The organism is Microbacterium mcarthurae (assembly GCF_046064585.1).
GTDB lineage: Bacteria > Actinomycetota > Actinomycetes > Actinomycetales > Microbacteriaceae > Microbacterium > Microbacterium mcarthurae.
The window spans coordinates 566,266-623,810 of the sequence record NZ_JAROCE010000001.1 but is presented as its reverse complement, the minus strand read 5'-3'; the positions used below and the strand labels follow the sequence as shown (position 1 = coordinate 623,810).

Below are 57,545 nucleotides of genomic sequence, written 5' to 3'. Positions count from 1 at the left end.
AGAGCCGCCTTCAGCTCGGCGCGCAGGCTCTCTTTGGTGATCACGTCGTCGGTCAGGTCGCGCACCGCCATCCGCAGCGCGACGATCTCACGCGCCAGGTACTCGGTGTCGGCAAGATTGCGCTCCGCGCGCTGGCGGTCCTGTTCGATCTGCACGCGGTCCCGGTCGTCCTGCCGGTTCTGGGCGAGCAGGATGAGGGGCGCCGCGTACGAAGCCTGTAGGGAGAGGACGAGGGTGAGGGCGGTGAACCCGATGGCCGCGGAGTCGAACCGCAACTCCTCGGGCATGAGGGAGTTCCACCCCATCCAGAGCACGCAGAACAGCGTCAGCGAGAGCAGGAAGATGGGCGTGCCCATGGCGCGGGCGACCCACTCCGTGAACCTGCCGAAGCGATCGCGCGATGGCTGCGGGGTGCGGGGCGCCAGCATCCCCGAGCGGCCGCGGGGAGCGTCGAGGCCGGTCTGTCGTTGTGCACGTGCCATCAGCGCCTCCTCGGGGTCTGGGTCGGGATCTGGGGAATGCTCGCGGTGGCGAGCGGTCTGATCGTCGTCTTGGGTTTCGGATCATCGCTGTCGTGCGTGCGCCAGTCATCGGGCAGCAGATAGTCGAGGACGTCGTCGACGCTGACGCAGCCGACGAGACGGTGAGCCTGATCGACGACCGGCAGCGACACGAGGTTGTAGCTTGCGAGCAGACGCGCGACCTCGGCGGCGGTGGCGTCCGCGGGCACCGGCTCCAGGGTGTCGTCGATGATCGCTCCCAGCCGCTCGTGCGGCGGGTAGCGCAGCATGCGCTGGAAGTGCACGGTCCCCAGGAGGCGCCCGGTCGGCGTCTCGTACGGCGGAAGTGTGATGAACACGGATGCCGCCAGCGCGGGGTGCAGCTCATGACGGCGGATCAGCGCGAGAGCCTCCGCCACCGTGGCATCCGCCGACAGCACGATCGGCTCCGGGGTCATGAGACCACCGGCGGTGTCGGGACCGTACTGCAGGAGGGCGCGGACGTCGTCCGCCTCCTCCGGCTCCATCAGTTCGAGCAGCTGTTCCAGGCGCGTCTCGGGGAGCTGGCCGAGGAGGTCGGCGGCGTCGTCCGGCTCCATGGCATCCAGGATGTCGGCGGCCCGCTCGTCGCCGAGCTGTTCGAGGATGTGCACCTGCTCGTCTTCGGGCATCTCTTCGAGGGCATCGGCGAGACGGTCGTCGCTGAGCTCTTCGGCGACTTCGATGAGGCGCTCTTCGGGCAGATCGAGGAGGGTGTTGGCCAGGTCGGCGGGCTTCAGGTCGGAGTAGGTCGCGACGAGCTGTTCGGCGGACTGCGCCTGACCGGGGGTCTGCTGCTCGCGGACCTCCCGCCAGGTCGCGAACGTGGTCGCGCCCTTGGCGAAGGGGGAGGCGCTGGTGCGGGGACGGCGGAGGAACAGCTGCCCGACATCCCACTCGCCGAGGCGGTTGCGTTCGATGGCGACGTCTTCGATGACAGCCTCGCCCGAGCCGTCGACGAGGTGGACGCGGCGTCCGAGCATCTCAGCCATCACGCGCACTTCGCCTCCGCGCTGCTGGAAGCGCCGCACGTTGATGAGGCCCGTGGTGATGACCTGGCCGGGCTGAATGGAGGTGACGCGTCCGATCGAGACGAACACATGTCGTCTGCCGGGGATCTCGACGACCAGGCCCACGACGCGCGGCGCGGCGGACGCGCGGTAGATCACCACGACGTCGCGCACCTTCCCCAGGCGGTCGCCCGCGGGATCGAACACCGTGCAGCCCGCCAAGCGGGCGACGAAAACCCTTTGCGTGCTCACCGTCCCAGCGTAGTCCGCGAACCCTCACGCGAGCCGACCGTGCCGCCGGGGCCGCGTGACAAGATGGTGAAATGAGCATGTTCGCGGGGCCCGGCGGTGCGGGTCGGGACGAGGTCGGCGAGAAGGTCGCTTCGTTCCCGACGTACGAGAAGGCGCAGAAGGCCGTGTCGTCGCTCATCGCGGGCGAAGTGCCCGCCCGCGACATCGCCATCGTGGGAAGCGGCCTGCGTTCCATCGAGCGGATCACCGGACGACTGGGCTACGCCACGGCGGCGCGTTCCGGTGCCTTGAACGGCCTCATGCTGGGACTGCTGTTCGCGTTCATCTTCGTCCTCGGCACTCCGACGGTGCAGATCTCCGCATTCATCGGTGTCCTTCTGGTGGGCATGGCTCTCGGCATGCTGCTGAGCCTCGGAACGTACTCGATCGTCCGTCGTCGCCGCGACTTCGCATCGGTCATGCAGGTGACCGCCGACCACTACGACGTGTGCGTTGCCGCACCGAGCCTGGCGAAGGCGCGCGGCATCCTCGGTCCCGCTGCGGCGGTCCGGACGGTCGTCGCGCGTCCGACGGCTTCGGGGAACGACGCGCCACCGCAGTATGGCGAGCGGATCCAGAATCCTGGAGGTGCATCGCCGGCGGTCCCTCCGCGCCCGCCCGTGCCAGCGCGCCCTGCAGACGACGAGCCGCCGCGTTATGGTGAGCGCATCGCGCCTCCCGCCGCACCGGAGGAGGCCCCCGCGCCGACCACCGATTCGCCGCCGTCCTCTGATTCCGACCCCGAGTCCGGCACGTCGCGCGACGACCGGTGACCGTGCGGGGCGTCCGCATCCCCGTGGCGCTGCCGAAGGGTGACGCCGAGGTGTCCGGGCTGTGGTCCGACGTAGATGCCGCGGACGCGACGGTCGCGCTCGCCCACGGAGCCGGCGCGGGCATGACCCACCCGTTCCTCGAGGGGCTCGCAGCCGCGCTGGTGGACGACGGCTTCTCGGTGTTGCGATTCGTCTTCCCGTACGTGGAGTCCGGACGACGGATGCCAGGACCCGCCGCACATGCCGTGGCCACCTGGGCGGGCGTGCAGGCGTGGCTTGCTGCCGAGGGTGTCGAATCGTTCGTCGCGGCAGGGAAGTCTTACGGGGGACGCATGGCGTCGCTCGCCACCGCCGCCGGCTCGCTCACGCCCGCAGGCCTGGTGTACCTCGGCTACCCGCTGCACCCGCCGGGTCGATCTGACAAACCGCGCGCGGAGCACCTCCCTTCGATCGTCGTACCCCAGTTGTTCATCGAGGGGGAGAACGACCCCTTCATCGATCCACGGGCGCAGTTCGACGAGGTGGTCGCGACCTGCCGGGACGCCCGAGTGGAGTGGATCGCCGCGGCGAATCATTCATTCGAGGTCAAGGGCAAGCGACAGTCGGCACAGGAGATCGGGGCGCGTCTCGCGGAGCCGGTGGGGGCGTTCACGCGGGCGGTGCTGGGTCACTGAGGCGGGCGGTGCTGGGTCACTGACGCGCGGGCTCATCCGTCTCCGGCTCTTCGGCGCCGCAGCGCGAGATGGCGAGAAGTTCGACCGCTTTGCCCCCGTCCAAGCTCGACTCTTGCACGGACAAAGTCATCCGCGGTGACTTGCGAACCAGGTAGATGTAGGGCTCTCTCACCGGCACGCCAAGACTCTCTTCGGTCCATTCGTCGGCAAGCAGAGCGGGCAAGCTGTCGACGAATTGGTCAACGTCGAAGTCATCTGCGACCGCGATGGTCCACTGCCCGGTGTAGAACGCGCCTCGTCCTGAGCCGAAAATGAGCGGATCACCGCAACCGTACGGCTCGAACTCCGGCGTGCGTTCGACTCGTCCGTGGTCTGTCATGAGACTCGCGACGTGATCCATCGCATCCAGAGTCTCCTGCCTCACCTCAGCGTACGTCGGCTGCCGGAAGAGCGCGCATCCGGCGAGACTCAGAATCGTAGCGACAATAGCGACGACGGCGATTCGCCTACTCATCTCTCGCCTCCGTTGCGCTCAATCAGCTGCGCCACCTGATTCAGAACTTTCCCGTTCACTCTCTCGTCGCCGCTCATCAGTGCCGTGTGATGCGCGACACTGTCTGCCACGATGCCGGGGAGATACAGCGGGTTCTGCGTCATGACGTCGCCGGCAACGGCTGCGACGTCCGGGCCCGGTAACCCGGAATCGACGATTTGCACCCCGGGAATCGATTCCGGTCTGATGTCCGGGAGCGCGGCGACGATTCCAACTGCGTCTGTTCGTCTGGTCGAATATGTAGGCGCTCGAGGGTGAGTCGCCGCTACAACTCTCAGCGTGGTGCTGATGAGGGCGACGCTAATCTCTGCCTACCAGCAGCGTGTCGCGCTAAAGCGCTGGTGTGGCCTTGGACTGTAGTCCGCAACGCGACATGACCAGAACGTCGATTCCCTTCTTGTCATTCCTGTCCCGGTGTTCCACTGTGAGGCTGATCCGAGAAGATTTTTGAAGTAGGTGGACCTGGGCGAAAGGAACATCGACGCCAACATCTTCGACAACCCAATCGTCCCCCAGCGTCGCCGGAAGATCAGCGATGAAGGATGGCACGTCGACCTCGTTACTCACCTCGATCTCCCAGTAACCCGTGAAGAATGCGCTATCGGAGCCTTCCCCCGATAACGGGTGGCTCCCGCAGCCGAAGGGATCAAACTCCGGTCTTGGTCGCGGTGTCGTGGGGCCGGGGATCAGGTCGTTCACCTGCTGCATCACCGCGATCGCCTCTGCTCGGACATCGTCGTAGCTCGGCTTCGTTTCGCTGCACCCCGGGAGGAGCGCCACAGCAATCACAATCAGGCAGATCGAAAAGCGATGTCTCACTTGTATCCTCCCTCGGCGGCGAGTAGGTCACGAACGTGACGTAGCACGGGGCCATTGATCATCTCGTCGCCGCTCATCAGCGCCGTGTGATGCGCGACACTGTCTGCCACGATGCCGGGGAGATACAGCGGGTTCTGTGTCACGACGTAGCCGGCAACGGCCGCGACGTCCGGTCCCGGCAACCCGGAATCGACGATCTGCACCCCGGGGATCGATTCCGGTCTGACGGTGAAGCCCACGGGGCCGAAACCGACTCCCGCGTAGTAGCGGTTGATGTCGTCGGGCGCCTGCGTCGCGAAATAGAGGGTGTCGGGGTGCGGCTGGTAGGGGCCGATCGCGCCGACACTGGCCGCGAGGAATCGCGCGTCGACGGTGCCGTCATGCTTTTCTGCTTCACTGCCGACACCGCCGCCATAGGAATGCTCGTAGCTCATGGTCCACAGCTCTGGTTGGGTGGCGTTCACGCCGCGGAGGAAGCGGGCGTACTCGGCGCCGCGTTCCTCGGCGAAGTGGTTCCACTGGGGGCCGGAGTCGATGACGTCGTCCAGTTGCGGCATCGGACCGGTGAGAACCGTGAACGCGACGACCGATCCGCCCGACGCGCCGACCTGCCACCGAGCGAACTCCGTCACGGGCTCGTCCTTCATGAAGGCCTCGGCGTCCGCGTTCGTTCCCGGGACGACGAAGAGCGCTGCCCGGGCCGAGGAAGGATCGCCGGTCACCTCGATCAAGGAACCGTGCTGCGGATCCCAGGCGTAGAGCGACTTCGACCCGTCCGCCACCTTTTCGAAGTAGGCGATCTCGCGATCCAGTCTGCGGCGTTCTGCACGTCGCTCGGCGCCCTCCCTCGCGGTGAACTTTCGACGCGGAACGGGAGCGGACGTGAGGTCGTCCCGTTGTCGCCGCAGCCCGTCCAGATGTTGCTGCGCCCGGAGGCGGTTGCACGCCACGCGAGCGTGGAAAGCAACGCCGTCGAGATTTCCGATGAGAGCTGGCATCGCCGCACAGAGGTGGGTGGCGACCCGCGGGTCGAGGCTCGACCACCATCGGGCAACGACATCGGGCGATGTTCGGCCGACGATGACGGCCCAGTCCGGATGCGTGGAGAGCAACAAGTGGGGGTCGGGGGTGGAGGCGATCTTCTCGAGCAGAAGCACACCCGCGGTGTCCGTCGGGGCAGTGAGGGCGGCCGACGCTCGAGGACCGGACCACCCCGCAAGCGCTGACCAGGACACGTCGGGGATTGCCCGGAGCTCGTGCGCACACCGATCGGTGGCATCCGTGTAGGAAGCGACGAGAGAGCGTGTCTCGTCGTCGACGTGCCGCACCCATCGGTGGGTGGCGATGTCATTCATGGCTGCGCCCCGGTCGCTCTCGCCTTCCTGCCAGACGGCGGGGGGCGCGGCGGCAGCGTCGAGAAGGGCGTTGCGCGCGCGAGCCAGCTGGTCGAGATCGTCGGCGAACCGCTCGAGAACGGTGCACGCGGCGCCCAGGCCGCCGGCGATCTCTTGCGCAGCAGGTCCTGTGACGTGCAGGGACTCGTGCAATGGATCGGCCTCGGGAGCGCGATAGGTCTCGGGCGCGAAACTCCAGGCGAACAGCGCTTCCTGGAGCAGCACCTCGAAGCGGTCGGCCTTCTGTCGCAGTGCCGCCGCCGCCTCGCGCACACGGCCGGGCGCAGCGGGCGGCGCCGGCACGGCGGGCGGCGCCGGCACATCCATCGCGTCGCTCACACTCGCCTCTTCCCGAAGACGATCGGGTCGAACGGGTTCCCGGAGGGGGCTCCGGTGGCGGAGCTGCGCGCATCGGTCGTCGCCGCCATCTCGTCGTCGGCGTCGAGATAGGCGAGGACCGCGGACTGCAGCGCCGCGACCGCGGCGCGCCCCCGCCCGACGATGCGGTGGGCGAGGTCGATTCGTGTCTCAGCGACCTCGAGGAAGGCGGGATGGGCGGGAACCGCCCGGGCGAGGGCGTGTGCAACCGAATCGGCGGCGCGGCGCAACGCGGTGGCGACCTCGTGGAGGTCGTCGAGGGAACGGGTCATGCGCTCGGCCACCAGGAGGACCTGCGGGGGGTCGATGGAGTACGACATGCGCGGGATCGTAGGGATCCCGTCGCGACCGCTTTTTCACCCTGTGGACAAGAACGGCTCAGCGGCCGACGGCGTACCCCTGCATTCCCCGAGGGTTGGCGGCCCCCCAGAGCAGCCCGTCAGCGTCGCGACCGACCGCACTCACGCGGCCCAGGGCCCAATCACCCGCTCGGCGCACACGGTGGCCCCGGCGCTCCAAGTCGCGCACCACGTCGTCGCCGATCCGGTCCTCCACCACCGCCCCGAGGGGGGGTCCACGTGCGAGGCCAGAAGGAATCGGCCAGCGCCGTGGTGTGGAGGGTGGGTGCGTCGATGGCCTGCTGTGGCTCGTAGCCGCCGACGAGCACGCGCAGCAGCACCGGGAGCTGCCACTGATCCTGCTGATCCCCGCCCGGCGACCCCATCGCGATGATCTCGGCCCCACGGGTGAGCATCGTCGGCGTCAGCGTCGTGCGCGGACGCCGGCCGGGGGTGAGGGATGCCGGGTGTCCCGGCAGTAGCCACGTCGCCTGCAGACGCGTCCCGAGGCAGAACCCGAGACCGGGCACGCTCGGCGACGATTGCAGCCAGCCGCCCGACGGCGTCGCCGAGATCGTGTTGCCCCACCGATCCACGACGTCGAGGTGACAGGTGTCGCCTCGTGTCTGACCGCGGCGATCGACCGTGGGCTCGCCGGTCGCGGCGGTCACCGGACCCGCCTCGGTCCGGAGCGGGGGAAGGGCGGGCGTCCGGCCGTCCGGAGAGCCGGGCCGAAGACCGGCGCTCGCCGTCCCGTCCACCAGCGCGCGCCGTTCGTCGATGTACTCCTCGGCGAGCAGGGCGTCGACATCGACCGCGTCATCGGCGTCACCGAACCATGCGTCGCGGTCGGCGTAGACCAGCTTTTGCACCTCGAGGAGAGTGTGGGCACCCTCGGGCGTGGAGGGGTCGATGCGTGCGTCCGCCCATGGCTCCATTAGTCGGAGTGCCTGCAGAAGCGCGGGCCCCTGAGTCCAGGTCCCAGCCTTGAACACCCGCCATCCGCGGAAGGTCGCCGACACCGCCGGTTCGAACGAGGCACTCCAGCCGAGGAGGTCTTCAACGGTGAGAACGCCGGGGTGATCCCCACCGTCCGCGTGACGGTGCGGGGTGCGGAGGAACTCTGCCGCACGTGGCAGCGCCTCTGCCATCCACACGTGTCGAGCGGCGTCGATGCCCTCACATCGATCGTCGACAGGCAAGGCCGCCGCCGCCAGGCTCTCCAGGACTGTGGCGTACGCGGGGTTGCGCACGACGGTGTTCGGCGCGGGCACCGAGCCGGTCGGCATCCAGAGATCCGACGACGTCGGCCAGTGCTCGCGGAAGAGATCGGCCACACGGGAGATCGTCACCGCCGCGCCCGCGACGAGCGGATGGCCGTCGCGGGCGTAACCGATTGCGTAGGCCAGGATATCCGCGAGATCCCACGTGCCGTGGTCGCGCAGTAGCAGAAGCCAGGCGTCGACGGCGCCCGGCACCGCGGCAGCGAGGCCCCCGGCACCGGGGACCAGGTCGAGGCCCCGTTCGCGCAGAGCTTCGATCGACGCACCGGCCGGCGCCGGGCCCTGCCCCATGAGCACGACGGGCTCTGCGGTGCCGGCAGGGCGAATCAGCGCCACCAGGTCGCCGCCGGGACCGTTCAGGTGCGGCTCGACCACGTGGAGCACGAACGCAGCAGCCACGGCGGCGTCGAAGGCGTTGCCGCCGCGCTCCAGCACGGACTGGGCCGTGGCCGTGGCGGTCCAGTGGGTGGATGCCGACATGCCGAACGTTCCCCGGAGCGTGGGGCGCGTGGAGAACGCCGCGGGGGGAGTGAACGTCACCGGGACAGCCGCGCGATCCAGTCCTCGACCTCGTCGGCCGTCCGAGGGATGCCGGCCGACAGGTTCACCGGTCCGTCGGCGGTCATCACGATGTCGTCCTCGATGCGCACACCGATGCCGCGGTACTCCTCGGGCACCGTCAGATCGTCGATCTGGAAGTACAGGCCCGGCTCGATCGTGAAGACCATGCCGGCTTCCAGAAGCCCGTCGTAGTACATCTCGCGACGCGCCTGCGCGCAGTCGTGCACATCGATGCCGAGGTGGTGACTGGTGCCGTGCACCATGTAGCGACGGTGCTGGCCGCCGCGCTCGGCATCCAGAGCGTCCTCAGCCGAGACGGGTAGGAGGCCCCACTCCGCGACACGCGCGGCGATGACCTCCATGGCGGCCTCGTGCACGCGTCGGAAGGGCACGCCCGGACGGGCGGCCTCGAAGGCGGCGTCCGCTGCCTCGCGCACCGCCTCGTAGACGCGGCGCTGCACCTCGGTGAAGCGCCCTGACACCGGGAGTGTGCGCGTGATGTCGGCGGTGTACAGACTGTCCACCTCGACACCCGCGTCGATCAGGATGAGATCGCCCGGGACGACCGCGCCGTCGTTGCGCGTCCAGTGCAAGTAGCACGCGTGAGGGCCGGAGGCGGCGATGGTGTCGTAGCCCACGGTGTTGCCGTCCGCGCGCGCGCGGCGGTGGAAGACCCCTTCCACCACGCGCTCGCCGCGGGGGTGCTCGATGATGCGGGGGAGCTCGGACACGATGTCGTCGAATCCGGATGCCGTGACCTCGACGGCCAGGGCCAGCTGCGCGAGCTCGAACTCGTCCTTCACCAGGCGCAGCTCCGACACGAACCGCGTGAGATCGTCGTCGACGCCGACCACACGGTCGTCGTCGGCCGCCACGAAATCGTCGACGTGTGCGGTCGCGAGACCGAGGTCGGCGGCCACGCCGTCGAGTGCGGGGCGGGGACCGATCCAGAACTCGCCGATCGTGGCATCCGCGTAGAACTCCGGAGTGGTCCGGTCGGCGCGCTCCCGGAAGTAGAGCACGGCCTCGTGGCCGTCCTCGCGCGGCTCGAAGACGAGAACCGAGTCGGGCTCGGCATCCGCTTCCCAACCGGTCAAGTGGGCGAAGGCCGAATGGGCGCGGAACGGGTAGTCCGTGTCGTTGCTGCGTTGCTTGAGGGAGCCCGCGGGCACGACCAGGCGCTCACCGGGGAAGGCCTCGGACACACGGAGGCGGCGGCGTGCCGCCCACGCGGACTGCTCGCGGGGCGAGGGAAGGGTCTCGGGACGATCGGCCCACCCCGTCGAGATGGTGTCGAGGAAGCCGCGCGGGAAGGGGGCCTTGCGGTTCGTCGTGGTCTCGGCGGGCTGCTGCACTTCGGGAGCGATCGTGTCGCGGTCGGCGGGGGAGTCCATTCCTCCAGTCTCGCACCGCCGACCCGCGAACGCACCGTCAGCCGGCCGTGCGCTCCAGTTGCACCACGATGGGACGGTGGTCACTGCCCGAGCCATCGAGCGATCGCATCACGACCGAACCGGTCACGGTCCAGTCGGGCGTCACCATGACGTGGTCGATCGGAGCCCCCAGAAGAGCCGGCACGTCCGTCGGCCACGTGCCCACGCCGCCGTTGCCGCTCACGGAGGCCGCGTCCTGACAGCGGCCGAGCGTGCCGCCGTCGACACCGAGCCCCGTCATGTGGTCGAGGGTCGCGTTGAAGTCGCCCGCCAGGATGACATTGTCGGTCGCACACTGATCAGCGAGCCACTGCAGGTCGGAGCGCCACTGCGACATGTACTCCTGGCGCGGGGCGACGGCGTGCGCCGCGACGATGATGGGCCCGTCGCCCGAGACCGGCATGGCCACGGCGCTCGGCACCGTCGAGGTGTTGCTGGAGCCATCGAGCGAGGACTGGATCACGCTGTAGTCGCCCAACTCGGGGCGGATCAGCACGGTCGTCGACGTGGCATCCCATCCGGTGATGCCGTACTCGCCGTACTCGGCGTGATGCGCCCACATCGGTTGGCCGAGGTCACGCATCAGCTCGGCGACACGCTCGCCGGTGTCGATCGTGGTCTCGGGCAGGGTGACGATGTCGGCCTTCATGCCGACGGCGAACTGCGCGATCGACTCGGCCGAGGTGGCCTCGCCCGCGGTGTTCCACGTCATGACACGCACGCTCGTGTCGGTCTTCTCGGGCAGTGCATCGGTGCCCATGCCGCGCTGGAACACCAGAGCGCCGTTCACCCCCGCGGCGACGACGAAGACCAGCGCGAGGGCGAGTGCGAACGCGCGCACGGGGCGGATGAGGGCGCACAGCAGCGCCAGGGCCGCGGCTGCCGCGAACACCGCTGCCAGCGGGACGCGGAACGAGATCACCTGGGCCAGGGGGAACGTGCGCTCGAGGCCGAAAGCGGTCGGCCAGGTCAGAGCCAGGGCCGCGGCGGCGCACACGAGCGCGAACACGATTCCGAACAGCCGACGCACGCACCCGACCCTAGATCAGGCGGCTGAGAGATAGGCGGATGCCTCCTGTCCGCGGCCTCCACGACGACCGCGAGCCGGCACCTGCGGACGGTACGCTCGTCGGGTGGAGCGCGATCGACGATTCGAGGGACCGAGCGACCTCCACCTCCATTCCACGCACTCCGACGGCACGGAACCGCCCGCTCTCGTGATGGCGGCCGCGCACCGGCACGGGCTGCGGACGGCGGCGCTCACCGACCACGACACGACCTCCGGTTGGGCCGAGGCGGCTGAGGCAGCGACATCCCTGGGGATGACCTTCGTGCCGGGCATGGAGCTGTCGGCCCGTCACGAGTGGCGGAGCGTCCACCTTCTCGCCTACCTCGTCGACCCCGACGACGACGGGCTGCGGTCCATGACCGACCGCATCCGCTCGTCGCGGCTGGACCGCGCTCAGATCATGGCCGACCGGATCTCGCGCGACTTCGACATCGGCTGGGACGACATTCTCGCCCAGACGACCGACGGGGCGACCGTCGGCCGACCGCACATCGCCGACGCGCTCATCGCCCGCGGCATCGTCGCCGACCGCACGGAGGCATTCGCCGGCATCCTGCACCCCGCCAACGAGTACTACGTCGCCCTGTACGCGCCGGACCCCGTCACGGCGGTCGAGCTCATCATCGGTGCGGGGGGAGTGCCCATCATCGCCCACCCCGCCGGCCGCGCGCTCCTGCCACCCCCCGTGCTCGAGGCGATGCTCGCGCGAGGCCTCGCCGGTTTCGAGCTGCACCACCGAGAGAACCTCCCGGAGGCCACGGCGACGCTGGCGCGACTGGCGGCGGAACGAGACCTCATCGTCACCGGTTCGAGCGACTATCACGGGCTCGGCAAACCGAACCTTCCGGGCGAGAACACCACCGACGAGGCGATGGTCGCACGGCTCATCGCAGCCGGCTCGGGTTCTTCGCCCGTCTACCCCTGAAACGACGCCGACGCCGCCCCCCGGGGAGAGCGGCGTCGGCGAGGACGGGTCAGGCGACGGGGGCGGTCGAACCGCCCCCCGACCCGCTGCCGCGACGACGGCGGCGGCGACGGGGGGCCGCGTTCCCGTCGTGATGTTCGCTTCCTCCGCCGTCGTGGGTGCCGGAGCCCTCCGGGCGGGGAGCCGCGGCGGAACCCTGCTCGCTCGTCGAGGGCGAGCCGCTCGACGACCCGCGGCGGCGTCGGCGGCGGCGCGGAGTGCCCTCGCCCGCGGCATCCGTGCTCTCGCTCTTCTCGGCCTTGGGAGCGGCGGCCGCCTTCGGTGCGGTGACCAGCCGGCCTTTGGTGCCCTCGGGGATGTCGAGATCGGTGTAGAGGTGCGGGCTCGAGGAGTACGTCTCGATGGGTTCGGGCTGACCGAATTCGAGGGCGCGGTTGATGAGCGCCCACTTGTGCAGGTCGTCCCAATCGACGAACGTCACCGCGATGCCCGTCTTGCCCGCGCGCCCGGTGCGCCCGGCGCGGTGCAGGTAGGTCTTCTCGTCGTCGGGGATCGTGTGGTTGATGACATGCGTGACGTCGTTCACGTCGATACCGCGCGCGGCGACGTCGGTGGCGATGAGCACGTCGCGCTTGCCGGCCTTGAACGCGGCCATCGACCGCTCGCGCGATTCCTGGCTCATGTCGCCGTGCACGGCGGCCGCGTTGAAGCCGCGGTCGCTCAGCTCATCGACGAGCTTCTGCGCGGCGCGCTTCGTCCGCGTGAAGATCACGGTCTTGCCACGCCCCTCGGCCTGCAGGATGCGGGCGATGACCTCGTCCTTGTCGAGCGAGTGCGCGCGGTACACGAGGTGCTTGATGTTGGCCTGCGTGAGACCCTCATCGGGGTCGTTCGCACGCATGTGGATCGGGTTCGACATGAACCGGCGGGCCAGAGCCACGATGGGCCCCGGCATGGTCGCCGAGAACAGCTGGGTGTGACGGACCGCGGGCACCTTCTGGAAGATCTTCTCGATGTCGGCAAGGAAGCCGAGATCGAGCATCTTGTCGGCCTCGTCGAGGACGACCTCGACCGCGCCCGAGAGGTCGAGCAGTCGCTGGTTGCTCAGGTCGATGAGGCGACCGGGGGTGCCCACGACGATCTGCGCGCCGGCCTTGAGCTGATCGATCTGGCCCTCGTACGCCTTGCCGCCGTAGATCGCCACGACGCTGGTCGCGCGATTCTGGGTGAGCATGTCCATGTCCTCGTAGACCTGGACCGCGAGCTCGCGGGTGGGGACGACGATCAGGGCCTTCACGCCGGGCTCCGGGTTCAGGCCGAGACGCTGAACCACAGGGATGCCGAAGCCGAACGTCTTGCCGGTTCCGGTCTTGGCCTGGCCGATGATGTCCTGACCCGGAAGGCCGAGGGGGATGGTCTGTTCCTGGATCGGGAAGGCATCCACGATGCCCTTGGATGCCAGGGCGTCGACGATGTCCTGATCGACGCCGAGCTCGGCGAAAGTCGTCATGTGAGCGTGCCTGTTCCGGCGGTGAGAGACCGCCTGGGGAGTCGGATCCACGCCCTCCACTCGTCCACAGGCGCGGGGCCCCGATCCATCGCCGGGGCGAGTCCACTCTACCCGGCACGTGTTTCGGGGGTCCGACGCCTAGGCTGTAGAGCGTGTTCGAGTGGTTCCGTCGTCGTAGGCCGGTCGGTCGCACGCTGCAGTTGCGCTCGCGCGGCGACCTCGGTGACGCCATGCGCGTCGACTTCGCCGAACTCGCGCCCGACATCGAAACCTTCCTCGGCCAGGCGGCGTACCTGCAGCTCGGTTTCTTCGAGACGCTGAGCGAACTCATCGCCTCGACACCCGAGCTCTCCGAGAAGGAGTCGCTCTCCCGCGCCGCGGGGGCTGCGCTCATCAAACATCAGGAGATCGTCGCCCTCATCCGCGAGCGGGGTGCCGACCCGACGCAGCTCATGCTGCCCTTCCGCGAGTCCCTCGACGCCTTCCGCCGCAACACACACGGGGTGCGGCCGCAGGAGACCATGCTCTCGGTGCACATCACCGCCGGCATGCTCGACGACTTCTACCTCGCGCTGTCGTCCAGCTACGGCGACACCGGGCGCCGTGTCGCGCGCATCCTGCAGGCCGACGACGATCGGCAGGCCATCGTCGACATCCTCGGCGCCACGATCGAGAGTGACGAAGAGTGGCGGTGGCTGCTGGCCCTGTGGGGTCGTCGCCTCGTCGGCGACACCCTGCTCGTCGCGCGCGCCGCGCTGGCGCACCCCCGATTGGACCGCGCCGAAGAGGCGAAGGTCGAACCGGTGTTCACCGAGCTCATGGGCGCCCACGCCCGGCGGATGGATGCCATGGGACTGGCGGCCTGAGCGCGTCGCGGTGACCTGCGGCGGGCGCGGTCAGATGCCGTGGCGTCTCCGCGTCGCCTCGTCGCTGCGCAAGCGGGCGCGCGAGAGGGCGGGGACGAGGGTGAGAGCGGTCGCTCCGGAGGCGAGGATCGCGACAATCCAGGGCACGACGGAATCCACGCCGAACCCGGCCCACGTGACGACCGTCCACGAGACGCTCGCGGCGGCCGCCGCGGCGAGCGGGGCGAGAGCGGCGCCGCGTGTGTCGCGGTGCGGCAGAGCGAAATGCACCGCGAGACCGACGACGCCGCCGAGGATCAGCCCGAGGAGGATCTGCACGGCCGTGCGTCAGGCGACGAAGCCGACCCGGCGGGCCTCTTCCGTGCCCAGCTCGATGAAGGCGAGATTGGCCGTAGGGACGATGTAGGAGTTGCCCTTCACGTCGGTGAAGGTCACGTGGCTGGCCGACTGGTCAAGAGCGGCGGCGATCGACGACTTCACCGCGTCCGAGCCCTCGTTGGTCTCGAAGTTCAGTTCACGACCGGTGTTGGTGATGCCGATGCGGATCTCCACGATGCGTCCTTTCCGCCCGGGCCTCTCGGTCCGCCCGGCGCGATGCTCCGACTCTACGACACCCTCCGAGGGGGGTTCCGCGTCAGCGGTCCGGCTTCGCGGACGGCGAACGGGCGGGTCGTCGAGCCGGTGTCGGAGGCCGCGGCTAGCGTGGTGGACATGCAGGATCCGGACTCCACGACGGTCGCCCTCGAGGGTGCGACGGTCGCTGATTCCGGCTCCGGTGACGCCGCGCCGGGCGCGCTCGACGCCCGCGGTCGATGGGCGCCGCGCGCGTTGCGCCGGGCTGAACTGGACGCTGAGCAGCGTGTCGTCGTCGACTGGGCCCCCGAAGCGAGCGGAGCCGTCGTCGGCGCGCCGGGGTCGGGCAAGACCTCGACGCTGCTGGCGCGCGTTCGGGCCCTCGTCGACGCGGGCGTCGACCCTGACGATGTCCTCGTGCTGACGCCCACACGTGTGGCGGCCACGGCGCTGCGCGATCCTCTCGCGGTGGCGGTCGACCGGGCGACGTCGGGTGCGATGGCTCGTTCTTTCGCGTCGTTCGCGTTCCAGATCGTCCGAGGCGCTGAAGTGCGCCGCGGTGCCGAGCCGCCGCAGCTGCTCACCGGCGGCGATGAAGACCAGATCATCCGAGAACTCCTCGAGGGCGACGCCGTCGACGAGACCGAGGGGCGCTCGCGCTGGCCGGAGTGGCTCGGGGCGTCGATTCGCGCGACGCGAGGGTTCCGGGGCGACCTGCGCGCTTTCCTCGCCGAGTGCACCGACCTCGGGATCGCTCCGGAGGATCTTGCCGGCCTGGCCGAGCAGCACGCGGTCCCGGTGTGGGCTGCGATCGGGTCGTTCGCCGCCGAGTATCGGGCGGTGCGGGCCGAGATGCGCGGATCGCACCGCGACGCCGCCGATCTCGCGCGCGAGGCCTTCGCGGTTCTGCACGAGGCCGCCCGGGATCGTGCCCTCCTCGGTCGCTTCGCGACGATCCGCTGCATCCTCGTGGACGATGCGCAGGAGCTCACCGCCGGCAACATCGATTTGCTGCGCGCGTGTCGCGAACGCGGGATCGGTGTCGTCGCGTTCGGGGATCCCGACGTCGGTTCCGGAGCGTTTCGCGGGGCGACGCCCGAGAACTTCGCCCGTCTCGCCGCCGAGCTGGGCGCTCTCGTCGCGCTCGGCGCGCCGCACCGGGGGACGGGGGAGCAGATCGATCTGGTCCGCTCGGTGGCCGCGCGAATCGGGGCGGCCGGGGTGGTCGCTCATCGACGGCCGCCGGCGGGTGCCGCTCCCGAGGGGTCGGTGCGGACCTTCCTCCTGCGCTCTTCGGCCGAGGAGGCCGACGCCATTGCCCGCCTGCTGCGCGAGCGTCACGTTCTCGACGGTGTGCCGTGGAGCGCGTGCGCCGTGATCGCGCACGACTCGCGACAGGTTGCGTCGCTGGAGGCGGAGCTGGCGGCTCGAGAGGTGCCGGCCCGCGCGAGCGGACCGGGGCTGGCCCTCGGCGTCCAGCGCACGGTGCGCGACCTCGTCGCGCTGGTCGAACTGGGCATGCGCGATCCGGATGCGTGGACCGCGGATGCCGTTCTCGACGTGCTCCTCGGCACGTACGGCGGCCTCGACCCCATCGAACTCCGCCGGTTGCGGTCGGCGCTGCGTCAAGAGGAACTCGCCGCGGGTGGTGCACGTCCGGCGGCGGAACTGCTGGCGTCGGGCCTGCGGCATCCGCTCGAGTTCGAAACCATCGACACGCGTGAGGCTCGTCGAGCCGCGAAGCTGGGGGAGACGCTCGCCGCGCTGCGCGCGCAGGCGGCGCAACGTGCCACCGCCCACGAACTGCTGTGGACGGCGTGGGAGCGCAGCGGACTGTCGCGCTCGTGGCGTGAGGCATCTCGCGGGCATGGGCCCCTCGCAGAGCAGGCCGACCGCGATCTCGACGCGATCGTCGCGCTTTTCCAGGCCGCCAAGCGCTTCACGGAGCGCGAGCCCGACGGCGAGGCCGCGGTCTTCCTCCGCGCGGTCGTCGACAGCGACGTCGCGGAAGACCGGATCGAGCAACCCGCCGTCGCGGATACCGTTCGGGTGCTGACGCCCGCCGCGGCCGCGGGTTCGGCGTTCGACACGGTCGTCGTCGCCGGGGTGCAAGAGGGCGTGTGGCCGAACACGCGGCTGCGCGGCGGGCTCCTCGAAACCTGGCGGTTGGCGGATGCCGTGCGGTTCCCGGACCTGCCGGCGCCGGGCATGCTCGACCGCCGGCGCGCGGCGATGCACGACGAGCTCCGCCTTTTCGTACGGGCACTCTCGCGCGCGGATCGGCGCCTCATCGTCACGGCCGTCGATGACGACGACACCGGGCCGAGCGTCCTGTTCGAGATGCTGCCGGCGCCCGAACCGGCGTCGGCCGTTCCGGAGCACCCGCTGTCATTGCGGGGCCTTGTCGCTCGCCACCGCCGCACCCTCACCTCCGCCCGCACGGCCGCCCGCGAACGTCGACACGCCGCCGGACAGCTCGCCCTGCTCGCCGCCGCCGAGGTCGCGGGTGCCGCCCCCGAGCAGTGGTACGGGGTCTCGGCACCCAGCTCCACGGCGCCCCTGCGCGACCTCGCCCGCGAGGACGTTCGTGTGTCGCCCTCACGCCTGCACGCGTTGGAACAGTGCGAACTCGACTGGGTGATCGGCGACCTGGGGGGCGATCGCGGCGGCACTACGGCCGGGATCGGGACGATCATTCACGCCGCGCTCGAAACGGCCGCGGCCGGAACCGAAGACGCCCTCTGGGCCGTCGTCGAGGACCGGTGGGGAGAGCTCGTCTTCGACGCGGCCTGGCGCGAGCGCGCCGAACGGGTGCGCGCACGCGACCTCGTACGACGACTCGCCGCCTACCTCCGGCGGTTCGACGACGCCGGCGGGCGTCTCGTCGGAGCCGAGCGCCACTTCGAGGTCCCGATCCCGATCGAAGAGGCGACAGAACACGGGGCCGTGTTGAGCGGCGACATCGACCGGGTCGAGATCACCCCCGAGGGCCAGGTGGTCATCGTCGACCTCAAGACGGGAAAGAACGAACCGCAGACGGACGCCAAAGTGGCCGACAACCCGCAGCTCGCGGCATATCAGCTCGCTTTCTCCTCCGGCGCGATCGAGCAGGTCGCCGGGATGCCGCCGGGCGGAGCGAAGCTGCTCGTTCTGCGTCCCACCGCCGCGACCAAAGAGTACGCCGAGCCGAAACAAGCGCCCTTCGACGACGACGCCCGCGCCGAGTTCGTCACGCGAGTGCAGCGGGCCGTCGGCGTGATGCGCGGGCACCGCTTCGCCGCGCCCTACGAGGTGCACTGCCGTGACGAGTTCTCGTTCGGCTTGTGCCGCATTCACACCGTCTCGGCGGTGAGCGCGTCGTGACCGCGGTGTTGTCGGCCGCGACGATCGCGGCTGCGCTCGGGCAGTTCCCGCCCACGCCGGAACAGACCTCCGTCATCGAGGCCCCGCTGTCGCCTGCGCTCGTAGTCGCCGGCGCCGGGAGCGGCAAGACCGAGACGATGGCCGGTCGGGTCGTGTGGCTGGTCGCGAACGGACTCGTCCATCGCGATGAGGTCCTCGGGTTGACCTTCACCCGTAAGGCCGCCGGGGAGCTCGCCGAGCGCATCCATCGCCGCCTGCACCGGCTGTCGGAGTTCGAGGCCCGCGGCCTGCTCCCCGTGCTCCCCGAACTGCACGCGTCGGGGCGACTGGGGATCTTCGCCGAGGTGGCGAAGAGCGAGGGCGCACGCGGAGATGCGGAGCGGCTGCGCCTGCTCGACGATCTCGCGCGCGATCACGGTGTGTCACCGGACTCGGTTCGAGACGACGATCAGCTGCTGCACCGGCCCACGGTCTCGACGTACAACAGCTTCGCCGACTCGATCGTCCGCGAGCACGGACTTCGGATCGGGCGCGATTCCGAGTCCGCGGTGCTGTCGGAGTCCGCCGCGTGGCTGCTCATGCGTCGAGTGGTGTTCTCCTCCGACGACCCGCGGCTCGAGGAGCGCCAGGAATCGCCGCGCACGCTCATCGACGCGGCGCTGCGCATCGCGCGCGACGGCGTCGACAACCTGGTCGATCTCGAGCGTCTGGCCGCTTTCCCTGACGACTTCGGCCGCATCGTCGAACGCCCTTCCACCTCCGCTCGCGTCACTGTCTACAAGGACGTCACCGAGGCGGCGTCCCGCGTATCCGCGCTCGGCTTGCTCGCCGAACTCGCCGGCGCCTACGGGCGTGAGAAGGCGCGCCTCGGGGTGATGGACTTCGCGGACCAGGTCGCGGGGGCGCTGCAGATCGTGCGAGAGCACGGGGCCGTCGTGGACGAGCTGCGATCGCGCTATCGCGTCGTCCTCCTGGACGAGTACCAGGACACCTCGGTGGTGCAGACCGACCTGCTCTCCACGCTCTTCGCGGGCACGGGAGTGATGGCCGTGGGTGATCCTCACCAGGCCATCTACGCGTGGCGCGGAGCAAGCGCGGGCAATCTCGGGGGCTTCCCGGCGGCGTTCGCGCACGAGGGGGGATGCCAGTCCTTCTCTCTCTTGACCAGCTGGCGCAACAGCGCGCGCGTCCTCACGGCGGCGAACGCCGTCCTCGCCCCCCTCGCTCCCCGTTCTCCCGTTGCCGTGCAGGAATTGCAGGCGCGACCCGCCGCCCCCGACGGGATGGTGGAGGCGTTCTTCGAACGCGACCTCGACACCGAAGCCGATCGCGTTGCCGCCTGGTTCGCCGGGGTTCGCGCGGCGCGGGCCGCCGATGGTCGGCCGACCACGGGGGCGCTGCTCTTCCGAAGCAAGAAACACATGGTGAGGTTCGGCGACGCGCTCGGACGCCGCGGCATCCCGCACCGCATCCTCGGGCTCGGCGGGCTGCTGACGACCCCGGAAGTCGTGGACGTGGTGTCGGCCCTCCGCGTGATCAGCGACCCCGAGGCCGGGTCTGCGCTCATCCGGCTGCTCTCGGGACCGCGCTGGTCCATCGGCTTGGCTGACCTCCGCGCGCTGGCGCAACTCGCGCGACGGCTCGCGACCCATGACGCCGCGCTCCAGCCGCTCGCCCCCGAGGTCGTCGATCGTCTTCGAACCACCCCGGGTGCCGACCGGGCGTCTCTCGTGGACGCGCTCGACTTCGTCGCCCGTCAGACCGACGGACACGGCTGGCTCGCCGACATCACGCCGGAAGGGCGCGAGCGGTTGCGCGAGGCGGGGGCGGTCTTCTCGGGCCTCCGCCGCAACATCGGTGCGCCGATCCCGGAGCTCATCCGACTCATCGAGAGTGAGCTGCGGCTCGACGTCGAACTCGCGGCCAACGAGGCCCGAGGTCCCGCCCGTGTGGCGTCGGCGCAACTGCGCGCGTTCGTGGACGAGATCCGCGGCTTCCTCGCGGCGGATGAGTCGGGATCGGTGACCAGCCTCCTGGCCTGGCTGGACCACGCCGAGCAGGCGGACGAGTTCGCGCCCCGCACCGAGCCCCCCGAAGACGACGTGGTGCAACTGCTGACCATCCACGGGTCCAAGGGTCTGGAGTGGGATGCCGTCGCCGTGGTGCGGCTCGTCACCGACGAACTGCCCTCTCTCGCCCGCGACACGAAGGGATGGCTGGGGTTCGGCATCCTGCCTTCCGAGTTCCGCGGTGATTCGGCGTGGCTGCCTATGCTCGGGTGGCGGGCGGCGGAGACGCAGCAGGAGCTGAAGGCCGCCATCGACGCTTTCGTCGAGGCGAACCGTGCGCGCCAGCTCGACGAGGATCGCCGACTGGCTTACGTGGCCTTCACCCGTGCCCGCGACCATCTGCTGCTGTCGGGTTCGAGCTGGTCGGGCACGAAGCGTCCTCGGCGGCCGAGTGTCTTCCTCGAAGAGGCGACGACCGCGCTCGGCATCGATCTCGCGGTGGGCGACGATCCGGGTGACGACCCCTACGACGGCGAACGGCGTCTGCTGCACTGGCCGCTCGACCCGCTCGGGGCGCGGCGCACGGCCGTCATGGCGGCGGTCGACGAGGTCGTCGGGGCTCGACTGGCGCCGGCGGCCGACCCGGACGCCGATCTCGAGCTGTTGCTCGCCGAGCGGGCGGATCGCCTGCGTCCCACGCACACCCCGGCGCCGACCCGTATCCCTGCATCGAAGTTCAAGGACTTCGTCGCGGACTATGGCGGCGCTGTCGACGAGTTGCGGCGTCCTCTGCCGGAGCGCCCCTACCGGCAGACCCGCCTCGGCACGCTCTTCCACGCTTGGGTCGAGAAGCGTTCGGGAATCGTGGGGGCCGGAAGCGGGCTCGACGACGGTGCCCTCTGGGACGACGAGGACGACGGCGCCTCCGCCGCCGACGCCGCGGAACTGGAGCGATTGCGAGAGATCTTCGAGCGGTCGGAGTGGGCGCAGCTGCAGCCGCTCGAGGTCGAGACCGAGATCGATTTCGTCACGACCCGTCTCGACGGGCGTCCGCACGTGGTCGTCTGCAAGCTGGATGCCGTGTACCGCCGTGGTGATCGCTACGAGATCGTCGACTGGAAGACCGGCCGGCCGCCGACGACCGACGCGGAGCGGCGATCACGCATGCTTCAGCTCGAGCTCTACCGCGAGGCGTACCACGCCAAGCACGGGGTACCGTTCGACCTCATCGACGTGACGCTGTACTACGTCGCTGATGACATCGTGCTGCGGGGCTGAGCCGGCGCCGGACGGCCCGAGAGGCTCAGGCGCCGCCGTCGCGGGCGACGCCCCACCGGCGGAGAGCCGCACGGCTGGCACGGGCGGCGTCTTCTTCGTCGTCGATGGCCTCGTGCAAGGTCGCCGCGTCGATGACGTCACCCTCGCCGTCGGACCGACCGGCGTCATCGTGGTCGGCGGGTGTCATCGAGGGCTTTGGAGAAAGATCCTCCGTGCCCTCGGCGGCCGGTGCGTGCGCCGCCGAGCCCGTGGCCGGTGCCCACCCCGACAGATCCACGGGCATCGTCGCGCCCGCCTCGGGCTCCTCGACATCGTCCACACCGAAGTCGGCGCGACCCCCGGTCATGCCATGCGAGTCCTTCGCCTGCGCTTCCGCCAGCGCGGCGGCCGCGGCCTGTCGGTCGCGTTCGGCAGACACGTACAGCGACAACGCCTCGGGGTCGTACGCATCGGTCTGCATCGACGTGTCGACGGTGGCCGCAGCGGACGGCGGGACGCGTTCGACGAGGGCCAGAGCATCGTCGATGTCGGACCGCGTGGAAGGGACGATGTGGTCTCCGCGCACACCGTCCGCGAGCGCCTCCAGCAGTGCAACGGCGTCGTCGACGACCGCGGCCTCGCCGGCATCGTGACCGTGCACGAGCCACTTCGCGAACTCGAGCTCCGCGTACAGCCGTGCCCGCTCGCGCAGCAGCGGATCGGGGGAGCGCTCTCCCGCGGCCGCGTACCCCTCGTAGACGTCCTCGGTGGCCGTCGGCGCGGACGCGAGCCAGCGAAGGTCGACGGCGGGATCTCCGACGCTCAGCCCGGACCAGTCGAGGATGCCGCTGACGTGGGGAACGCCGTCCGCGTCGTCCATGAGCAGGACCGACGCGCTCGTGGCGCCACCGAGCACGACCGCCGACTCGAACCTCCAGAGGTCCGGCTCGTGCAGGGCCCGCCGCCACCGCATCATCAGACCGTCCGGCACACGGCCGGTGGCATCGGCCCGGTCGAGCAACCGAGCGACGTCGTCTCGCACCTGCTCCGGAGTGCGAGCGGGGAGGCCGTCTGTGCGCACGAACGAGACCGGCAGTGCGTGCACCGCGGCGAGGGCTCCGCCGATAGCCGGTGCATAGCCGGGGCCCTTGGGGAGGTCCGCGGGGTCGATGCGGTACCCGTCCACGAGATCGACGATGAGCACGCGGTTGAGGCCGGACCCCGTCTCGCCGACGACCTCGGGCGCTGCGAACGGAAGCAAGGCCCGCACCCCCGGGGTGAGGGCGTGAAGCGCACGAGACTCCGCGGCGAGGTCGGCCGCGGTGTCTTCGGTCGCCGGCATGCGCACCACGACCGTTCGGCCGTCGTCCAAGGAGATGAGAGCCGAGTCGAACCTCCCGCCGGCGTTCTCGGTCAGCGGGGCGGCGCTCGTCACACCGATGCGGGGCAGGGCCGCCGTGGCGGACGCGGCTAGAGTGAGGGGCGAGCGTGCCATGCCCCCAGGGTAGGTCGGTCGCTCGCCCGATCCCCCCGCGCCACGCCCTTGAGAGAGGTGTTCGATGCCGCCGTCCGTTTCCCCGGTCTCCGGTCGATGGCCGGAAGGAACCCTGGACCGTGCGGGAGCGGAACGCGATGTCGACGGGCTGCTCGACCACGCGCGCGCCACGCGGGACGCGCGTGTGCTCGTCGTCCACCGCGACGCGGCACCGGTGTCGGACGGGCGCCTTCGTCTCCTCCCCGTGTCCGCCGTCCGGCATGCCCGGGAGTGGGCCTTCCTCGGCCGGTCGCCCGATGGTGCACCGCTGCTGTTGGCGGTCCTGGACGAGGAGCCGGATGCCGTGCTCTCCGACGGCGATGCGTGGGCCCCGCTCCGCGCCGTCGGGGGAGACCTCCCCGCGGAGGAGGCGGAGATCCTGGGTACGGCGGTCGCCCTGGCGGGATGGTTGCGCGACGCGGCGTTCTGCCCCGCGTGCGGCACGCGTACCGAGGTTCGGCACGGAGGTTGGTCGCGGCACTGCCCGAACTGCGGGCGTGAGCACTTTCCGCGAACCGATCCCGCCGTCATCGTCCTGGTGTCGTCGGCCGATGACTCCGATCGAGTCCTCCTGGGGGCCAACGTGGCCTGGGGCGGGGGGAGGTACTCCTGCTTCGCCGGGTTCGCCGAGGCCGGGGAGTCCCTGGAGGACACCGTCGCGCGGGAGGTCTTCGAGGAAGCGGGGGTGCGCCTCGAAGCGATCGAGTACCGCGGTTCACAGGTGTGGCCGTATCCGCGGTCGCTCATGCTCGGGTTCCGTGCCCGCGCCGTGTCCGACGACGAGGCACGTGCCGATGGGGAGGAGATCGTCGAGGTGCGGTGGTTCCATCGGGAGGAGATCGGGGCTGCGCTGCGCGGCGAGACGGCGGTGCAGCTGCCGGGTGCGGCATCCATCGCCCGTCGGTTGATCGAGGACTGGTATCGGAGCAGGACGTGACCGCGGATCCGCTGGAGGGACTCGACGAACAGCAACGGGAGGCCGCACGGGCGCTTCGCGGGCCCGTCTGCGTCTTGGCGGGCGCGGGGACGGGCAAGACGCGGGTCATCACGCGCCGCATCGCGCACGGTGTGGACACGGGCGCGTACTCGCCTCAGCGCGTCATGGCCGTCACGTTCACGGCGAAGGCGGCGGGCGAAATGCGGGGCCGGCTTCGAGCGCTCGGCGTGACGGGGGTGTCGGCGCGGACCTTCCATGCGGCCGCACTGGCGCAGGTGAACTTCTTCTGGCCGACGCTTGCCGGCGACCAGGCGCCGACCATCATCGACAACAAGGTCCGCATGATCGCCCACGCCGCGGACGGCGTCGGATTGTCGCCGGACACCGCGACGCTGCGAGATGTGGCGGGCGAGATCGAGTGGCGCAAGGTGACCATGCGCTCCATCGATCAGTACGCCGCAGACCGCCCCGGGGGGATCGGCCGCTTGAACGTCGACCAGGTGGTCGCCCTGCAGCGTGCGTACGAGAAGCTCAAGGACGAGCGCCGGCAGATGGACTTCGAGGACGTGCTGCTGACCTGTGCCGGGATGATCGAGGCCGAGCCGCGCGTGGCCGCCGCGGTGCGCGAGCAGTACCGGCACTTCACCGTGGACGAGTTCCAGGACGTCTCGCCGCTGCAGAACCGCCTGCTGGAACTGTGGCTCGGTGACCGGCGCGACCTCTGCGTCGTGGGCGACGCCAGCCAGACGATCTACTCGTTCACGGGCGCGGACTCGCGGTACCTTCTCGAGTTCGACCGCACGTACGAAGACGCGCGCGTGGTGCGGCTGGAGCGGAACTACCGATCGACCGCCGCGGTGCTCGCGGTGGCCAACGACCTGATGCGTGGTCGAGCGGGAGCGCTCGAGCTCGTCGCAGCGGCGACGGAGGAGTCGCCGGTCCCCACCGTCCGCGCCTTCGACGACGAAGAGACCGAGGCCGCGGGCGTCGCCGCGTCGATCGCGACGGCGGTCCGCGGGGGCGCGGATCCCCGCAGCATCGCGGTGCTCTATCGGTCGCACGCGCAGTCGGCGGTGCTGTTGAGTGCCCTGGCGAAGCAGTCGATCGCCGCTACCGTGCTGGGCGGGCGCAAGTTCTTCGATCAGCCCGAGGTGCGACAGGCGATCATGGCGCTGCGTGCCGCCTCGGTCGCTCCCGTCGAGACGGGCTTCCTCGCCACGGTCCGCGATGTGCTGCGCAGCGTGGGACTGACCGACGAGCCCCCCGCCGCCGGCGGTGCGCTGCGCGACGCCTGGGAGGCGCGCGCTGCGCTGCTGCGACTGGCGGAGGAGGCTCCCGAGGGCACGACCCTGCGGGCGTTCACGGACGACCTTCAGGCCCGCGCGAAGGACCAGCACGAACCGGCGACCCGCACGGTGACCCTCGCGACATTGCACGCGGCCAAGGGGCTGGAGTGGGATCACGTGTACCTCATCGGGGTGAGCGAGGGACTGCTGCCGATCTCGTACGCGACGACGTTCGAGGCGGTCGACGAGGAACGGCGGCTGGCGTATGTCGGTGTCACGCGGGCCGCGCGGACGCTGTCGGTGAGTTGGTCGCGCGGGCGGGGGCGGTCGGAACGGTCGCCCTCTCGGTTCCTTCGAGAGATCGGCAGCGGCAGTCTTCGCTCGGCCGATGCGTTCGCCAGACCCGCTGGAGCGAGTCGACGCGCAGGTGCAGCGAACGCGTCACCGGGCCGATCGGACCGCTGAGCAGGTATCGTGCGGCGCGCGCCGCCTCTGCGGCCAGCGCCACGTCGACGTGGGCGCGGGGCCGGGCCAGCAGTTGCGCGGCGATGAGGGGCCAGGAGGGGTCGTCGCGGTGGTGCGTGGCATCGATGCAGCTCAGACACGCGGTCACGCCGGGGGCCACGACCGGCCCCACGGCGGCGGTGCTCCCGTCTAGCACGAGCGGAAGATGAACGACATCGTGTCGGACCAGGTCGACGGATCGACGCGGATCGACGCGATGCGCCCCGAGGAGGATCACGCGTGCGCCCGCGGCCACCGGAGGCGTGGCGAGACCCGCCCACTCCACCCGCGTGGTCCGCGCGGGAAGCGCGGCGAGGGCAGCGCTGACGGCCGGCGCAGCGAGGTCGCCCGCGACCTGGACGACCAGTGGCGCGGACCGCCGGCGGCGCACGAGCGCCGGGGCCAGCGCAGCGATTAGCTCGTCGGCATCCTGATCAGCCCCGCCGTGCACACGCACGAGAGCACGACATGCCGCACGCGACGTGCCCGTCTCGAGGGCTCTGACAGCGGCATCCGTCCACGGGCGACAACGGGGCAGGTGCGCCCGGGCCGGGGAACCGAACTGTACGGATCCGTCTTCTCTCCAGAGTGGGGGAGCGGAAGGGTCGAGTCGGAGCATGCCCCGATGATGACCCGCGAGGCGGGGCTACGGTCGGTTGTCCCCAGGGCGGTCACGCGTGAGACGCCCTGGGGAGGACGGTTCACACCGGTCGGTGATCCCCGGGGGTCGCGTCGTCGTCGTCATCGTCGCCACTCCGCGTAGCGTCGGGCTCCTCGCCGTTCGAATCGGCATCCTGCTCCGCCGCGGTCTCCTCCGCGATGAGCTGGGCCAGCGCGTCGTCCATGGCGTCCGAGGGCGCCGACTCGCCGCGCGACGCGGCGGTCAAGCGCGCGATGAGCCCGGCCGGGTCGTCGACATCCTCCGCGGAGGGCATCAGGTCGGGGTAGTCCCACAGGGCGTCGCGGCCGGCCACGCCGACGGCGTCGGTGACCGCGCGCCACATGGCGGCGGCTTCCCGCATCCGGCGCGGGCGCAGTTCCAAGCCCACGAGGGACCCGAGCGCCTGCTCCGCGGGGCCGCCCACGGCGCGGCGTCGACGCACGGCCTCGGCGATGCGTGCGGCGGAGGGGAGCCGCGACGTGGCATCCTCCGTGACCACGTCGACCCAGCCCTCGATGGTCGCGAGGAGGTTCTCGAGTCGGGTCAGCGCGGCCGTCTGTTCTTCGGACCTCTGGGGGAGCAGAGCGCCGCTTTCGAGAGCACTCCGCAGCTCGTCGGGTTGCGACGGATCGAAACGGGATGCCATCTCTTCGAGGGCGTCCGTGTCGACGCGGATGCCGTGGGCGAACTCCCGCACCTGCGAGATGACGTGCAGACGCAGCCAGCGCGCGTGGCGGAACAGCCGTGCGTGGGCGAGCTCGCGGGTGGCGAGGTAGAGCGCGAGCTGATCTTCAGGGATTTCCAGATCGCGCCCGAAGTCGGCGAAGTTCTGCGGCAGGATCGCGGCGTCGCCGTCCGGCATGACCGGGATGCCGACGTCGCCGCCGCCCACGACCTCCGTCGACAGTCGGCCGACGACATGGCCGAGCTGTGTCGCGAAGAGAGAGCCGCCCACGGTGCGCATGAGACGCCCTGCCCCGGCGATGAGGTCTTGCATGTCGTCGGGCGCTTGTTGCCCGAGGGCCTCCGTGAGGGCGTCCGCGATGCTCGTCGCCACGGGCTCGGCCAGCTCCTGCCAGACGGGGAGCGTGGCGGTCACCCACGCGCCTCGGGTGACGGCCTTCGGCGGGCGCGGGAGGTCCGAGATCGTCGTGGCCTCGCCCAGCCAGAGCGCAGCGAGCGAGAAAGCCTGGTCCAGGTCGGTGCGCTGGCCGGAGGAGACGCCGAGACCGTCCTGGTTGGCGATGTGCAGGGCCTGACGCTCCGCAAGGCTCCAGTCGATGCCGTCCTGCGCGCCGGAGAACGCCCCGCGCAGTTGGTTCATGACGGCCTGCATCATCGCCGGATCGATCTGCATGCCGGACAAGCGGGAGAGCTGCTCGGGGTCGAGTCCGGACGTGTCGCCGGACAGGAGGCGCCGCATGAGCTCCTGGAACTCCTCCTCGGGGTTCCGGTCGTCGTCTGCCACTTCAGCCGCCTTTCAGCCGGGTCAAGGGGAACGCGATCTACGCTAGTCGCACGATTCCCCGCTTCCCTCGGCTCGGCTCCTCGCCGCTTACGCCGCGCGCGAACGACCCGGCAAAGGTAGGACCCGTGACCCTGTTCGACGAGAACGTCGCCGTCGTGCCCGCTCCACGGAGGCGGTGGAGCCGATCGACCGTCCTCGGGGTCTGGTCCCTCGCCGTGGCGACGCTGATCCTGTTCGTCTTCACGTTCCTGCCGTCTCCGTACGTCATCCAGCAACCCGGACCCGTCTTGAACACGCTCGGCACATCGCCGAACGCCGATGGCGAGGACGTGCCGCTCATCACCGTGCCCGACGAGGACGAGACCTCCACCGAGGGGCGGCTCGACCTGCTGACGGTGCAGGTCAACGGCAACCGGGAACGCACTCCGAGCTGGATGGAACTCGCTCTGGCCTGGTTCGATCCCTCGCGAGCGGTCGTGCCGTTGGATCGCATCTTCCCGACGGGTCAGACGACCGAGGAGCGCAACACCGAGAACGCCGCCCTGATGAGCGATTCGCAGCTCGAAGCCTCGGCCGCCGCCCTACGGGAGCTCGGGTACGACGTCCCGCAGGAGATCGTGGTCGGAACCGTTGCCGACGACGGGGCTTCCGCCGGCGTCCTCGACCTCGGTGACGTGATCACCTCGCTCGACGGCACGCCCGTCTCGAGCGTCGAGGAGGTCCGTGCGGCCGTTCAGAGTGGCGAGGGCGCCCCGGTGACCCTCGGGATCGAACGCGAGGGTGCGGAGACTTCGGTGTCGGTCACTCCTCGATGGGGCGAGGTGAACGGACAGCAGCAGTGGCTCCTCGGTGTCGGACTCACGGCCGCTTTCGACCTCCCCGTCGACGTCAAGATCCAGATCAACAACGTCGGTGGTCCGAGCGCCGGGATGATGTTCGCCCTCGGCATCATCGACAAGATGTCGCCGGGCGATCTCACCGGCGGCGAGCACTTCGCCGGTACGGGCACGATCGACGCGCGGGGCAACGTCGGCGGGATCGGTGGCATCCGTCAGAAGCTCTTCGGCGCGCGGGATGCCGGCGCCGCGTGGTTCCTCGCACCGCAGGCGAACTGCAACGAGGTGGTGGGTCATGTGCCCGACGGCATCCGCGTCTTCGCCGTCTCCACGCTCGAGGAGGCGTTGACGGTGCTGGAGACCGTCCGCGACCGCGGCGACCTCGACGCGCTCGCCACCTGCGACGGGACGAGTGCCCCGGCATCGTAGTATCCACGGCGTTCCCCCAGAGGGCGACGCCTAGGATGGACGCGTGACCACGACCTCAGCGCCGAACCAGGCCACGCCCCCGAACCGTTCACGACGGATCATCTCGATCTCGCTGGCGGTCATCGCCGCCCTGGTCGTGGCGTTCTTCGTCTTCGCGAGCCTCTACGCCGATTGGATGTGGTTCTCGCAGCTCGGCTTCACCGAGGTGCTGACCACCCAGTGGATCGCGCGCACCGTGATGTTCGTCATCGGATTCCTTGCGATGGCCGTACCGGTCTGGGGCGTCATCCAGCTGGCCTACCGGCTCCGTCCCGTGTACGCGCGTCTGAGCTCGCAGCTCGATCGCTACCAGGAAGTCGTCGAGCCGCTCCGGCGCCTGGCGATGTGGGGCATCCCGGTCTTCTTCGGCTTCTTCGCGGGCTTCGCGGCCTCCGCGCAGTGGGAGACGACCTGGCTCTGGGCCAACGGTGTGGCGACGGCGACGACCGACCCGCAGTTCGGTCTCGACACCGGCTTCTACCTCTTCGGCCTGCCGTTCTACACGACCGTGCTCGGTTTCGCCTCGGCCGTGGTGTTGGTCTGCCTGCTCCTGACCGCGGTCGTGTCGTACCTGTACGGCTCCGTCCGGGTCGGTCAGCGAGAGCTGCGCATCTCGAAGTCCGCCCGCATCCAGCTGGCCGTCCTCGCCGGTGTGTACCTGCTGCTGCAGGGCGCGAGCCTGTGGCTGGATCGCTATGCGACCCTGATCAACCAGGAGGACCGCATCACCGGCCCCGGCTACGTCGGAGTCAACGCCGTCATCCCCGGTCAGACGATCCTGGCCATCGCGGCCGTCATCGTCGCGATCGCGTTCTTCGTGACGGCCGTCATCGGTCGCTGGCGCTACCCGTTGATCGCGACGGCCCTGCTGGTCGTGTCGGCGGTCGTGGTCGGCGCGGCCATTCCGTGGGCGGTCACGACCTTCCAGGTCCGCCCGAACCAGCTGGCGCTCGAGAGCCAGTACTACCAGCGCAACATCGACAGCACGAAGGCCGCCTACGGCATCGACAACGTCGAGAAGGAGAACTTCGAGGCGACGACGACGGCGCAGGCCGGCCAGCTGCGTAACGACGCCGCGTCGACCGCTCAGCTGCGCATCATGGACCCCGCCATCATCGGGCCCACCGTTCGCCAGCTCGAGCAGTACCGCGCGTACTATCAGTTCGCCAACCCGCTCGATGTCGACCGCTACCAGATCAACGGGCAGACGCAGGACGCGGTCGTCGCGCTGCGCGAGCTGAACATCGATCAGTTGGGCGATGCCGCGACGTGGCAGAACACCACGCTCGTCTACACCCACGGCTACGGCATGGTCGCGGCCGCGGGTAACGAGCGCACGGACGACGGCGACCCGGTCTTCCTCGAGCAGGCGATCCCCGGTACCGGCTTCCTCACCGATCTCAACTACGAGCCGCGCGTGTACTTCGGCGAGCAGTCGCCGCCGTACTCGATCGTCGGTGGGCCCGAGGGCGGCGAGGACATCGAGCTGGACTACCCGATCGGTGCCGACGGCGGGACCGAGACCCGCACCACCTTCCGGGGCGATGGCGGACCGAGCGTGGGCAACGTCTTCAGCCGTCTCATCTACGCCCTGAAGTTCCAGTCCGAGCAGATCCTCTTCTCCGACTACGTCAACGCCGACTCGCAAATCCTCTACGACCGCAACCCCAAGGAGCGCGTCCAGAAGGTCGCGCCCTACCTGACGCTGGACAGCGACCCCTACCCGACGGTTGTGGACGGACGCATCAAGTGGGTCATCGACGGCTACACCACGAGTGCGAACTACCCGTACTCGTCGAGCGTGTCCCTCTCCCGCGCGATCACGGACTCGAACACCCCGTCGCCGACGTACTCGCTCGACAACATCAACTACATCCGTAACTCGGTGAAGGCGACCGTCGACGCGTACGACGGCAAGGTCACGCTGTACGCGTGGGATGACGAAGACCCCATCCTGCAGGCCTGGCAGAAGGTGTACCCGTCGAGCCTGCAGCCGTGGAGCGAGATGTCGGCCGACCTCATGAGCCACGTGCGGTACCCGACGGATCTCATGAAGGTGCAGCGGTCGATGCTCGGCGTGTACCACGTCGACGACGCCCGGTCGTTCTTCCAGCAGGACAACCGCTGGACCACGCCGAACGACCCGCAGGACCCCAACACGCTGCAGCCGCCGTACTACCTGACGATGAAGATGCCCAGTCAGGACGCCCCCAGCTACTCGATGTTCACGAGCTTCATTCCGGCGTCGCAGGGGGGGCAGGCGCGCAACGTGCTGACCGGTTACCTCGCCGTCGACTCCAACGCCGGTGACCAGCAGGGCACCAAACGCGATGATTATGGTCGACTCCGCATGCTCGTCATCGACGCGGCGACGACGGTTCCCGGCCCTGGCCAGGTGCAGAACACCTTCGACTCCGATACCGCGGTGTCGTCGCAGATCAACATCCTCCAGCAGGGGCAGTCGCAGGTGCTCAACGGCAACCTGTTGACCCTCCCGGTCGGAGGCGGTCTGCTGTACGTCCAGCCGGTGTTCGTGCAGTCGTCCGGTGGCACACAGCTCCCGCAGCTGAGGCGCGTGCTGGTCGCCTTCGGTGACAAGATCGCCTTCGAGAACACGCTCAGCGAGGCTCTCGACAGCCTGTTCGGTGGTGACTCCGGTGCCGACACGGGTGACGAAGCGGTGACGCCGAGCGAACCGGGAGACGCCGGTGACGGAGCGACCCCGACCCCGGACGCCCCCGCGGGCGACTACGCGGCGGCCCTCGCCGAAGCGCAGGCGGCACTGACGGCCCGACAGGCGGCGCTGACGGCGGGCGACCTCGCGGAGTTCGCCACGCAGGACGAGCGTCTGACGGCCGCGGTACAGCGACTCATCGAACTGCAGGGCCAGACCGCGGGGACGGCCCCGACCGATGGCGCAGCGGAGACCCCGGCGCCCACCCCCGCGGGCTGATCCCCGTTCCGCCGAGACGCCGGTGCCCGAGGGCGCCGGCGTTTCGGCGTTCCCGGCGGCGTGACGGTCGCCGTCGCGCACGCAGACGCGTTCGTGTACGAGTGCGGCCCGCGAAAGTCGACGTCGGAGCGCTGAGCTGCGCCGCGATAGCCGCGCTCAGGCCGTGAGGAACCACCACCAGATGAGCAGCATCGTCGTGCCGAAGCCGGCGATCTGGTTCAACCAGAGGAATCGGTTCCAGCCCGCCGTGGCGGTGTCGGAGGTGGCATCCGTCACATTCCGGTAGGGCCAGCACACCACGAGGTACGGAACGACCAGCAGTGCGGCGAGCGGCCCGGGCCAGGCGGTCAGCAGCATGGCGACGCCGGCGAGGGCGTAGGCGGCGAGGGCGAAGCGCACGGTCCACCGAGCGCCGCGCGCCGTGGCGATGGACGAGATGTCCGCGGCGCGGTCAGCCTCGACGTCCTGCACGGCTCCGAAGGCGTGCGAGGCGATGCCCCACAGTGCGAAGGCGACGAGCAGCGCCACGAGCTGCCACGTCCAGGTCGCTCCCGCCAGAACGAGTCCGTAAACAGCGGGCGAGAAGAAGTGGATGCTGCTCGTGAGCGAATCGGCGAAGGGACGCTCCTTGAGCCGTAGCGGCGGGGCCGAGTAGAAGACCACGAAGAACAGGCTCAGCGCGAGCACGAGCCACGAAAGAGGCGATCCCACCACGACGAGGAACACGGCGAACGGCAGGCACGATAGAGCCGAGGCCCAGAGCGTGATGGGGTGCATGCGCTTGGCGAGCACCGCGCCGTGCGTGCCGCCCTTGCGCGGATTGCGCAGATCGGACTCGTAGTCGAAGACGTCGTTCACCCCGTACATCGCGAGGTTGTACGGAACGAGGAAGAAGAGGATGCCGACGACCAGCACGGCATCGACCTGCCGTGTCGTGAGCAGATAGGCAGCGGCGAAGGGGAACGCGGTGTTGATCCAGCTCACGGGACGCGACGACACGAACAGTTCCCGCAGGACGCGCCCGGGAGTGAGGGCAGGGGGAGTGGTCATGCGCTTTTCCTTCGGGGGGAGACGAGCGAGAAGATCGCGGGCACGAGGAAGGCCGCGCAGACCGGGTACGCGAAGTCTTCGAGCGGGGCGAGGCCGATCCTCAACCCGCTCAAGTGCTCCGGCGGGTACGAGAACAGGTTCACCGCGATCATGACGTTATCGAAGACCGCGGTGAGAAGGACCAGGACCCCTGCCGTCCAGGCGGAGGCGCGCATCCGCTGCGCGAAGCGTGGCCGGGTCGCGCTGGCAGCCGTGACGATGATCGTCAACAGCAGAAAGGGCAGCAGGATGAGGGGATACGTCATGGTGCGTGCTCCTCGCGGCTGTCGGCGGCGCGGGCGGAGGCATCCCGGTTGCCGGCGCGACGATCGAACACCGTCCAGAGCACGATCGTCAGGTAGCTGAGGAAGATCAGGAAGAAGATCTCCTCCAGCGGAAGGTGCGGGGCCAGGTCGATCCCGACGAACAGCGGACTATCCCCTTTGACGAAGACCCCCGTGACGATGCCCAGGACGTCCCACGCCAGGAAGAACGCGGTGCCCAGGGCGACCGCGAGAACGGTTCGCCCCGGCGCGGTGCGCAACGGAAGGTGGTACTTGATGTCGATGGCGATCATCCCGGCGAGCGAGAAGAGGATCGCGCCCAGGTAGATCCCGGGCACCTCAGACCGCCGTGCGCGCCGGCTCGTTCAGAGGACCCGCCGTGCGGTCACCCGTCATGCGCTTGACCACGAGTTCCGCCGAGATCAGGCACATGGGGAGACCGATGCCCGGCAGTACCGAGGTCCCCGCGTAGTACAGGTTCGATACCTTGCGCGAACGGTTCTTCGGCCGGAAGATCGCGCTCTGGCCGAGCGTGTGCGCGAGCCCGAGGGAGTTGCCGTGCCACGCGTGCAGGTCGGTGGCGAAGTCCTCGGGGGCGATGGTGCGGCGCACGACGATCCGCTCGGCGAAGTCCGGGATGCCGGCCCACTCACCGATCTGCGCGATGACGCGGTCGGCGGCCGCCTCAATGCGCGGGTCGCCGGAGCCGTCGACGCCGCCGCGACCGCTGACGGGATCGGCGGGGACGGGAACGAGGACGAAGAGGTTCTCGTGTCCCGCGGGCGCCACCGAGTCATCCGACGCGCTGGGTCGGCACACGTAGATGGATGCCGGATCGGGAATCCGCTTGTTCTCGCCGAAGATCGCGTCGAAATTGGTGTGCCAGTCGTCGGTGAACAGCAGCGTGTGGTGGGGGAGCTGGGGCAGCTCCCCTTCGACGCCGAGGAGCAGAAGCAGCGCCCCCGGGCTGGGCACGCGGTCCTTCCACCACTTCTCGGGGTACTGGCGGTCGCCCTCTTCGAGGAGCTGCGTCTCGGTGTGGTGGAGATCGGCGCCCGAGACCACGGCATCCGCGGCGACCACTCGACCGTCGGCGAGGCGGACACCACGGGCGATCCCGTCGTCGGTGATGATCGCTTCCACGGGGACGCCCGTTTCGATGCGGACCCCGCGCTCGCGGGCGAGGCGTTCGATCGCGGCGATGATCTCGGTAAATCCGCCGCGCGGGTAGAGCACGCCGTCTCCGAGATCGAGGTGGCTCATGAGGTGGTACAGGCTCGGCACCTCGAAGGGGGAGCCGCCGAGGAACACCGAGGGGTAGGCGAGGATCTGCTGCAGGCGCGGGTTCGAGAAGTCGCGGGTTACCCGCTTCCACAGCGTCTGGGTCAGCAACGGGATCAGCGTCGGGAGGCGCTTGACGAGCGCGGGGTCGCGAAGGCCCTGGGTCGACGAGTACGTGTCGTACAGGAACTTCGACGTCGACAGTTCGTAGGCGTCCTTGGCCGAATCGAGGTACGCCTCGACCTTGTCGCCCGAGCCCGGCTCATGCTCCTCGAACAGCGCACGGACGGCCTCGCGACCCGAGATGACGTCGATCGGCTCGCCCTTGCCGGGAGGGCCGTAGACGCGGTAAGCCGGGTCGAGTCGAACGAGGTCGAGCTGCTCCGCGGCGCTCGTGCCGAGCAGGCGGAAGAAGTGATCGAACACCTCGGGCATGAGATACCAGCTGGGGCCGGTGTCGAACCGGAACCCGTCGCTCTCCCACGACCCGGCGCGGCCACCGAGCTGATCACGGCCTTCGAACAGGTGCACCTCGTGTCCTTTATCGGCCAGGAGGGCGGCCGTGCCGAGTCCGGCGATACCGCCTCCGACGACGACGATGCGCTGCGAGGTCATACGTGGGCCCCTTTCGGTGGGCGGCCAAGGAAAGCGCGTGCGGCGAGCGTCGCCTTCACGCCGTCGGGGACGCGGACGCGAGGGGCGCCCGCGGGCGTGCGGCGCAAGCGCCGGGAGAGCTCGGCGAACAGGTCGTGCGCGGCCGTCACTGCGCGACGGCAGTCCGGCGGCAGGAGCGGCACGGTGGCGGCGGCGGCGGCGAGGTCGGCGTCGATGCGATCGAGCACAGCGATGCGCCGCTCGTCGCCGGCGGCACCGTCGAGGTAGTCCCGGCCGAGGCGCGCCGCGTCGTCGTCGAGGTCGCGCAGGAAGTTCACGTCCTGGAAGGCGGCGCCCAGACGTCGTGCGCCATCGACGAGATCAGCGGCGGGGCGCGCAGGTGCGGACATCCCCGCATTCAGGAAGACCTGGAGGCACATCAGCCCCACCACCTCGGCCGAGCCGTAGACGTAGGCGTCGTGAGAGGCGTCGTCGTGGGCGGAGGTGTCGAGGTCGGTCCGCATCGACGCGAAGAACGGGGCGATGAGGTCGTCGCCGATGCCGCACTCTCGCGCGGTGCGGGCGAAGGCGTGCACCACCAGGTTGGCGCTGAAGCCCGAGGCGATGGCATCCCGCACCTCGGTTTCGAGCGCGTCGAGTGCCGCCCTCTCCTGCGCGGGGCTCAAGCCCGCGTCGTGAGCGGGGCCGTCGACGATCTCGTCCGCCACTCGCACCAGGGCGTAGATGTTGCGGACGTGCGGGCGCGGGCGCGGTCCGAGCAGGCGACAGGCGAGGGCGAAAGACGTCGAGTAGCGGTTGATGACCGCGGCGGCGGCATCGTCAGCGGTCCGCGAGTACAGCGCGAGGCCGGTGGGGGTGGTGCTCACGGAACCCTTCCCTGAACGGCGTCGACCAGGTCTCGCAGCATGTCGCGGCAGTCTTCGGGGAGGGTGGATGCCGTGACGATGGCGCGCGCTTCGTCGAGGGTTTCGCGGACGAGCTCCTCCAGCCGTGCCCGGGCTCCCGAGGCGCTGAGCGCCCGCTGCGCGGCCCGGACAGCGACAGGCCCGGTGTGCGCCTGTGCAAGGGCCGCGCTCACCTGCGGCCACGACTCGGTCTCACGGGCGAGGACGATGAGGTGCGTCTTCTTCGCCTCGCGAAGATCGCAGCCCTCGTCCTTCCCCGACATCTCGGACGAGCCGAACGCTCCGATGAGGTCGTCGACGAGCTGATAAGCCAGCCCGAGGCGCTGACCGAAACGCTCGAGAGCGGCGCGTGCGGGGCCATCGGCACCGGCCAGGACCGCCCCCGCCTCCAGGGGTGCGGAGAACGAGTAGACCGCGGTCTTGTCGTGCGTGGTCCGCAGGATCGTCTCGGCGTCGATCTCTCCGGCGGATACCGCATTCTCGACATCGGCGAGCTCTCCCGCCGCCGAGACCAGTACGGCATCCTCCAGGAGACTCAGGAGCTCGCTCCGGGTGGCGGAGGGAAGATCGACGAGGGCGATCAGCCGACTGGCCTCGTGCAGCAGGAGGTCGCCGGCCAGGATGCCGGCGGCGTCGCCGAGGAGCGCTGCGCCGGAGGCATCCGCTCCTCGCGCGCGTCCGCGCGCACGGAATTCTCCGCCGACGTTGGCCACGCCACGTCGCTCGGTGTCGTGATCGATGACATCGTCGTGAACGACGAAGGCGGTGTGCAGCAGTTCGAACGCCGCCGCGACCTGGTAGACGGACGTGCGGTCGGCCTCGCGTCCTCGCAACGTCTCGAAGGCTGCGACGACGAGGAGCGGACGGAATCGCTTGCCGCCCTCGGTCGATCGGGCGATCGCGGATGCCAGGGCGCGGGCGCCGTCGCCGTGCTCACGAAGCCGACGAGCGAGGCGGGCCAGGACGGCATCGATCGCGTCGTCGATCGCCGCGCGTGCGGTCGGGGCGGTCGACAGCGCGATCATGATGCCGCCCGCACGACCGGTGGGTGCGTGAAGAGGTGGAGCTGCTGCGCCTGCAGGACCAGCCACGGACTGAATGCCCACGGCGTCGCCTCGAGCGCCGCCGCGAGGTCGGCGGGGTCGACCCACCGGTATTCGGCGACCTCCGCAGGGTTCAGGCGCGGCTCCTCGTCGGTGCGCGCGACGTACACGGGGCAGATCTCGTGCTCGACGATGCCGCTGGCATCCACGGCGCGATAACGGAAGAGGGGGAGGGCGAGTTCCACGTCACGGAGGGACAAGCCCACTTCGAACTCCGCGCGACGATGCACCGCGTGCAGCACAGGCTCAGCCGGTCCGGGATGTCCGCAAAACGAATTCGTCCAGACGCCGGGCCAGGTCTTCTTGTGCAGTGCGCGACGGGTGACGAGCACCTGCCCGTCCGCGTTCATGACGTGGCACGAAAACGCCAGATGAAGGGCCGTGTCGGTGTCGTGCACGCTGGCTTTCGGGGCCGTGCCGATCTCGTTGCCCCAGTCATCCAGGAGGACGACATACTCGGTCTCGCTCATCGTTCCTCCCATTTGCTAGTTTAGCTAGCGATGTCTGCCGACTATACCCAGAGCGCAACGGAGGTGTCCACCGTGCCCCTCGGCGAGCCGTTTTCTGGTACGCGGACCGGTGTGCTGCGCGCGATGGAGTCGGTGCGTGCGCTCAGTGACGCCCTCGACCGGATGAACAGCGAGATGAAGGGCGACATGGACATGAACGCCAGCGATCTCGCGACGCTCCGCATGCTCGTGATCCGCGAGCAGCGCGGCGAGATGGTGAGTCCGCACGACGTCGCCTCGCACTTGAAGATTTCGACCGCATCGACGACAAAACTCCTCGACCGGCTGGCGGCCGCGGGCCACCTCGAGCGACGCGCTCATCCCTCGGACGGTCGAGCGCGCGTGGTGGTCCTCACCCAGAAGGCCCGCACCGAGTTCTTCCGCCACTTCGGCGCCCACTTGTCGTCGATGCGCGAGGTCGCGGAGCGCTACACCGATGAGGAGCTCGCCACGATCGCCGACTTCGTCAACCGGTTGAGCGACGCCATCAGCGTGAGCGATTGAGCGCGCCCCGCGCCACGCGCAGCCCCACGTCGTCGAAGACGGCACGCGGACTCGCGCCGCGCCGAGTCGTGGCGCGGACGAGGGCACGCGCGTCGCTCCACGCGCCGCCCCGGAACACGCGCGCGTCGCTGGTGTCCGGCGCGAACAGGTCCCAGCACCACTCGGACACGTTCCCCAGCATGTCGAACAGGCCGTGCAGGTTCGGCAGGCGGCCCCCGACATCGACGGGGGCGCGCAGACCGTCACCGCCGGTCCAGGCGATCTCGGCGATCGGCCCATACGTCGCCCCGCTGGACCCCGCGCGGCACGCGTACTCCCACTCGTCCTCGGTGGGCAGGCGAAAGCCGTCCGCCTCGGTGTCCCAGTCGACGACCTCGCCGTCGTAGGAGTACACCGGGTCGAGACCCTCCCACTCCGACAGGGCGTTGCAGAAGCGCACGGCGCGCAGCCAGCTCACCTGGACCGCCGGGCGGCGGGGGTTCTGGGCGGTGATGCCGAGCACCTCGGCCATCTGCTCCTCGGTCACGGGGTAGACCCCCAGGTCGAACTCCTCCACGACGATCTCGCGCCGGTCGGCACCACGCTGATCGCCCCGCAGCACGCTGCCTGCGGGGATGCGGGTCATCTCCACGTCGCTCATGTCAGGGGGAGCATCCACACATCGGCGTTCCCGGTCAGGAAAAGCCGGGTCTCGCCGCTGTCGAAGGCGCAGTTGCTCACCACGTGGGGCGTCGGAACGACCCCCAGGCGGGCTCCTGTCTCGTCGACGATGACAACGCCGGCTTCGCTGCTGATCCATAGCCAGCCGCGGCTGTCGACGGCAAACCCGTCCGGGATGCCGGCATCCACCGTCGCGAACGTGGACGGGGCGCCGAGCGTCTCGCCGTTCCAGGCGCACGCGGCGATGCGGGGCAGGCCGTCAGGATGGGATTCCGCGACGTAGAGGGTGGACTCGTCGGGGCTGAAGCCGATGCCGTTGGGCGCGTCGAGGTCGATCATGCGCTCGAGGGGTCGCCCTTCTTGCCAGCGGTACACGCTCTGGTGATCCAGCGACGGTTCGGCCGGATAGCCCTCGCGGGGGTCGGAGATGCCGTACAGCGGGTCGGTGAACCACACGGCACCGGTGCGGTCGATGACGAGGTCGTTCGGCGAGTTCAGCGGCATCCCCTCGTACGCATCGGCGAGCACGTGCGTCCCGTTTCCGTCCGTGCGGCTGATCGCGCGGCGGCCGTGCTCGGCGTGCACGAGGCGCCCCTCGGCATCCACCGCGTTGCCGTTCGCGAACGCCGACGGGTCGACGATCGCGACGACACTTCCGTCTTCTCGCCACCCGAGGGTGCGGCGGCCGATGACGTCGCTGAAGACGAGCATCCGTTCCTGCTCCCACCAGACAGGCCCCTCGGCCCAGCTCGCGTCCGAGTACAGCGACAACACGCGTGCGGAGGGTGAGATGACGTGGCGCAGGCGATCGTCGTACACGCGCGGTCGCGCGACGTCGACAGGGGAGGGCTCCCGCCTCGTCTGCAACAGTCGTCCGTCGATCGTCGATGAAGTCGGCATATGCCCAGTGAAACGGTCGCCGGCAGAAGCTGCAGCCGGGTTGACGGGCCCGCGCAGGATCAGACAGGCCCGCCGAACGGGTGTGCGGTGGATGCCGGATCCTTCTCAGAACATGAGAGGCGCGCTCAGTACGGTCGGCTCGGCGAAACATCCTCGGGCAGAACGAAGCAGGGTGAGAAAGACAGGATCTGAACGAATGTCTTGTCCACGGACAGCGCCACGAGGTACCCCTCCCCGTCGCTGCCAATTACGTGGGCACTGGGCTGGCTGTCGGGCGTGAGGCCCGTCTCGGTGGTGTAATAATCGCGGCCGTCGTACTGCTCGGCGATCTTTTCGGTAACCGCTGCCCCGTCGTAGACGGCCCCTGAATTCAGCAACACCTTGGTCTGGCCTGACCAGAGATAGTCTCCCTCTCTACTGCACGACATGAGAGCACCGCTCGGATTCTGGTCGATTGATGCCACCTGCTCAGCAGGCACAAAACCCGCCAGAGTCTTCTCCATTCCCTGGGCGATCGACTTGGCCTCGTCTATGGTGACTTTGTCATCCACCTCGGCGTCTCCTTTCATCGGGCTGCAGCCGGTCGCGATCAGCAGCAAGAGAGCAACAGCTATCGTCCCTATGCGCGGTCTCATCGTTCAATCTCCCGAAGCATGTGGAACAGGGCGGTCTGATTTTCTGGGTTGTCACTCGCGATGAGGTTGTGGTTCTCGATCGGCGTAGTGGTGAGGGGAATGGATGCTGGGGGTACTGGCGCGATGACGGCGTTGCGTGAGCTCGCTCCACTTGGGATGTAGAGCGTGAAGTCGCCCTCTCGAACATAGACGTGTGATTCAAAGACGCCCTCTCGTGTCGGAACCCGTCCGTCCCACACAGCGCCGGTTCCTTGGACTATCGAGAGAGCGTCGGTGTATCCCCAGTGGAAGTACTCTGTGCTGGAGCTTGGCGTCCACGCCGACGGTAGCCCGGCGCCCGCAAGAGAGTGCACCTGGGCATACTTCGCGCCCGCTACCTCCGACGACGAAATCCCCCCGAGTCCCCACGAATGACCCATCCCGCCCTGTTCGGCGGCCGCTGCCTCAGACGAGGATGACAGGAGTTCATGCTGGAAGTCCGCGATCAGTCTCCCTGTGTCGAGGGCAGCGCCCTGGTCATTCGCCTCGACGATACGCGCGAAGTCCATTGCCCCGGATACCACGTCCTCTCCGGGAAACAATCCCTCCTTCCAGACGAAGGTAACGACGCGAGGGTCGTTCGTCCGAAGCCACCGTCCGACCTGCTGCACCTGATCGCCATAGAAGCTGTGGACGCTCGTAAACGTCCCGGGTACGTACGTGATGACGTCCGTCGTGTTCACATCGAGGGTCCCAATCATCTCAATGATGCTTTGAGAATCCGGCTCGTACAGGTAGAGCTGGACGTCTCCGTCTGCCGCTCGCTGCAAGTAGTCCAGCTGGCGCTCCAGCCGGCCGATAACGTCCCGCCACGCAAGGAAGTCTGGACCGCCGTGCGCGAGGGACAATTCGGACATGCGCCGGATCTCGGCTTCCACCAATGGGATGCGGTTTTTCGCATTCACCGCGTTGGCGGCGACGCGGTTCGCCGGGGGAACCCCACCCAGCGTCCCCACGATGACGGATGCGCCGAGCACCAACGAGTCGAGGGCGCCCGGGTTTGAGGCGGCGAGCTGTGTCCACCAGGCGTTGACCGCCGTGGCATCCGGGGGATTCGACGCGAACAGTCGGCGCCAGTCGTCGTGTGCAGCAAGGAGCGCGAGGGCGTCATCGGCCGTCCCCGCGCTGAGTTTCGCGAGGATGGCGAATGCGACACCGTCGGCGATGGCATCGTATTCGGTCGTCCACGCGGTGGAGGATGGTGACGTCCCAGCCGCGTTGCTGCTCGACAGCACGATGTCGGGCTGACTGATGGACGCCAGGTCGCGGCGCGCCTCTTCGATGGCGGCGTCTCGAAGCGAACGCAAAGACAGGCACGCGGCGATCAACTCCTGGTTGTGCGCGAACTGGCCAGGCCCCCATGTGTCCTCGGTGCTCCCGATGCCCATCTCGTCCGACGATGTGCGGTATCCGCGAACGGCGTCGCGCAAGCTTTCGATTTCTGCGCGAAGCGATGTCTCCTGGGCTCGTGCCAAGGCGAGCTGGTCGGCCAGCTCGGTCATGATCGCGGCGATACGCCGGACAGTTTCGGCGAAATCGTCGGCGGCCCGCGGCACGACCGACATGCGAGCGAGGAGTTCGGCGGCCTCCGGGGCGTCCCAACTTGCGGGAAGGGTGTTTCACGTCGTCGTGATCCGCTCGGCGGAGTCGGCAGCGGCATCTGCGCGGTGGCGGAGGGACTCCGCGGCGGCAGACAGCGCGGAGGGATCGATCGTCACCGAGGGGACGTTCGAGGGGGTCACGAGCGTCATCGCGCCAGTGCCTCTCGTCGCCCGGTGCCGGAGGTGCGGGGGAGCGGTATCGACGCTTCGGCACCGGATGTGGTGGATGCCATCTCGTCGTCAGCCTGCACATAGGCGAGAACAACCTGGCCAGCTGCGATCACAACGTCGCCGCCGTGTTGGACTGCGCCAGGGCCGGTGCGTCGCCGCTCCTCCGTTGCGCCCGTCAACGCGGAGGCGAGGTCGGCTTCTGTCGTGACAAGCCGCACCATCTGGTCGAGGTCGGCGACCGCCCCGCTCACGGATTGACCCAACGATTCCAGCGCCGACGCAACGCCGTCGGTCGTCGAGACGAACCCCGCCACATCGATCGAATACTGCCCGCCCATGCGCTCCATGCTAGGTAGAGGCTCGTCCGAAAGGCGGAGCTTGCACCGATCTGTGGACGACGCAGCCCGCACATCGGCCCTCTGAGGAGGCAGATGAGGCTGGAGAGGGGAAAAGGCGAAGGCCCCGAATCCGAGGATCCGGGGCCTTCATTTGTTGCGGGGACAGGATTTGAACCTGCGACCTCTGGGTTATGAGCCCAGCGAGCTACCGAGCTGCTCCACCCCGCGGCACAAGAGATAAACCTAGCATGGGTTTCGAGGTGTGTCGAATCGGCGTTGATTCCGAACCGTCAGGCGGGCCATGATGCCGGGATGCTGACCCCCACCGACGACCCCCATGACGACATCGCCGACGGGCGCCCCGAGAGCGCCGCGCAGCGCGCCGACCGGAACTGGGTCGACGTGCTCCAGGAGCTCCGCGTGCTGCAGACCGGCACCCAGATCCTCACCGGATTCCTGCTGGCGTTGGCGTTCCAACCGGCGTTCGCCGATCTCAGCCAGGGGCAGCGCATCGGCTACCTCGTTTTGGTCTCTCTTTCGGCCGTGACGGCGATCCTCGCGCTCGCGCCGGTGGCTCTGCATCGCGCCATGTTCCAGAAAGGCGTCAAGCCGTCCGTCGTGCGCTTCGGGCACCGGGCGCTCATCGCCGCGCTCGCCGCGGTCGCGCTCCTGCTCGGGGGCGTCGTCGCGTTCGTGTTCGACGTGGTCGTCGGCCTGGATGCGGCGATCGCCGCCGCGGTCGTCCTCGGCGTCGTCATCCTCGTACTGTGGGTCGTGGCCCCGGCATTGCTTCGCCGGGTCGGCGGCGGAAGGGAACGCGCATGACGCACGGCACCGTGGGGGTGGCGGTGGCGCAGTTCGCCCCCGCCGCGTCGAAGCAGACCAATCGGGATGCCATCGGCGATCTCGCTCGCGAGGCCGCCGCCCGCGGTGCTCGGGTGATCGTGTTCCCCGAGTACTCGAGTTACTTCATCGACCCGTTCGACGCCTCCCTGGCCGAGAACGCCGAGGACCTCGACGGCCCGTTCGTGACGGCGCTCCAAGCGCTCGCGGCTGAGCTCGACGTCGTGCTCGTCGCGGGACTGGTGGAACCCGCCGACGACGGGCGGCGCGTGCGCAACGCCGTCGTGGCCGTGGATGCAGCCGGCATCCGTGCCGTCTACCGCAAGCTGCACCTGTACGACGCGTTCGGTCAGCGGGAGTCGGACTGGGTGGCGCCGGGAGAGATCGCGCCGCCGGAGACCTTCGAGGTCGACGGCCTGCGCTTCGGCCTCATGACGTGCTACGACCTGCGCTTCCCCGAGGTGTCGCGGACTCTCGCCGACGCGGGAGTCGACGTCGCCCTCGTCCCCGCCGAATGGGTGCGGGGACCGCTCAAGGAGCACCACTGGACGACGCTGCTCACCGCGCGGGCGATCGAGAACACGTTCTTCGTCGCGGGTGCCGATCATCCTCCGCCCCTCGGCGTCGGGCACTCCACGGTCATCGACCCCCAGGGTGTCGCCCTCGCCACGATCGGCACCGCCACCGACGTCGCCGTCGCTCACATCGATCCCGGCGCGATTGCGCGCGTCCGCCGCGTGAACCCGGCTCTCGACCTGCGGCGCTATCGCGTCACCCCGCGCTGACCGGGGCGGTCAGGCCGGCGACAGGGCCGAGAGCCGCCGCGCCGCGTCCTCCAGCACTTCGACACGCTTGCACGCGGCGAAGCGGACGAGCGTGGCGTAGTCGGCGCGGTGCGCCGGGGAGGCGAACGCCGTGAGCGGGATGCCCACGACCCCCGCGCGCAGGGGAAGGTCACGGCAGAACGCGTCCGCGTCGACGGCGCCGAGCGGGGCGGCATCCACCACCGTGAAGTACGACCCGCCGGGTGTGCCGACGTCGAAGCCCGCGGCCCGGAGACCGGTGCCGAGCAGGTCTGCCTTCGCCTTCATCCGAGCGGCGATCGAGGCGAAGAACGCGTCCGGCAGGCGTAGGCCGGCGGCGATCGCCGGCTGGAACGGCGAGCCGCCGACGTAGGTGAGGAACTGCTTCACGGCAAGTACCGCCGACACGAGCGGCGCGGGTCCGGTCACCCAGCCGGTCTTCCACCCGGTCAGCGAGAACGTCTTGCCGGCCGACGAGATCGACAGGGTGCGCTCGGCGGCGCCCGGAAGCGTCGCGATCGGGACATGGGGGCCGTCGAACACGAGGTGCTCGTACACCTCGTCGGTGACGATGATCGCGTCGTGCCGGTGTGCGAGTCGAACGACCTCCTCGAGAACGGCGTGCGAGAAGACGGTGCCGGTGGGGTTGTGCGGGTCGTTGACGAGGATGACCCGAGTGCGGTCGGACACCGCGGATGCCAGGACCTCGAGGTCGGGCTGGAAGTCGGGCCACCGCAGAGGCACCGGGACGAGGCGCGCGCCGGCCAGCGCGACGCACGCGGCGTACGAGTCGTAGTACGGCTCGAACACCACGACCTCGTCGTCCGGGCCGTCGATCAGTGCCAGCAGCGTCGACGACAGGGCTTCGGTGGCACCGACCGTGACCAGCACCTGCCGCGCCGGATCCAGCTCGAGCCCGTAGAAGCGCTGTTGGTGTGCGGCGATCGCGGCGAGGAGGTCGGGGAAGCCGCGACCCGGCGCGTACTGGTTGACACCGTCGGCGATCGCGCGCCGCGCCGCCTCTACGACGATCTCGGGGCCGTCCTCGTCGGGGAACCCCTGCCCGAGATTGAGCGCGCCGGTCGCCGCGGCCAGCGCCGTCATCTCGGCGAAGATCGTCGGAACCGAGGAGCCGTCCGGCGCGACGAGTCCCGCGCCCGAGGCGGTGCGGCGCCAGGCGCCGGGGAGATCGTGCATGATGCGGAGGCCTCGTATCGGGAGGGGCGGCGGACGCCGTTCGGATCCTTCTCACCGTAGCCGAGCGTGCCGCGAGCACGCGGAAGGTGTCTTCGCATTCCGTTGCTGTGACACCCATAGACCGAACTCACCCGCGTCATAGGAAGAACACAGCATCCGGGGTCATGGTTGATCTCGCCTGGAAGAAGGAGCATCCCATGAGCGACACCACGGACGACCGTCCCGAGGGTACCGAGCACCGCCCCACCACCGACGCGGCCGCGCAGGGCGCGGTCCCCACGTCGCACGACCCCGCCGCCACCGACGGAGAGGCCCGCACCACGGAGTCCGGGACCGCCGAGGCCTCCGCACCGTCGGTGCCGCCCGTACCGACGCGTTCGCCCGCGGACGCCGCCGCCGCATGGCCCCCGCCCAGTCCGGGTCCGGCCACCGCATCGCAGGTGCAGCACCCTGCCGCGGCTCCGCAGCAGCCCGCGACCCCGAACCTCGGGACACCGCAGCACCCCGCACCCCGAGGCCCGGGGTACGCCTCCGCACCCGGTGGAGCGTCGGCTCCGACCGGGCAGGCCTTCGGCCCCGCCGCCGGGGCGTCGTTTGGTACCCACCCCACGCTGACCCTGCCCGAGTCGGAGAAGCAGAAGCCGCGCAAGAAGGGATCCGGCGCGAAGATCGCCGCGCTGCTCGTCGCGGCCGCGCTCGTCGGCGGTGGCGCCGGGCTCGGCGGCACCTACGCGGGCCTCGCCCTGTGGGGCGGTTCGGACGGCACCACGGCCTCCGGTCCCACCGCGATCACGGTCAACGACCCGGACGAGGTCAACGCGACCGCCGCCGTGGCCGCCAAGGTCGTCCCGAGCGTCGTCACGATCAGCGCCCGCGGCGCGCAGAACGCCGGAAGTGGATCGGGCGTCGTGCTCAGTGACGACGGCTACGTCCTCACGAACACCCACGTCGTGACGCTCGACGGGCAGACCGGCGACGCGCAGCTGTCCGTGACCACCTCGGACGGGCGTGTCTTCGCAGCCACGGTCGTGGGCACGGATCCCACGTACGACCTCGCGGTCATCAAGCTCGAGAACGCCTCCGACCTGACCCCCATCGAGTGGGCCGATTCGTCGAAGCTCAACGTCGGAGACAACACCGTCGCGATCGGAGCGCCGCTCGGTCTGCCGAACACCGTCACCACCGGTATCGTCAGCGCGCTGAACCGGTCGATCCAGGTCGCCTCGTCCGCGGCGCCCTCGGACGGCTCCGAATCCGACGAGGGCAGCGAGCCCGGCCAGGAGAGCCCCTTCTTCTTCGACTTCGGACAGGGACGCCAGACGCCCCAGACCAACCAGACGATCAAGATCGCCGTCATCCAGACCGATGCCGCCATCAACCCGGGCAACTCCGGTGGCGCGCTCGTCGACGACGAGGGCAAACTCATCGGCATCAACGTCGCCATCGCGAGCGCGGGCGGCTCGTCATCCGGAGGGCAGTCGGGCAACATCGGCGTCGGATTCTCCATCCCCTCCGACATCGCTCAGCGCATCTCGCAGGAGATCATCGAGAACGGTTCCGCCACGCACGGCCTCCTCGGTGCGAGCGTGCAGGATGCCGCCTCCGTCCAGGGCGCGACGACGACCGGTGCCTACGTCGCCGAGCTCACACCCGGTGGGGCGGCCCAGGCGGGCGGCCTGCGGCAGGGTGACGTGATCACCCAGTTCAACGGCATCCCCATCACCAACTCTGTGGACCTCACCGCGCAGGTGCGGGCCCTCGCGGCCGGTGCCGACGCCACGGTGACCTACGTGCGTGGCGGAAAGCAGGAGACGGCCGACGTGACGCTCGGGGCGATGGAGAACTGACATCCCCCTCCCCGACGCCACCCCGCGATAGGCTCGCGGGGTGGCGTCTTTCTCGTTCGGTGCGGGAAACGCGCGAAAACTCCGGCGCATCCCGCTGTATCTCGCGGGGCGGTTGCTGACGGCGGTGGTCCCGCGCTCCCGCGATCGCTGGGTGTTCGGGTGCGCGGTCGGCGTGGCCGACGGGGCCCTGGCACTGTGGCGTGTGGCAGACACGGCGGGGGAGCGGTCGACGTGGCTCGTCGCGGACGCCGCCCAGGCGAGGGATGCCGCCGACCTCGGCATCCGATCCGTTCGGCGGGACTCGCTTCGCGGGCTGTGGGAGACCGCTCGCGCGCGCGTGGTCGTCGTCACGCACGGGTTCGGCGACGTCAACCGCTACGCGGTCGCGGGAGCATTCGTCGTCCAGCTCTGGCACGGGATCCCGCTCAAGCGCATCGGTCTGGACTCGCCCGAGACCACGCGCAGCACGTTCCTTCCGCGGTGGAGCGCGGTGAACCGGCTCCTCGCCCTCCTGTACCGGCGCACGATGCGGCAGATCGCGCTGCTCCCGGCCGCCTCCCACCTCGTGCGCGGGCGGCTCGAGACGGCGTTCGGCCTCGACGATGCCCGTGTTCCCGTCACGGGGGAACCCCGGGTCGACGTTCTGTCGCGCGGCTCCGCGGAGGACCGCCGCCGTATCGCCCGCGCCGCGCTCGCCACCGCTCTCGACATCGATCTGGGCGATCGCCGGGTGGTGCTGTATGCGCCGACATGGCGCGACGGTGCGGCCGATCCGGCGATCCCGACCCCCGACGACTGGGCGTCGATCGACGCCGTCCTGGCACGACGCAACGCCGTTCTGCTCATCCGGCCCCATCCACTCGGCGCCGGTGAGTACCGCGCGCCGAGCGAGCGGGTCCGCATGCTCGGCAGCGATCTCGTCGCCGACGTGACCCCGCTTCTCCCGGGGCTGGACGCCCTCATCACCGACTACTCCTCGCTCGCCTTCGACGCGGGGCTCGTCCCCCTTCCCGTGGTGTTCTTCGCGCCCGACCTCGAAGCGTACGTCGCCCGTCGCGGGCTCTACGGGCGCTACCGTGACGTCGCCGGCGACGAACCGGCGACAACGTGGGAGGCGACGATCGCGCGCGTCGATGGCATCCTGGACGATCCGGCCGACGCGATCACCGCGTCCCGTCGTCGGAGCGCCGCCGTGCATGCCCACCGCGACGGACGCAATGCGGAGCGCGTGCACCGCGCGATCCGCGCTCGGTTGGACGCACCGTCGCGCCGTACGAGCCGCACAGCCGCGAGCCGAAGGAACGGACAATGACCGACGCACGCTTCCTGCTCGAAGACGGGCACGCTGCCCTCGAGATTTCCGGTTCCGGTCCGCGCCCGGCGGCCGTGTCGCTGCGCGGTCCACGGGCTCGGGTCGAGGCGCGCCTGCATGGCCGCGGTCGCACCTGGCGGGCGGTGCTGCCCCTGCGGGCGGCACGCTGGGGCGGCCCTCAGCTTCCGCTTCCCACCGGGGAGTACCGGCTGCACATCGACGAGGGGGACGCGACGGATGCTCTCCCTCCCGCCGCAGCGCTGCCTCTGACGCAGCTACCGGGTCTGCGCGCCGCGTGGGCCGAAGGGCTGCTGCGGGTCGGGCCGCCGGTCGATCCCGCTTACGACTCGGGGGAGGGACAGGCCGCCCTGGAACGCCGCTACGCGACCTCGCGGCAGCCCCTCGAGAACGCGGTGTTCTTCGAGAGCTTCTACGGGCGGACGGCCGGCTGCAACCCCCTCGCGATCGATCGGGAGCTCGCGCGGGTGGCGCCGACCGTCACGCGGTACTGGAGCGTCGTCGATCTTTCCGTGGCCGTTCCGGACGGGGCCGTCGCCGTCGTGGAAGGCAGCCCCGAATGGTGGCGCGCTCGGGCCGCTGCGCGCCTGCTCGTCGTGAACGATTGGCTGCGCCGCCGTTTCGTGCGCAAGCCGGGGCAGACGGTTCTGCAGACCTGGCACGGAACACCGCTGAAGCGGCTCGCGCTCCATCGTCCCGGCTTCGACCCGCGTCGCATGCTCGCGGTGATCCGAGAGGGCCGTCGGTGGAACATCCTCCTGGCGCAGAGCCCGTACGCGGCGCGCGTGCTCTCCCGCGCGTACGCGTTCCGCCGTCGGCCCGTCTGGGTCGAGGGGTACCCCCGCAACGACTCGCTGCAGACCGACGACGGCGCCACCACCCGGCGGAACCTCGGCATCGCGCTCGACGAACGCGTCCTGCTCTACGCTCCGACGTGGCGCGACGACCGCGAGGCCATGGTGGACTTCCTCGACCCCGCAGCCCTGGCCGCAGCGGCCGACGCGGTCGTCCTCGTGCGCGGGCACACCCGCACCCTGCAGCCGGGCGAGGACGCTCGAGGTCCCCGCGTGATCGATGTCACGGGATTCCCGGACACCGCGCGTCTTCTGGCCGCCGCCGACGCGCTCATCACCGACTACTCGTCGGTGATGTTCGACTTCAGCATCACCGGCAAGCCGATCTACTTCCTCGTGCCCGACCTCGAGCACTACCGGGGCGAGCTGCGCGGCTTCTACTTCGACCTGCTCGATGCCGCTCCGGGTCCCGTCGTGCGCACCCAGGACGAGCTGGAACGTGCGCTCGACGACGTCGACCCGGAGATCTTCCGCGAGCGCTACGAAAGGTTCCAGCGCGTCTTCGTCGCCCGCGAGGACGGGCGAGCCGGTGAGCGCGTCGTGGCACGCATCCTGGATCAGGGGCTCGTCGACCGCGAGTGACAGGATGCCGCCCGCTCAGGGCAGCGGGGTGTTCCGCCCACTGAGGCGGGACGTGTCGACGGTGTCGCGCGCTCCGCGCACAAGCGCCCACAGGAAACCCACGCCCCACGGCACATGCATGGAGGGCAGTACCGCGGCCGTCCAGAGCCGGTCGCGCCAGCCCCGGCCGCCACCGCGTCCCGACGCCACAGCACCGACGAGAACCGCATACGCGGCCACGGGGACGTGAGTCGCGGAAGCGGTGCGCCCCCGCGCGACCCCGGCGATCTGCAGCGCGCCGACGATCAGGGACACGACCGCGGCGATCACCAAGGCGGGGGGCGCGAAGAACCGGAGGGAGTTGCGACGTCCGTAGCGGCGCACGAGCTCTCCCCGCCACGCCCCGGTGGCACGGAACTGCCGGACGAGGCGGGACCAGCTCTCGCGCGGCCAGTAGACCACCGAGAGCGTCGGATCGAACCACACGCGATACCCGGCACGCCGGATACGGAGGTTCAGCTCCCAATCCTCGCCGCGACGGATCGATTCGTCGAAGCCGCCCACCTCCTCCAGCACCGCGCGCCGGAAGACGCCGAGGTACGCGGACTCGGCAGCGCCCTCCTCGGTACCGCTGTGGTACGCGCCCCCTCCGAGGCCGGCCCGTGAGTTGTAGGCGCGCGCGACAGCGCGCTGGAAAGGGGTGCGGCCGTCGGCGCGCATCACCCCGCCGACGTTCGCGGCACGCGTGCGCGCAAGAGTGGCGAGCGCCCGTCGCGTGTACCCGGGGACGAGCTCGGAGTGCGCGTCCACACGGACGATTGTCGGGTAGCGGCTCGCCCGGATCGCGAGGTTCAGACCGACCGGGATGTCGGCGGCCGGGTTGTCCACGAGCACCACACGAGAGTCCGCAGCGGCGATCTCCCGCGCGATCACGTCCGTGGCATCCGTCGACGGGCCGAGAGCCAGCACCAACTCCACGGGGCCGGGAACCTCCTGCGCGAGGGTCGAGGCGACGGCCCTCCGCAGATAACGCTGCTCGTTCAGCACGGGCATGACGAAGCTCACGCCGGCGTCGTCAGGCGGGACGGGCGCGTCTCGGCGGCCGGGAGTCGCGAGGTGCATCCGACGATCCTTTCACGCCGACCTGGCCGGTACCCTGGAACGATGTCTCTCGCCCGCGACGCCCGTCTCGCCGTGGGCCTGCTGCGCAAGGCCCTCGCCACCCGCCGTGCACGGATCGACCTGCGGCGCGCGCTCGCCGAACGCGCACCCCTGCCGCAGAAGCACTTCCGGATCGCGGTGTACTTCGCCGACGGACCCGTGAACATGTACCAGATGCGCCAGTGGTACGCGCCCCTGCGCGAGCTGGCGAACGAATGGCCCGTCCTGGTCATCTCCCGTGCCATCCGGGGAGCCGACGCACTGCTGCGCGACGATGCGCTTCCGGTGGCTTTCGCCCCGACGGTGGGAGACGTCGAGGCCGTCCTCGACGAGCAAGACGTGCGCATCGTGTTCTACGTCAACCAGAACACCCGCAACTTCCAGATGTTCCGCTACGGGCGCCGCTGGCACGTCTTCATCAACCACGGCGAGTCCGACAAGATGTACATGACGACGAACCAGTTCAAGGCCTACGACTACGCTTTCGTCGCCGGCGACGCGGCTCGCGCGCGGCTGGCCCGAACGCTGTGGGACTACGACCTCGACCGTCGGACCTTCTCCATCGGGCGCCCCCAGGCCGATCACTACTCGGGTGAGCTCCCGTACGTGCCCGATGAGCGCACCGTGGTGCTCTACGCCCCGACCTGGGAGGGCGACCGCCCCTCCGCCCACTACGGCTCGATCCTCACGCACGGCGAGGCGCTCATCTCCGCGCTCGCCGCCACGGGCCGCCACCGGATCATCTATCGGCCGCATCCTCGCTCCGGCGTTGTGGACCCGGCCTACGGCGCCGCCAACGAGCGGATCGTGTCGGCGCTCGCCGCGGCCAACGCCGCCGACCCCACCGCCCGTCACGTCCATGACACCGGCGCGGCGCTCGGCTGGCAGCTCGCCGCTGCCGACGTCGCCGTGGTCGACATCTCGGCGATGGTCTACGACCGGCTGGCGGCGGGAAAACCGCTCCTGGTGACACGTCCCGCCGATCCCGAGGCTCTGGTGGACGACAGCGGGTACCTGTCGTCGTGCGAATGGCTGGATGCAGATTCGGCGGGCGCCATCGTGACCCGGACCGACGAGGTGCTCGCCGACCCCGATGCGGTGGCCCGTCTGGATCACTGGGTGCGGTACTACTTCGGCGACACGACGCCGGGCGCGTCGACGCGACGGTTCCACGCCGCCGTGCGCACCCTCATGCAGCGGTGGGAGGAACGCGATGCGGCGACGTCGGTGTGACCGACGTCAGTCCGCGAGGGGGGCCAAGCGGCCGATGGCAGCCAGCGGGATCCCCGCCCAATCGGGACGATTGCGCGTCTCGTAGATCGCCTCGTAGACGGCCTTGTCCAACTCGAAGGCAGCCAGCAGCGCCTCGGGTGCCGTGTTCGCGACACCGACGGTCGTGGCATACCCGTCGAGGAACGCCTGCTGCGCCGCGATGACCCAGGCGCGCACTGCGGCGCCGTCATCGTCGGCCACCGCGCCGGAGACGTAGTCGAACGACCGCAGCATGCCGGCCACGTCGCGCACGGCGAGGTCGGGGTTGCGGCGCTCGGTGATCGGACGCAGCGGCTCGCCCTCGAAGTCGAGGAGGACCCAGCCATTCGCCGGCGTGTACAAGACCTGGCCGAGGTGCAGGTCGCCGTGGACGCGCTGGAGCGGCGGCCACTCGGCCGCGGCGGCGGTGGCATACACCTCGCGGATGCGTTCCGCGAAGGGGGCGAGCGAGGGAACCTCGGTCAGCGCGATCGCGAGACGGCGCTGCCACGCCGCGGCCACGGCGTCGCGCACGGATGCGTCGGGCGCCACCGTGGGGAAGGCTGCGGCAAGAGCGACGTGCATGCGTGCGACGCTCTCACCGAGGGCGCGCGCGGCGGCGCTGAAGTCTTCACCCGCCGTGGCCGACTGCAGGGCGACGCGCCAAGCGTCTTCGACACCCTCGAAGAACTCCTGCGCGAAGGCGAGCGATCCGGTCACCGGTGCGCCGTCCGCAGCAGTCCACGTGCCGCGCAGCTCGCCGATGGCTGCAGGCACGAACGTCGCGCCGCCGGCTGCGAGTGCCGACTGTAGCTCGACGTCAGGGTTGATGCCCGCGTTGACGGGGCGGAACAGCTTGCAGATCACCGGGGGAGCCCCGTCGGGCCGGAAGATGATCGAGGTGTTCGACTGCTCGCCGCTCAGCACCCGTGCGGGAACGGGCGACTCCGTCGCCGCGGGGGAGGGGGCGAGCGGGATGCCGACGAGGTCGGGATGCGTATCTGCTCCGCCTTCACCGGTGCAGACCAGCCGGAACAGCAGGTCGGTGAAGGCCGGGTCCGTTGTGGCATCCGACCACACCCGTCCGTCGGCGGCCGGGCCGATGAGACTTCCAGGAAGTACGTGCTCGGGCTCGCGCTGCGACACCGGGATCTGGTAGGTCACAGGGGGACTGGCCGCGTCGTCCCGGACCAGGAGTATCCGGGTGGCGGGGGAATCGAGCTCCCAATCGGCGACCAACGTCAGCAGGGGGTCGCGGCCCTTCGTGCCGTACCAGCGCTGTCGCGGCATCCACACGGTCAGGAGATCGAGAAGGTCGCGCATGGGGCGAGGCTAACGCGATCGCGGACGCCGTGCGCGGGTCTTGCGCGCGAGCGGCGTCGATGAGATGGGATCAGGATGCCTCGGGCGGCAGCGCCTCGTCGTCGTCTCGGCCCTTGCGGCGAGGAAGTGCCTTGCGCGCGACCGATCCCGTCCGGCGCGACGCCGAACCGACGGCGCCGACGATCGCCCCGCCGACCCGCTGTACGCCACCGGCGGCGCGTCGTTCGAGCCGCTCTGCTCCGGGGCGCGGTTCGATATCCGTCGGCAGGATCACCGGTGGCGCGCCGAAAGCGCGACGGGAATTGACCAAGACGCGGCGGCCGAGGATGTGGTTGCCCGCGCCGCCGACGACCGCTCCCACGCCGAAGGGGAGTGCCTTTCCGACCCACGACGCACCGCCACGGGCGACGAACTGACGCGTGAACGACGTCTTCAGGCGGTCGACCAGGGGTCCCACTGCCGCGCGGGGCAGCGTCTTGGTGACCAGTTCGCCCCAGTAATTGGAACGGGTGGTGCCCCGGCCGGCGGCCTGCGCCGCGAGTTGGGCAACGAGGTCGACGCCCTCTTTCCCGAGCATGAGGGTGAGCACGAGCGCACGTGCCCGGTCGGGGTCGTCCACCGCGACCCCATGCACCTCGGCCACGGACTGCGCGAACAGCGCGGTCGCCTCCAGGAAGCCGAGTGTCTCGACCCCGCTCAGCGCCAGCGTGACCCCCGTGCCGATCCCGGGAACCACGGCAGTGGCGCCCACCGCTGCGCCACCGGTGGTGACGGCGGCGAGGTAGCGGCGTTCGAGAATCGTCAGGATCTCTTGGGGCGAGGCATCCGGGTGCCGAAGGCGGATGCTGCGGAGGTGGGCGAGCACCGCAGGTCTCTGCACGGAGAGAACCCGGTCGAGCATGCGGATCGTCCGGGGATGCTCCTCCGACCCTGCCGGCGGGAGTCCCCCCTTCCAGGGAGAGTCGCCGGGCAGGGAATGGATGCGATGCACCTTCTCAGCCATGAGACCATCCTGCCGCGCGATATCGCCGGCACCGGGGCCTTGACGAACGAGGGCGATCAGACGAAGAGGTTGGCGCGCTCGAGGTCCTCGGCGAAGTCCACCTCGACCGCGTAGAGGTCGGAGATGTCGAGCGGTTCGACCCGCATCCCGTCGTGGGCGATGGCGAGCTCGATGCCGCGCTCGAAGTAGTCCTGATCGTCGACGCGCTGGAGGTGACGCTGGAGCGTCTTCTTGTCGCGCGAGGAGATGTAGTTGATGCCGACGGCTTCGCCGAGCCCGCCGACGACGACCTTCGAGAGGTCCTTCACGAATCCCTCGGCGTCGACGGTGTACTTCACCTCTTCGTCGCTGACCTTCGCTGTGTTGACGGTGACGAACGAACGATCGGCCTCGACGAGCTCGACGGCACGCCCGAGAACGCGCGGGTCGAACACGACGTCACCGTTCAGCCACAGAACGCCGCCGCGCCCGGTTGCAGCGAGCGCGCGCAGCAGGCTCTTCGACGTGTTCGTCTGGTCGTACCGGTCGTTGTAGACGTAGTCGACGCGCGGGAACGCATCGACGATGGTCTCGGCGCGATAGCCGACGACCGTCGTGATCCGGGCCTCGCGTCCGAATGCGGCGAAGATGTTGTCGTGCTGCTGCTGCATGATGCTGCGGCCATCGGCGAGGACGGTGAGCGGTTTGGGCAGGCTCCGGCCGAGTCGCGAGCCCATGCCCGCAGCGAGGATGACGATCTGAACGGTCAAGGCAGGCTCCTGGGGGATGAGTTGTCATTTCCGGTTTACCGGAAAGTCACGCCTTCGTGTCGAATTCATGCTAGCCAAACGAGCTGAGAAGGTGCATGATTCGCCCTGGTCGTTGCGCATTCGTGATGACAGCTGATTCCGTCGTCGGGCAGCCGGGCCGCGGTCGGTGTCGGAACAGCTTGATAGTTTGGGGCGATGACAGCGTCGCTGCCGCAGCCCCCTGAGTCCGCCTCCCCCCGGTCGGAGGACGATGGGGCGAGCCCCGACGTCGATCCTGGGCCGAAGCCCCGCACGACCGCGCCGCGCACACCCCGTCGGCCCGCCGGAACATCGGCGACGTCTGTGTCGCCCATGAATGCGGACTCGGATGCCGACACGGGCGATGAGCAGAAGGCGCAATCCGCGTCGCCCCGGAAGGCCGCGACGGCATCCGCACCGCGTAGCCCACGCGCCGCGTCGGCCAAGAAACCCACGACCCCGCGCGCCACGGCCGAGAAGACGCCGGCCGCCTCGCGTGCGTCGGGCGAGAAGAAGCCTGCGACCCCTCGGGCATCGGGCGAGAAGAAGCCTGCGACGCCGCGTTCCACCGCGGCGAAGAAACCCGCGACCCCGCGGACTGCTGCGGCGAAGAAACCCGCGACGCCGCGGGCGACGGCCGCCAAGAAGCCGGCGACGCCGCGGGCGACGGCCGCCAAGAAGCCGGCGACGCCGCGCACCGCCGGGGCGAACACGCCGCCGGTCGAACCCACCGAGGCCGAGACGACGCCGGTCGTGCCCGGGCCTCCGCCCCCGCTCCCCACCGACCTGGTCGTGCCTCCGCGTCCGCCGCTTCCCGTCCCGGCGGAGGCGTCGGATGACGCGCCCGCCGAGACCGAGGCGCCGGTGTCCGCCGTCGTCGACGCGCCGGTGCCCGCGTCGGCCGGTGGTGGCGACGATGCCGCCGCGCCGTCGCCGATCGCCGATCCCACCCCCTCTGATGTCGCCGTCGAAGAGCCGCCGGTGGAGGTGGCCGAGACCACAGGAGAACAGAGTCCGCGGAGCGTCGGTGAATCCATACCCGAGAGGGATGCCGACCTCGTCGCGCCCGAAGTCGCGGATGCCGAAGCCGTCGAGGCTGCGCGCGCGGCTGCCGAACCCGTTGACGTCGACGTCGCAGACGCTGAACCCGGGGACGCTGAACCCGCGAACGCTGAACCCGGGGACGCTGAACCCGCGAACGCTGAACCCGCGAACGCTGAACCCGCGGAAGCCGAACCCGTTGAACCTGAGCCCGGGGAGACCGAGCTCGACGAGGTGGGATCGGAGGTCGACGAGCGCGCGGAGGACGGGTCGCTGGGGGCCGAGGCATCGGCCGATGTGCCCGCATCGCGTCAGGACGCCGTCGACAGCGAGTACCACGGCCACCCCGCTACGACGGAAGACCCCACCCCGGCGGACGTGGCGGTCGAAGCGTCCGCCGCGGCTGCGGTACCGGATTCCGAGGCGTCCGCCGACGGTGATCCGCGCGAGGCGTCGACCGATGACGCGGGGGCGACCACCGTCGACCACGCCGTGGACAAGGCGGCGGCAGACGACACCGACGTTCCGGCGCTGAGCCTGCGCAACGTCACGAAGACGTTCGGGGAGCTTCGCGCCGTGGACGGCGTCGACCTGACCGTCCCGGCGGGCTCGTTCTACGGGTTGGTGGGGCCGAACGGGGCCGGCAAGACCACGACCCTGTCGAT

The 57,545-nt window shown here is 69.9% G+C and carries 51 protein-coding genes, 1 tRNA gene and 1 pseudogene (2 of these 53 only partly in view); 19 read left to right on the top strand and 34 right to left on the bottom strand.

Going from position 1 to position 57,545, the window contains the following annotated elements; translation table 11 throughout:
* Together P5G46_RS03080 and P5G46_RS03075 are read right to left on the bottom strand one after the other, a co-directional pair.
* Window positions 1-482, bottom strand: the 5' portion of a protein-coding gene (locus P5G46_RS03080) for a DUF1003 domain-containing protein (protein ID WP_239273680.1). 52 nt of this gene lie to the left of the window's left edge; the window shows 482 of its 534 coding nt (coding positions 1-482); it begins with the start codon at window positions 480-482; its stop codon lies off the left edge, out of view.
* Complete coding sequence (locus P5G46_RS03075) at window positions 482-1,801, bottom strand: magnesium transporter MgtE N-terminal domain-containing protein (protein WP_239273690.1); 1,320 nt, start codon at window positions 1,799-1,801, stop codon at window positions 482-484. The genes P5G46_RS03080 and P5G46_RS03075 overlap by 1 nt, the downstream gene beginning before the upstream one ends.
* 71 nt (window positions 1,802-1,872) lie before the next feature.
* On the opposite strand from P5G46_RS03075, the gene P5G46_RS03070 reads away from it, so the two are divergent.
* Together P5G46_RS03070 and P5G46_RS03065 are read left to right on the top strand one after the other, a co-directional pair.
* Window positions 1,873-2,613 (top strand): YflT domain-containing protein, encoded by a 741-nt coding sequence (locus P5G46_RS03070; protein WP_375095466.1) that lies wholly within the window; start codon window positions 1,873-1,875, stop codon window positions 2,611-2,613.
* Window positions 2,610-3,287, top strand: coding sequence for an alpha/beta hydrolase family protein (locus P5G46_RS03065; protein WP_375095467.1), 678 nt, complete (start codon window positions 2,610-2,612; stop codon window positions 3,285-3,287). The genes P5G46_RS03070 and P5G46_RS03065 overlap by 4 nt, the downstream gene beginning before the upstream one ends.
* Window positions 3,288-3,303: 16 nt before the next feature.
* Here the strand turns inward: P5G46_RS03065 and P5G46_RS03060 are convergent, their stop codons facing one another.
* The 8 genes and pseudogenes from P5G46_RS03060 to P5G46_RS03025 form a co-directional block, all read right to left on the bottom strand.
* Window positions 3,304-3,687, bottom strand: a complete 384-nt coding sequence (locus P5G46_RS03060; RefSeq protein WP_375095468.1) for a hypothetical protein — start codon at window positions 3,685-3,687, stop codon at window positions 3,304-3,306.
* A gap of 110 nt (window positions 3,688-3,797) precedes the next feature.
* On the bottom strand, window positions 3,798-4,004 hold the full coding sequence (locus P5G46_RS03055; protein ID WP_375095469.1) for a hypothetical protein: 207 nt from the start codon (window positions 4,002-4,004) through the stop codon (window positions 3,798-3,800).
* 166 nt (window positions 4,005-4,170) lie between these two features.
* Window positions 4,171-4,659, bottom strand: coding sequence for a hypothetical protein (locus P5G46_RS03050; protein WP_375095470.1), 489 nt, complete (start codon window positions 4,657-4,659; stop codon window positions 4,171-4,173).
* Window positions 4,656-6,392 (bottom strand): hypothetical protein, encoded by a 1,737-nt coding sequence (locus P5G46_RS03045; RefSeq protein WP_408904957.1) that lies wholly within the window; start codon window positions 6,390-6,392, stop codon window positions 4,656-4,658. Before P5G46_RS03045 ends, P5G46_RS03050 begins: the two co-directional genes overlap by 4 nt.
* Window positions 6,389-6,751: a DUF6507 family protein gene (locus P5G46_RS03040; RefSeq protein ID WP_239273728.1), complete on the bottom strand. Its 363-nt coding sequence runs from the start codon at window positions 6,749-6,751 to the stop codon at window positions 6,389-6,391. The genes P5G46_RS03045 and P5G46_RS03040 overlap by 4 nt, the downstream gene beginning before the upstream one ends.
* A gap of 58 nt (window positions 6,752-6,809) precedes the next feature.
* A pseudogene (locus tag P5G46_RS03035) lies at window positions 6,810-8,592 on the bottom strand (gamma-glutamyltransferase family protein).
* Window positions 8,589-10,007, bottom strand: coding sequence for an aminopeptidase P family protein (locus P5G46_RS03030; protein ID WP_239273740.1), 1,419 nt, complete (start codon window positions 10,005-10,007; stop codon window positions 8,589-8,591). Before P5G46_RS03030 ends, P5G46_RS03035 begins: the two are co-directional and overlap by 4 nt.
* Window positions 10,008-10,044: 37 nt before the next feature.
* Window positions 10,045-11,076 (bottom strand): endonuclease/exonuclease/phosphatase family protein, encoded by a 1,032-nt coding sequence (locus P5G46_RS03025; RefSeq protein ID WP_239273748.1) that lies wholly within the window; start codon window positions 11,074-11,076, stop codon window positions 10,045-10,047.
* A 103-nt stretch (window positions 11,077-11,179) separates the two neighbouring features.
* Here P5G46_RS03025 and P5G46_RS03020 point away from each other — a divergent pair, with 103 nt between their 5' ends.
* Window positions 11,180-12,040: a PHP domain-containing protein gene (locus P5G46_RS03020; RefSeq protein ID WP_375095473.1), complete on the top strand. Its 861-nt coding sequence runs from the start codon at window positions 11,180-11,182 to the stop codon at window positions 12,038-12,040.
* Window positions 12,041-12,089: 49 nt separating this feature from the next.
* Here P5G46_RS03020 and P5G46_RS03015 read toward each other — a convergent pair whose 3' ends face one another.
* Complete coding sequence (locus tag P5G46_RS03015; protein WP_239273760.1) at window positions 12,090-13,550, bottom strand: DEAD/DEAH box helicase; 1,461 nt, start codon at window positions 13,548-13,550, stop codon at window positions 12,090-12,092.
* A gap of 152 nt (window positions 13,551-13,702) precedes the next feature.
* On the opposite strand from P5G46_RS03015, the gene P5G46_RS03010 reads away from it, so the two are divergent.
* Entirely contained in the window at window positions 13,703-14,416 is a 714-nt protein-coding gene (locus P5G46_RS03010) for a ferritin-like fold-containing protein (RefSeq protein ID WP_239273787.1), read from the top strand.
* A 30-nt stretch (window positions 14,417-14,446) separates the two neighbouring features.
* On the opposite strand, the gene P5G46_RS03005 is transcribed toward P5G46_RS03010, so the two are convergent.
* Together P5G46_RS03005 and P5G46_RS03000 are read right to left on the bottom strand one after the other, a co-directional pair.
* Window positions 14,447-14,734, bottom strand: coding sequence for a hypothetical protein (locus P5G46_RS03005; RefSeq protein ID WP_239273797.1), 288 nt, complete (start codon window positions 14,732-14,734; stop codon window positions 14,447-14,449).
* A gap of 9 nt (window positions 14,735-14,743) precedes the next feature.
* Entirely contained in the window at window positions 14,744-14,968 is a 225-nt protein-coding gene (locus P5G46_RS03000) for a DUF3107 domain-containing protein (protein ID WP_239273799.1), read from the bottom strand.
* 159 nt (window positions 14,969-15,127) lie between these two features.
* Between P5G46_RS03000 and P5G46_RS02995 the strand changes: the two genes are divergently transcribed.
* Together P5G46_RS02995 and P5G46_RS02990 are read left to right on the top strand one after the other, a co-directional pair.
* On the top strand, window positions 15,128-18,352 hold the full coding sequence (locus P5G46_RS02995) for an ATP-dependent helicase (RefSeq protein ID WP_239273809.1): 3,225 nt from the start codon (window positions 15,128-15,130) through the stop codon (window positions 18,350-18,352).
* Window positions 18,313-21,639 carry an ATP-dependent helicase gene (locus P5G46_RS02990; protein WP_408904956.1) on the top strand — a complete coding sequence of 1,109 codons (3,327 nt, stop codon included), beginning with the start codon at window positions 18,313-18,315 and terminating at the stop codon, window positions 21,637-21,639. Before P5G46_RS02995 ends, P5G46_RS02990 begins: the two co-directional genes overlap by 40 nt.
* A gap of 25 nt (window positions 21,640-21,664) precedes the next feature.
* Here the strand turns inward: P5G46_RS02990 and P5G46_RS02985 are convergent, their stop codons facing one another.
* Entirely contained in the window at window positions 21,665-23,113 is a 1,449-nt protein-coding gene (locus tag P5G46_RS02985; RefSeq protein ID WP_408904955.1) for a phosphotransferase, read from the bottom strand.
* Between the two features lie 64 nt (window positions 23,114-23,177).
* Between P5G46_RS02985 and nudC the strand changes: the two genes are divergently transcribed.
* The 3 genes from nudC (at window position 23,178) to P5G46_RS02970 (ending at window position 26,297) form a co-directional block, all read left to right on the top strand.
* On the top strand, window positions 23,178-24,089 hold the full coding sequence (nudC, locus tag P5G46_RS02980; protein WP_408904954.1) for an NAD(+) diphosphatase: 912 nt from the start codon (window positions 23,178-23,180) through the stop codon (window positions 24,087-24,089).
* Window positions 24,086-25,840, top strand: coding sequence for an ATP-dependent helicase (locus tag P5G46_RS02975; RefSeq protein WP_408904953.1), 1,755 nt, complete (start codon window positions 24,086-24,088; stop codon window positions 25,838-25,840). The genes nudC and P5G46_RS02975 overlap by 4 nt, the downstream gene beginning before the upstream one ends.
* Window positions 25,841-26,045: 205 nt before the next feature.
* Window positions 26,046-26,297 (top strand): hypothetical protein, encoded by a 252-nt coding sequence (locus P5G46_RS02970; RefSeq protein WP_408904952.1) that lies wholly within the window; start codon window positions 26,046-26,048, stop codon window positions 26,295-26,297.
* Between the two features lie 283 nt (window positions 26,298-26,580).
* Here the strand turns inward: P5G46_RS02970 and P5G46_RS02965 are convergent, their stop codons facing one another.
* Entirely contained in the window at window positions 26,581-27,963 is a 1,383-nt protein-coding gene (locus P5G46_RS02965; protein WP_375095703.1) for a zinc-dependent metalloprotease, read from the bottom strand.
* A 170-nt stretch (window positions 27,964-28,133) separates the two neighbouring features.
* Between P5G46_RS02965 and P5G46_RS02960 the strand changes: the two genes are divergently transcribed.
* Together P5G46_RS02960 and P5G46_RS02955 are read left to right on the top strand one after the other, a co-directional pair.
* Entirely contained in the window at window positions 28,134-29,273 is a 1,140-nt protein-coding gene (locus tag P5G46_RS02960; protein WP_375095474.1) for a YlbL family protein, read from the top strand.
* 43 nt (window positions 29,274-29,316) lie between these two features.
* A complete protein-coding gene (locus P5G46_RS02955; protein WP_408904951.1) occupies window positions 29,317-32,265 on the top strand; it encodes a UPF0182 family membrane protein in 2,949 nt (982 codons plus the stop codon).
* Window positions 32,266-32,421: 156 nt separating this feature from the next.
* Here the strand turns inward: P5G46_RS02955 and P5G46_RS02950 are convergent, their stop codons facing one another.
* From P5G46_RS02950 to idi, 7 genes are read right to left on the bottom strand one after another with little or no spacing between them, the layout of a single operon-like run.
* The gene (locus tag P5G46_RS02950) at window positions 32,422-33,315 is read right to left on the bottom strand and encodes a prenyltransferase (RefSeq protein WP_408904950.1); all 894 of its coding nucleotides are present in this window, start codon (window positions 33,313-33,315) and stop codon (window positions 32,422-32,424) included.
* The gene (locus P5G46_RS02945; protein WP_239273927.1) at window positions 33,312-33,620 is read right to left on the bottom strand and encodes a lycopene cyclase domain-containing protein; all 309 of its coding nucleotides are present in this window, start codon (window positions 33,618-33,620) and stop codon (window positions 33,312-33,314) included. Before P5G46_RS02945 ends, P5G46_RS02950 begins: the two co-directional genes overlap by 4 nt.
* A complete protein-coding gene (locus P5G46_RS02940; protein WP_408904949.1) occupies window positions 33,617-33,976 on the bottom strand; it encodes a lycopene cyclase domain-containing protein in 360 nt (119 codons plus the stop codon). Before P5G46_RS02940 ends, P5G46_RS02945 begins: the two co-directional genes overlap by 4 nt.
* 1 nt (window position 33,977) lies before the next feature.
* Complete coding sequence (gene crtI, locus P5G46_RS02935) at window positions 33,978-35,534, bottom strand: phytoene desaturase family protein (protein WP_408904948.1); 1,557 nt, start codon at window positions 35,532-35,534, stop codon at window positions 33,978-33,980.
* Window positions 35,531-36,400 carry a phytoene/squalene synthase family protein gene (locus P5G46_RS02930; protein WP_239273949.1) on the bottom strand — a complete coding sequence of 290 codons (870 nt, stop codon included), beginning with the start codon at window positions 36,398-36,400 and terminating at the stop codon, window positions 35,531-35,533. Before P5G46_RS02930 ends, crtI begins: the two co-directional genes overlap by 4 nt.
* On the bottom strand, window positions 36,397-37,464 hold the full coding sequence (locus tag P5G46_RS02925; protein WP_408904947.1) for a polyprenyl synthetase family protein: 1,068 nt from the start codon (window positions 37,462-37,464) through the stop codon (window positions 36,397-36,399). Before P5G46_RS02925 ends, P5G46_RS02930 begins: the two co-directional genes overlap by 4 nt.
* Entirely contained in the window at window positions 37,461-38,012 is a 552-nt protein-coding gene (gene idi, locus P5G46_RS02920) for an isopentenyl-diphosphate Delta-isomerase (RefSeq protein WP_408904946.1), read from the bottom strand. Before idi ends, P5G46_RS02925 begins: the two co-directional genes overlap by 4 nt.
* A gap of 30 nt (window positions 38,013-38,042) precedes the next feature.
* On the opposite strand from idi, the gene P5G46_RS02915 reads away from it, so the two are divergent.
* Complete coding sequence (locus P5G46_RS02915) at window positions 38,043-38,555, top strand: MarR family winged helix-turn-helix transcriptional regulator (RefSeq protein ID WP_408904945.1); 513 nt, start codon at window positions 38,043-38,045, stop codon at window positions 38,553-38,555.
* Here the strand turns inward: P5G46_RS02915 and P5G46_RS02910 are convergent.
* From P5G46_RS02910 to P5G46_RS02880, 7 genes are all read right to left on the bottom strand, one after another.
* The gene (locus P5G46_RS02910) at window positions 38,539-39,195 is read right to left on the bottom strand and encodes a formylglycine-generating enzyme family protein (protein ID WP_408904944.1); all 657 of its coding nucleotides are present in this window, start codon (window positions 39,193-39,195) and stop codon (window positions 38,539-38,541) included. The genes P5G46_RS02915 and P5G46_RS02910 overlap by 17 nt on opposite strands.
* Complete coding sequence (locus P5G46_RS02905) at window positions 39,192-40,115, bottom strand: SMP-30/gluconolactonase/LRE family protein (RefSeq protein WP_239273973.1); 924 nt, start codon at window positions 40,113-40,115, stop codon at window positions 39,192-39,194. The genes P5G46_RS02910 and P5G46_RS02905 overlap by 4 nt, the downstream gene beginning before the upstream one ends.
* A 125-nt stretch (window positions 40,116-40,240) precedes the next feature.
* Window positions 40,241-40,666: a hypothetical protein gene (locus tag P5G46_RS02900; RefSeq protein WP_408904943.1), complete on the bottom strand. Its 426-nt coding sequence runs from the start codon at window positions 40,664-40,666 to the stop codon at window positions 40,241-40,243.
* Between the two features lie 80 nt (window positions 40,667-40,746).
* On the bottom strand, window positions 40,747-42,354 hold the full coding sequence (locus tag P5G46_RS02895; RefSeq protein WP_408904942.1) for a hypothetical protein: 1,608 nt from the start codon (window positions 42,352-42,354) through the stop codon (window positions 40,747-40,749).
* A gap of 54 nt (window positions 42,355-42,408) precedes the next feature.
* On the bottom strand, window positions 42,409-42,540 hold the full coding sequence (locus tag P5G46_RS02890; protein ID WP_375095478.1) for a hypothetical protein: 132 nt from the start codon (window positions 42,538-42,540) through the stop codon (window positions 42,409-42,411).
* A complete protein-coding gene (locus tag P5G46_RS02885) occupies window positions 42,537-42,899 on the bottom strand; it encodes a DUF6507 family protein (protein WP_375095479.1) in 363 nt (120 codons plus the stop codon). The genes P5G46_RS02890 and P5G46_RS02885 overlap by 4 nt, the downstream gene beginning before the upstream one ends.
* A 154-nt stretch (window positions 42,900-43,053) precedes the next feature.
* Window positions 43,054-43,127: transfer RNA gene (locus P5G46_RS02880), tRNA-Met, on the bottom strand.
* Between the two features lie 84 nt (window positions 43,128-43,211).
* On the opposite strand from P5G46_RS02880, the gene P5G46_RS02875 reads away from it, so the two are divergent.
* Both P5G46_RS02875 and P5G46_RS02870 read left to right on the top strand, forming a co-directional pair.
* Window positions 43,212-43,724: a DUF6328 family protein gene (locus P5G46_RS02875; RefSeq protein ID WP_408904941.1), complete on the top strand. Its 513-nt coding sequence runs from the start codon at window positions 43,212-43,214 to the stop codon at window positions 43,722-43,724.
* Window positions 43,721-44,527, top strand: coding sequence for a carbon-nitrogen hydrolase family protein (locus tag P5G46_RS02870; RefSeq protein WP_375095481.1), 807 nt, complete (start codon window positions 43,721-43,723; stop codon window positions 44,525-44,527). The genes P5G46_RS02875 and P5G46_RS02870 overlap by 4 nt, the downstream gene beginning before the upstream one ends.
* A 9-nt stretch (window positions 44,528-44,536) precedes the next feature.
* On the opposite strand, the gene P5G46_RS02865 is transcribed toward P5G46_RS02870, so the two are convergent.
* Complete coding sequence (locus tag P5G46_RS02865) at window positions 44,537-45,742, bottom strand: aminotransferase class I/II-fold pyridoxal phosphate-dependent enzyme (protein WP_408904940.1); 1,206 nt, start codon at window positions 45,740-45,742, stop codon at window positions 44,537-44,539.
* Window positions 45,743-45,939: 197 nt separating this feature from the next.
* On the opposite strand from P5G46_RS02865, the gene P5G46_RS02860 reads away from it, so the two are divergent.
* From P5G46_RS02860 to P5G46_RS02850, 3 genes are read left to right on the top strand one after another with little or no spacing between them, the layout of a single operon-like run.
* Window positions 45,940-47,589 (top strand): S1C family serine protease, encoded by a 1,650-nt coding sequence (locus P5G46_RS02860; protein ID WP_408904939.1) that lies wholly within the window; start codon window positions 45,940-45,942, stop codon window positions 47,587-47,589.
* Window positions 47,590-47,629: 40 nt separating this feature from the next.
* Window positions 47,630-48,901 carry a CDP-glycerol glycerophosphotransferase family protein gene (locus tag P5G46_RS02855; protein ID WP_408904938.1) on the top strand — a complete coding sequence of 424 codons (1,272 nt, stop codon included), beginning with the start codon at window positions 47,630-47,632 and terminating at the stop codon, window positions 48,899-48,901.
* Entirely contained in the window at window positions 48,898-50,355 is a 1,458-nt protein-coding gene (locus tag P5G46_RS02850) for a CDP-glycerol glycerophosphotransferase family protein (protein ID WP_239274011.1), read from the top strand. Before P5G46_RS02855 ends, P5G46_RS02850 begins: the two co-directional genes overlap by 4 nt.
* A 15-nt stretch (window positions 50,356-50,370) precedes the next feature.
* On the opposite strand, the gene P5G46_RS02845 is transcribed toward P5G46_RS02850, so the two are convergent.
* Window positions 50,371-51,456 (bottom strand): glycosyltransferase family 2 protein, encoded by a 1,086-nt coding sequence (locus P5G46_RS02845; RefSeq protein WP_408904937.1) that lies wholly within the window; start codon window positions 51,454-51,456, stop codon window positions 50,371-50,373.
* Between the two features lie 42 nt (window positions 51,457-51,498).
* On the opposite strand from P5G46_RS02845, the gene P5G46_RS02840 reads away from it, so the two are divergent.
* A complete protein-coding gene (locus P5G46_RS02840; RefSeq protein ID WP_408904936.1) occupies window positions 51,499-52,728 on the top strand; it encodes a CDP-glycerol glycerophosphotransferase family protein in 1,230 nt (409 codons plus the stop codon).
* A gap of 6 nt (window positions 52,729-52,734) precedes the next feature.
* Here P5G46_RS02840 and P5G46_RS02835 read toward each other — a convergent pair whose 3' ends face one another.
* The 3 genes from P5G46_RS02835 to P5G46_RS02825 form a co-directional block, all read right to left on the bottom strand.
* A complete protein-coding gene (locus tag P5G46_RS02835) occupies window positions 52,735-54,069 on the bottom strand; it encodes a maltokinase N-terminal cap-like domain-containing protein (protein ID WP_408904935.1) in 1,335 nt (444 codons plus the stop codon).
* A gap of 70 nt (window positions 54,070-54,139) precedes the next feature.
* Window positions 54,140-55,072: a hypothetical protein gene (locus P5G46_RS02830; protein ID WP_239274027.1), complete on the bottom strand. Its 933-nt coding sequence runs from the start codon at window positions 55,070-55,072 to the stop codon at window positions 54,140-54,142.
* Between the two features lie 56 nt (window positions 55,073-55,128).
* The gene (locus P5G46_RS02825; protein ID WP_239274029.1) at window positions 55,129-55,821 is read right to left on the bottom strand and encodes a phosphocholine cytidylyltransferase family protein; all 693 of its coding nucleotides are present in this window, start codon (window positions 55,819-55,821) and stop codon (window positions 55,129-55,131) included.
* A 351-nt stretch (window positions 55,822-56,172) separates the two neighbouring features.
* On the opposite strand from P5G46_RS02825, the gene P5G46_RS02820 reads away from it, so the two are divergent.
* Window positions 56,173-57,545, top strand: the 5' portion of a protein-coding gene (locus tag P5G46_RS02820) for an ATP-binding cassette domain-containing protein (RefSeq protein ID WP_408905272.1). Its footprint extends 616 nt past the window's final position; 1,373 of the gene's 1,989 nt are visible here — the first part of the coding sequence; the start codon lies at window positions 56,173-56,175; its stop codon lies off the right edge, out of view.

Coding starts and splice junctions, on each gene's coding strand:
- P5G46_RS02875 (WP_408904941.1), top strand. CDS start 43,212: ATGCTGACCCCCACCGACGACCCCCATGACGACATCGCCGACGGGCGC.
- P5G46_RS02905 (WP_239273973.1), bottom strand. CDS start 40,115: ATGCCGACTTCATCGACGATCGACGGACGACTGTTGCAGACGAGGCGG.
- P5G46_RS02970 (WP_408904952.1), top strand. CDS start 26,046: ATGAACGACATCGTGTCGGACCAGGTCGACGGATCGACGCGGATCGAC.
- P5G46_RS02895 (WP_408904942.1), bottom strand. CDS start 42,354: ATGTCGGTCGTGCCGCGGGCCGCCGACGATTTCGCCGAAACTGTCCGG.
- P5G46_RS02965 (WP_375095703.1), bottom strand. CDS start 27,963: ATGCGGCGCCTCCTGTCCGGCGACACGTCCGGACTCGACCCCGAGCAG.
- P5G46_RS03060 (WP_375095468.1), bottom strand. CDS start 3,687: ATGGATCACGTCGCGAGTCTCATGACAGACCACGGACGAGTCGAACGC.
- P5G46_RS02910 (WP_408904944.1), bottom strand. CDS start 39,195: ATGAGCGACGTGGAGATGACCCGCATCCCCGCAGGCAGCGTGCTGCGG.
- P5G46_RS02840 (WP_408904936.1), top strand. CDS start 51,499: ATGTCTCTCGCCCGCGACGCCCGTCTCGCCGTGGGCCTGCTGCGCAAG.
- P5G46_RS03015 (WP_239273760.1), bottom strand. CDS start 13,550: ATGACGACTTTCGCCGAGCTCGGCGTCGATCAGGACATCGTCGACGCC.
- P5G46_RS02995 (WP_239273809.1), top strand. CDS start 15,128: ATGCAGGATCCGGACTCCACGACGGTCGCCCTCGAGGGTGCGACGGTC.
- crtI (WP_408904948.1), bottom strand. CDS start 35,534: ATGACCTCGCAGCGCATCGTCGTCGTCGGAGGCGGTATCGCCGGACTC.
- P5G46_RS02860 (WP_408904939.1), top strand. CDS start 45,940: ATGAGCGACACCACGGACGACCGTCCCGAGGGTACCGAGCACCGCCCC.
- idi (WP_408904946.1), bottom strand. CDS start 38,012: ATGAGCGAGACCGAGTATGTCGTCCTCCTGGATGACTGGGGCAACGAG.
- P5G46_RS02945 (WP_239273927.1), bottom strand. CDS start 33,620: ATGACGTATCCCCTCATCCTGCTGCCCTTTCTGCTGTTGACGATCATC.
- P5G46_RS02915 (WP_408904945.1), top strand. CDS start 38,043: ATGTCTGCCGACTATACCCAGAGCGCAACGGAGGTGTCCACCGTGCCC.
- P5G46_RS03070 (WP_375095466.1), top strand. CDS start 1,873: ATGAGCATGTTCGCGGGGCCCGGCGGTGCGGGTCGGGACGAGGTCGGC.
- P5G46_RS02870 (WP_375095481.1), top strand. CDS start 43,721: ATGACGCACGGCACCGTGGGGGTGGCGGTGGCGCAGTTCGCCCCCGCC.
- nudC (WP_408904954.1), top strand. CDS start 23,178: ATGCCGCCGTCCGTTTCCCCGGTCTCCGGTCGATGGCCGGAAGGAACC.
- P5G46_RS02850 (WP_239274011.1), top strand. CDS start 48,898: ATGACCGACGCACGCTTCCTGCTCGAAGACGGGCACGCTGCCCTCGAG.
- P5G46_RS02925 (WP_408904947.1), bottom strand. CDS start 37,464: ATGATCGCGCTGTCGACCGCCCCGACCGCACGCGCGGCGATCGACGAC.
- P5G46_RS02865 (WP_408904940.1), bottom strand. CDS start 45,742: ATGCACGATCTCCCCGGCGCCTGGCGCCGCACCGCCTCGGGCGCGGGA.
- P5G46_RS02830 (WP_239274027.1), bottom strand. CDS start 55,072: ATGGCTGAGAAGGTGCATCGCATCCATTCCCTGCCCGGCGACTCTCCC.
- P5G46_RS02985 (WP_408904955.1), bottom strand. CDS start 23,113: ATGGCACGCTCGCCCCTCACTCTAGCCGCGTCCGCCACGGCGGCCCTG.
- P5G46_RS02845 (WP_408904937.1), bottom strand. CDS start 51,456: ATGCACCTCGCGACTCCCGGCCGCCGAGACGCGCCCGTCCCGCCTGAC.
- P5G46_RS02835 (WP_408904935.1), bottom strand. CDS start 54,069: ATGCGCGACCTTCTCGATCTCCTGACCGTGTGGATGCCGCGACAGCGC.
- P5G46_RS03040 (WP_239273728.1), bottom strand. CDS start 6,751: ATGTCGTACTCCATCGACCCCCCGCAGGTCCTCCTGGTGGCCGAGCGC.
- P5G46_RS03030 (WP_239273740.1), bottom strand. CDS start 10,007: ATGGACTCCCCCGCCGACCGCGACACGATCGCTCCCGAAGTGCAGCAG.
- P5G46_RS02890 (WP_375095478.1), bottom strand. CDS start 42,540: ATGACGCTCGTGACCCCCTCGAACGTCCCCTCGGTGACGATCGATCCC.
- P5G46_RS02950 (WP_408904950.1), bottom strand. CDS start 33,315: ATGACCACTCCCCCTGCCCTCACTCCCGGGCGCGTCCTGCGGGAACTG.
- P5G46_RS02885 (WP_375095479.1), bottom strand. CDS start 42,899: ATGGGCGGGCAGTATTCGATCGATGTGGCGGGGTTCGTCTCGACGACC.